At 73.4% G+C, this 57,671-nt stretch carries 42 protein-coding genes, 3 pseudogenes and 1 riboswitch (2 of these 46 running past the window's edge); of the genes and pseudogenes, 32 read left to right on the forward strand and 13 right to left on the reverse strand.

Annotated elements, in window-relative coordinates:
- Together VSR01_RS30365 and VSR01_RS30370 are read right to left on the reverse strand one after the other, a co-directional pair.
- Window positions 1-942, reverse strand: partial view of a serine/threonine-protein kinase gene (locus VSR01_RS30365; RefSeq protein WP_326452222.1) — the 5' portion only. It extends 255 nt beyond the left edge of the window; only the first 942 of its 1,197 coding nucleotides appear in the window; the start codon lies at window positions 940-942; its stop codon lies off the left edge, out of view.
- 66 nt (window positions 943-1,008) lie between these two features.
- Entirely contained in the window at window positions 1,009-2,169 is a 1,161-nt protein-coding gene (locus VSR01_RS30370; RefSeq protein WP_326452223.1) for an FHA domain-containing protein, read from the reverse strand.
- A gap of 102 nt (window positions 2,170-2,271) precedes the next feature.
- Between VSR01_RS30370 and VSR01_RS30375 the strand changes: the two are divergent.
- Window positions 2,272-4,312 (forward strand): annotated as a pseudogene (locus VSR01_RS30375) (ATP-dependent DNA helicase).
- Window positions 4,313-4,398: 86 nt separating this feature from the next.
- On the opposite strand, the gene lexA reads toward VSR01_RS30375, so the two are convergent.
- On the reverse strand, window positions 4,399-5,178 hold the full coding sequence (lexA, locus tag VSR01_RS30380) for a transcriptional repressor LexA (protein ID WP_326452224.1): 780 nt from the start codon (window positions 5,176-5,178) through the stop codon (window positions 4,399-4,401).
- Window positions 5,179-5,689: 511 nt separating this feature from the next.
- On the opposite strand from lexA, the gene nrdR reads away from it, so the two are divergent.
- From nrdR to VSR01_RS30420, 8 genes are all read left to right on the forward strand, one after another.
- The gene (gene nrdR, locus VSR01_RS30385; RefSeq protein ID WP_326452225.1) at window positions 5,690-6,208 is read left to right on the forward strand and encodes a transcriptional regulator NrdR; all 519 of its coding nucleotides are present in this window, start codon (window positions 5,690-5,692) and stop codon (window positions 6,206-6,208) included.
- A gap of 154 nt (window positions 6,209-6,362) precedes the next feature.
- On the forward strand, window positions 6,363-9,296 hold the full coding sequence (locus VSR01_RS30390) for a vitamin B12-dependent ribonucleotide reductase (protein ID WP_326452226.1): 2,934 nt from the start codon (window positions 6,363-6,365) through the stop codon (window positions 9,294-9,296).
- A gap of 99 nt (window positions 9,297-9,395) precedes the next feature.
- On the forward strand, window positions 9,396-10,148 hold the full coding sequence (locus VSR01_RS30395; RefSeq protein WP_326452227.1) for an MBL fold metallo-hydrolase: 753 nt from the start codon (window positions 9,396-9,398) through the stop codon (window positions 10,146-10,148).
- A gap of 92 nt (window positions 10,149-10,240) precedes the next feature.
- Window positions 10,241-10,846, forward strand: a complete 606-nt coding sequence (locus VSR01_RS30400; RefSeq protein ID WP_326452228.1) for a YdbC family protein — start codon at window positions 10,241-10,243, stop codon at window positions 10,844-10,846.
- A gap of 133 nt (window positions 10,847-10,979) precedes the next feature.
- A complete protein-coding gene (locus VSR01_RS30405; RefSeq protein ID WP_326452229.1) occupies window positions 10,980-11,642 on the forward strand; it encodes a phosphoglycerate mutase family protein in 663 nt (220 codons plus the stop codon).
- A gap of 75 nt (window positions 11,643-11,717) precedes the next feature.
- A complete protein-coding gene (locus VSR01_RS30410) occupies window positions 11,718-12,749 on the forward strand; it encodes an ADP-ribosylglycohydrolase family protein (RefSeq protein WP_326452230.1) in 1,032 nt (343 codons plus the stop codon).
- Window positions 12,750-12,821: 72 nt separating this feature from the next.
- Window positions 12,822-13,508 (forward strand): ribonuclease HII, encoded by a 687-nt coding sequence (locus VSR01_RS30415; protein WP_326452231.1) that lies wholly within the window; start codon window positions 12,822-12,824, stop codon window positions 13,506-13,508.
- 54 nt (window positions 13,509-13,562) lie between these two features.
- Window positions 13,563-14,141, forward strand: coding sequence for a hypothetical protein (locus tag VSR01_RS30420; RefSeq protein ID WP_326452232.1), 579 nt, complete (start codon window positions 13,563-13,565; stop codon window positions 14,139-14,141).
- Between the two features lie 3 nt (window positions 14,142-14,144).
- Here the strand turns inward: VSR01_RS30420 and VSR01_RS30425 are convergent, their stop codons facing one another.
- Both VSR01_RS30425 and VSR01_RS30430 read right to left on the reverse strand, forming a co-directional pair.
- Complete coding sequence (locus VSR01_RS30425) at window positions 14,145-14,735, reverse strand: hypothetical protein (RefSeq protein WP_326452233.1); 591 nt, start codon at window positions 14,733-14,735, stop codon at window positions 14,145-14,147.
- Window positions 14,736-14,935: 200 nt separating this feature from the next.
- A complete protein-coding gene (locus VSR01_RS30430; protein WP_326452234.1) occupies window positions 14,936-17,125 on the reverse strand; it encodes a RecQ family ATP-dependent DNA helicase in 2,190 nt (729 codons plus the stop codon).
- Window positions 17,126-17,259: 134 nt separating this feature from the next.
- Here VSR01_RS30430 and VSR01_RS30435 point away from each other — a divergent pair, with 134 nt between their 5' ends.
- Window positions 17,260-18,501: a DUF4192 domain-containing protein gene (locus VSR01_RS30435; RefSeq protein ID WP_326452235.1), complete on the forward strand. Its 1,242-nt coding sequence runs from the start codon at window positions 17,260-17,262 to the stop codon at window positions 18,499-18,501.
- Here VSR01_RS30435 and VSR01_RS30440 read toward each other — a convergent pair.
- Window positions 18,413-19,722, reverse strand: a pseudogene (locus VSR01_RS30440) (alpha/beta fold hydrolase). The gene VSR01_RS30435 and the pseudogene VSR01_RS30440 overlap by 89 nt on opposite strands.
- 205 nt (window positions 19,723-19,927) lie before the next feature.
- Between VSR01_RS30440 and VSR01_RS30445 the strand changes: the two are divergent.
- The 6 genes from VSR01_RS30445 (at window position 19,928) to VSR01_RS30470 (ending at window position 28,790) form a co-directional block, all read left to right on the forward strand.
- Window positions 19,928-21,940 carry a glycogen debranching N-terminal domain-containing protein gene (locus tag VSR01_RS30445; protein ID WP_326452236.1) on the forward strand — a complete coding sequence of 671 codons (2,013 nt, stop codon included), beginning with the start codon at window positions 19,928-19,930 and terminating at the stop codon, window positions 21,938-21,940.
- 93 nt (window positions 21,941-22,033) lie between these two features.
- Entirely contained in the window at window positions 22,034-22,771 is a 738-nt protein-coding gene (locus VSR01_RS30450) for an NUDIX hydrolase (RefSeq protein WP_326452237.1), read from the forward strand.
- A 51-nt stretch (window positions 22,772-22,822) separates the two neighbouring features.
- Window positions 22,823-24,829: an ATP-binding cassette domain-containing protein gene (locus tag VSR01_RS30455; RefSeq protein ID WP_326452238.1), complete on the forward strand. Its 2,007-nt coding sequence runs from the start codon at window positions 22,823-22,825 to the stop codon at window positions 24,827-24,829.
- A 50-nt stretch (window positions 24,830-24,879) separates the two neighbouring features.
- Window positions 24,880-25,902, forward strand: coding sequence for a FadR/GntR family transcriptional regulator (locus VSR01_RS30460; RefSeq protein ID WP_326452239.1), 1,023 nt, complete (start codon window positions 24,880-24,882; stop codon window positions 25,900-25,902).
- A gap of 252 nt (window positions 25,903-26,154) precedes the next feature.
- Window positions 26,155-27,732: an RNA polymerase sigma factor gene (locus tag VSR01_RS30465; protein WP_326452240.1), complete on the forward strand. Its 1,578-nt coding sequence runs from the start codon at window positions 26,155-26,157 to the stop codon at window positions 27,730-27,732.
- A gap of 203 nt (window positions 27,733-27,935) precedes the next feature.
- Entirely contained in the window at window positions 27,936-28,790 is an 855-nt protein-coding gene (locus tag VSR01_RS30470) for a S1 family peptidase (protein WP_326452241.1), read from the forward strand.
- 94 nt (window positions 28,791-28,884) lie between these two features.
- Here VSR01_RS30470 and VSR01_RS30475 read toward each other — a convergent pair whose 3' ends face one another.
- Window positions 28,885-29,115 carry a DUF7455 domain-containing protein gene (locus VSR01_RS30475; protein ID WP_326452242.1) on the reverse strand — a complete coding sequence of 77 codons (231 nt, stop codon included), beginning with the start codon at window positions 29,113-29,115 and terminating at the stop codon, window positions 28,885-28,887.
- 460 nt (window positions 29,116-29,575) lie between these two features.
- On the opposite strand from VSR01_RS30475, the gene VSR01_RS30480 reads away from it, so the two are divergent.
- Window positions 29,576-31,705 (forward strand): DNA gyrase/topoisomerase IV subunit B, encoded by a 2,130-nt coding sequence (locus tag VSR01_RS30480; protein ID WP_326452243.1) that lies wholly within the window; start codon window positions 29,576-29,578, stop codon window positions 31,703-31,705.
- Between the two features lie 29 nt (window positions 31,706-31,734).
- On the opposite strand, the gene VSR01_RS30485 is transcribed toward VSR01_RS30480, so the two are convergent.
- Complete coding sequence (locus VSR01_RS30485) at window positions 31,735-32,349, reverse strand: dihydrofolate reductase family protein (RefSeq protein ID WP_326452244.1); 615 nt, start codon at window positions 32,347-32,349, stop codon at window positions 31,735-31,737.
- Window positions 32,350-32,606: 257 nt separating this feature from the next.
- Here VSR01_RS30485 and VSR01_RS30490 point away from each other — a divergent pair, with 257 nt between their 5' ends.
- The 3 genes from VSR01_RS30490 to VSR01_RS30500 all read left to right on the forward strand — a co-directional run bounded on the left by VSR01_RS30490 (window position 32,607) and on the right by VSR01_RS30500 (window position 35,489).
- Entirely contained in the window at window positions 32,607-33,086 is a 480-nt protein-coding gene (locus tag VSR01_RS30490; protein ID WP_326452245.1) for a DUF1453 domain-containing protein, read from the forward strand.
- A 112-nt stretch (window positions 33,087-33,198) separates the two neighbouring features.
- Window positions 33,199-33,843 carry a DUF485 domain-containing protein gene (locus VSR01_RS30495; protein ID WP_326452246.1) on the forward strand — a complete coding sequence of 215 codons (645 nt, stop codon included), beginning with the start codon at window positions 33,199-33,201 and terminating at the stop codon, window positions 33,841-33,843.
- Window positions 33,840-35,489 (forward strand): solute symporter family protein, encoded by a 1,650-nt coding sequence (locus tag VSR01_RS30500; protein ID WP_326452247.1) that lies wholly within the window; start codon window positions 33,840-33,842, stop codon window positions 35,487-35,489. Before VSR01_RS30495 ends, VSR01_RS30500 begins: the two co-directional genes overlap by 4 nt.
- Before the next feature lie 96 nt (window positions 35,490-35,585).
- Here VSR01_RS30500 and VSR01_RS30505 read toward each other — a convergent pair whose 3' ends face one another.
- Window positions 35,586-36,287, reverse strand: coding sequence for a response regulator (locus VSR01_RS30505; protein WP_326452248.1), 702 nt, complete (start codon window positions 36,285-36,287; stop codon window positions 35,586-35,588).
- On the reverse strand, window positions 36,284-37,951 hold the full coding sequence (locus VSR01_RS30510) for a sensor histidine kinase (RefSeq protein ID WP_326453903.1): 1,668 nt from the start codon (window positions 37,949-37,951) through the stop codon (window positions 36,284-36,286). The genes VSR01_RS30505 and VSR01_RS30510 overlap by 4 nt, the downstream gene beginning before the upstream one ends.
- Before the next feature lie 370 nt (window positions 37,952-38,321).
- On the opposite strand from VSR01_RS30510, the gene VSR01_RS30515 reads away from it, so the two are divergent.
- The 3 genes from VSR01_RS30515 to VSR01_RS30525 all read left to right on the forward strand — a co-directional run bounded on the left by VSR01_RS30515 (window position 38,322) and on the right by VSR01_RS30525 (window position 41,357).
- Window positions 38,322-39,137: an ABC transporter ATP-binding protein gene (locus VSR01_RS30515; protein WP_326452249.1), complete on the forward strand. Its 816-nt coding sequence runs from the start codon at window positions 38,322-38,324 to the stop codon at window positions 39,135-39,137.
- A 207-nt stretch (window positions 39,138-39,344) separates the two neighbouring features.
- Window positions 39,345-40,121 (forward strand): ABC transporter permease, encoded by a 777-nt coding sequence (locus VSR01_RS30520; RefSeq protein WP_442785724.1) that lies wholly within the window; start codon window positions 39,345-39,347, stop codon window positions 40,119-40,121.
- A gap of 135 nt (window positions 40,122-40,256) precedes the next feature.
- Window positions 40,257-41,357 (forward strand): ABC transporter substrate-binding protein, encoded by a 1,101-nt coding sequence (locus VSR01_RS30525; protein ID WP_326453904.1) that lies wholly within the window; start codon window positions 40,257-40,259, stop codon window positions 41,355-41,357.
- Window positions 41,358-41,369: 12 nt separating this feature from the next.
- Here VSR01_RS30525 and VSR01_RS30530 read toward each other — a convergent pair whose 3' ends face one another.
- Both VSR01_RS30530 and VSR01_RS30535 read right to left on the reverse strand, forming a co-directional pair.
- Entirely contained in the window at window positions 41,370-42,365 is a 996-nt protein-coding gene (locus VSR01_RS30530; RefSeq protein WP_326452251.1) for a sucrase ferredoxin, read from the reverse strand.
- A 220-nt stretch (window positions 42,366-42,585) separates the two neighbouring features.
- Window positions 42,586-45,030 carry a DNA gyrase/topoisomerase IV subunit A gene (locus VSR01_RS30535; protein ID WP_326452252.1) on the reverse strand — a complete coding sequence of 815 codons (2,445 nt, stop codon included), beginning with the start codon at window positions 45,028-45,030 and terminating at the stop codon, window positions 42,586-42,588.
- 202 nt (window positions 45,031-45,232) lie between these two features.
- On the opposite strand from VSR01_RS30535, the gene VSR01_RS30540 reads away from it, so the two are divergent.
- The 4 genes from VSR01_RS30540 to VSR01_RS30555 all read left to right on the forward strand — a co-directional run bounded on the left by VSR01_RS30540 (window position 45,233) and on the right by VSR01_RS30555 (window position 50,440).
- Entirely contained in the window at window positions 45,233-46,678 is a 1,446-nt protein-coding gene (locus VSR01_RS30540; RefSeq protein ID WP_326452253.1) for a M16 family metallopeptidase, read from the forward strand.
- The gene (locus VSR01_RS30545) at window positions 46,675-48,060 is read left to right on the forward strand and encodes a M16 family metallopeptidase (RefSeq protein WP_326452254.1); all 1,386 of its coding nucleotides are present in this window, start codon (window positions 46,675-46,677) and stop codon (window positions 48,058-48,060) included. Before VSR01_RS30540 ends, VSR01_RS30545 begins: the two co-directional genes overlap by 4 nt.
- Window positions 48,061-48,411: 351 nt before the next feature.
- A riboswitch (cyclic di-AMP (ydaO/yuaA leader) is annotated at window positions 48,412-48,566 on the forward strand.
- A gap of 15 nt (window positions 48,567-48,581) precedes the next feature.
- Entirely contained in the window at window positions 48,582-49,469 is an 888-nt protein-coding gene (locus VSR01_RS30550) for a M23 family metallopeptidase (protein ID WP_326452255.1), read from the forward strand.
- Between the two features lie 296 nt (window positions 49,470-49,765).
- Window positions 49,766-50,440: a GntR family transcriptional regulator gene (locus tag VSR01_RS30555; protein WP_326452256.1), complete on the forward strand. Its 675-nt coding sequence runs from the start codon at window positions 49,766-49,768 to the stop codon at window positions 50,438-50,440.
- A gap of 311 nt (window positions 50,441-50,751) precedes the next feature.
- Here VSR01_RS30555 and VSR01_RS30560 read toward each other — a convergent pair whose 3' ends face one another.
- Window positions 50,752-51,033, reverse strand: a complete 282-nt coding sequence (locus VSR01_RS30560; RefSeq protein WP_326452257.1) for an HPr family phosphocarrier protein — start codon at window positions 51,031-51,033, stop codon at window positions 50,752-50,754.
- A 103-nt stretch (window positions 51,034-51,136) separates the two neighbouring features.
- On the opposite strand from VSR01_RS30560, the pseudogene VSR01_RS30565 reads away from it, so the two are divergent.
- From VSR01_RS30565 to VSR01_RS30585, 5 genes and pseudogenes are all read left to right on the forward strand, one after another.
- Window positions 51,137-53,865: pseudogene (locus tag VSR01_RS30565) on the forward strand (bifunctional acetate--CoA ligase family protein/GNAT family N-acetyltransferase).
- A gap of 228 nt (window positions 53,866-54,093) precedes the next feature.
- Entirely contained in the window at window positions 54,094-54,678 is a 585-nt protein-coding gene (locus VSR01_RS30570) for a DUF5998 family protein (protein ID WP_326452258.1), read from the forward strand.
- Window positions 54,679-54,696: 18 nt separating this feature from the next.
- Entirely contained in the window at window positions 54,697-55,902 is a 1,206-nt protein-coding gene (locus VSR01_RS30575) for an alkaline phosphatase family protein (RefSeq protein ID WP_326452259.1), read from the forward strand.
- A 52-nt stretch (window positions 55,903-55,954) separates the two neighbouring features.
- Window positions 55,955-56,602 carry a thymidine kinase gene (locus VSR01_RS30580; RefSeq protein WP_326452260.1) on the forward strand — a complete coding sequence of 216 codons (648 nt, stop codon included), beginning with the start codon at window positions 55,955-55,957 and terminating at the stop codon, window positions 56,600-56,602.
- Window positions 56,603-56,703: 101 nt separating this feature from the next.
- Window positions 56,704-57,671, forward strand: partial view of an ROK family transcriptional regulator gene (locus VSR01_RS30585; RefSeq protein ID WP_326452261.1) — the 5' portion only. 220 nt of this gene lie beyond the right edge of the window; 968 of the gene's 1,188 nt are visible here — the first part of the coding sequence; its start codon is at window positions 56,704-56,706; its stop codon lies beyond the right edge, outside the window.

Genomic DNA, 57,671 nt, shown 5'->3' on the forward strand with positions numbered 1-57,671 from the left:
CGTCAGCAGGCCCTCGCCCTCCTCAAGGAGCGACCACACCAGGTGCCGCGCGCCCTGGTCGAGCGCGGTGGGCGTGCGCGGCACGGGAGCGGCGCCCCGCGCCAGGGCGCGCAGCCGGGACGCGGCCTCGCCCGCGCCCGAGGGCCGGTCCCGCGGGTCCTTGGCGAGCATCTGGTGGATCAGCCCGGCGAGTTCCGGCGGCACGTCGGGGCGGCGCCGCTCGATCCGCTCCGGCGCCTCGTGCACATGGAGGTAGGCCAGCCCCAGGGAGGTGCCGGAGGAGAAGGGCGGTCCCTCCGCGAGCAGCGCGTACAGCACGCAGCCGACCGCGTAGAGGTCCGAGCGCGCGGTGACGGTCCTGCCCTGCGCCTGCTCGGGGGAGAAGTAGGCGGGGGAGCCCATCACCGCCCTGGGGTCGGTGTAGCGGGTCAGCCCTGAGTCGCGCTGCGAGACCAGGCCGAAGTCGAGGATCTTCACCGTGCCGTCCGGCAGCACCATGAGATTCTCCGGCTTGACGTCCCGGTGCACCAGGCCGTGCTCGTGGGCGTGCTCCAGCCCGGCGCATATCTGCGCGCCGTAGGCGACCACCTCGGAGACCGGCAGCCCGCCGCGGTCCAGCAGCACCCTGCCCAGGTCGGTGCCGCGCAGCAGCTCCATCACCATGAACGGCCGGCCGTCGTGCTCGCCGGTGTCGTGCACCACCGCCACGTTCGGATGACTCAGCGCCGCCGCCGCGAGGGCCTCCCGGCGGAACCGCCCCTGCCGCTCGATCCGCTCCCCGTCCGCCCACTCCGCGCGCAGCGTGAGCACCTTGACCGCCACCCGGCGGCCCAACTGCTCGTCCAGCGCGGCGTACACCCGGCCGAACCCACCGCCCCCGAGATGCTCCTCCAGCCGGTAGCGGCCGCTCAGAAGCGTGCCCACACCGATCTCGTCCGCCACCGCGTCACCCCCCCATGCCGCACGCGCGACCGCCGTCCCGCGCGTCCCCGGCCCTCGAACCGAGCGTCAGTCGTCGAACCCGTCGAACCGTACGTCCACCATCGTCGGCCCGGCCGCCGCGGGCGCCGGCGGCGCGGACGCGGCCTCGGCACCGTCCTCCTCGAACACGAAACGACGCCCGCTCGGCAGGAGTTCCAGCCGGTCGTGCAGGACCACCGCGTCGCCGGTCCGCAGGTGCCAGACGACGCCGTGGTGCAGCGGGACCAGCTCGTCGCCGGCGGGGCGGACCCGGCGCACGCGGGTGCCGTTGGCGCTGCGCTCGTCCAGGACCCAGAGCACCGAGCCGTCGTAGGAGAGCACCACGTGGGTGCGGCTGACCGACTCCACCGCCCGGTCCTCCACCCACGCGCCGAGCGCCACGCCGCCCTCTCCGGGCGCGCGGCCCACCGCCAGGGGGACGTCCGCCGTCACCATGAAGCGGCCCCTGACCGTGCCGTCCATCACCACCTTCACCTGGGCGCGGCGGGGCCTGGGACCCGCGTCCACGAGGTCCAGGCCGTGCGTCGGGCACAGCACCCGGTCCTTGCGCCGTCGCGGCAGGGCCGTGCCGGGCCGGTCGCCCGCGCCGAACAGCGGGCAGCCCGGCTCCGGGCAGCGCCACTCGCGGCTGAGCACCGCGCGGTGCGCGGTCGGCGCCCAGCGCCGCAGCACCCCCGCCTCCAGCAGCAGCCCTTCCTCCTCCTTGCGCGAGACCTGCCACTCCGGCGGCACCGGCATGATCCTCGGGCGCACCCCGATGACGCCGTCCTCCCCGAGGAACGGGCGCAGGAAGCGGTCCCGGCTGCCGGGGATCCACGGATAGGCGCGGTGGAAGTCCAGGAAGTTGTCCGCGCTGACCACCCGCACCGCGAGGGCGTCCGCCAGCTCCAGGATGCGGTCGTCGGCCCGCGGCAGCACCTCCAGCAGACCGGCGGCGTACCACTCCCGCAGCCGCTCCCGCTCCTGCGGCGTCAGCCGGCCGTCGGTGAGCAGCGAGCGGTCGGTGATCGCGTACACCTGCACCGACGGGTCCCGGGTGAAGGCGGCGAGCGCGTCGAGCAGGCCCTCGAACCGGGCCAGGTCCGCGGCGCGTTCACCGCCCAGCGCGGGTTCGCGGACGACGTTCGCCACGTCGATCACGTACTCGGCGGCGGAGGTGTCCAGCGTCAGGCGGCTTTCGCACTGCATGCGACCAGAAGCTAGCACCGGCGGCCCCGACCGGCCGCCGGATCGGTTCTCCGGCCGGATCGGGACGGCACTGTCGGTGGTCCGCCGTAGGCTGGCCTCCCTATGGACGCCACCACCAGCCCCCTGCCGCCGGCCGCCGAGGCGCAGGGCAAACCACAGCTCACCGACCTGCTCCACGCCGCCGTCACCGCCGTCGGCGGTGTGGAGCGGGACGGGCAGGTCACCATGGCCAAAGCCGTCGAGGCCGCCGTGGCCGACCAGTCCCACCTGCTGGTGCAGGCGGGCACCGGCACCGGCAAGTCGCTGGGCTATCTGGTGCCCGCGCTCGCCCACGGCGAGCGGGTCGTGGTGGCGACCGCGACCCTCGCCCTGCAGCGGCAGCTGGTCGAGCGCGACCTGCCGCGCACCGTGCAGGCGCTGAAGCCGCTGCTGCGCCGCGAACCGCAGTACGCGATGCTCAAGGGCCGGTCCAACTACCTCTGCCTGCACCGGCTGCACGAGGGCGTGCCGCAGGACGAGGAGGACGGCCTCTTCGACCCCTTCGAAGCCGCCGCGCCGACCAGCAAGCTCGGCCAGGACCTGCTGCGGATGCGCGACTGGGCCGACGAGACCGAGACGGGCGACCGGGACGGCCTCACCCCCGGCGTCTCGGACCGCGCCTGGAGCCAGGTCTCGGTCAGCTCCCGCGAGTGCCTGGGCGCCACCAAGTGCGCCTACGGCGCCGAGTGCTTCGCCGAGGCGGCCCGCGAGCGCGCCAAGCTCGCCGACGTGGTGGTCACCAACCACGCGCTGCTGGCCATCGACGCCATCGAGGGCGCGCCGGTGCTGCCGAGCCACGAGGTCCTGATCATCGACGAGGCCCACGAACTCGTCTCCCGCGTCACCGGCGTCGCCACCGGCGAGCTGACCCCGATCGGCGTCAACCGCGCGGTCAAGCGCGCCTCCAAACTGGTGAACGAGAAGGCGGCCGACGCGCTGCTGAGCGCCGCCGAGGGCTTCGAGCGGCTCATGGAACTCGCCCTGCCCGGCCGTCTGGAGGAGATCCCCGAGGACCTCGGGTACACCCTCGCCGCGCTGCGGGACGCCTGCCGCCTGGTGATCACCTCGCTCGGCGAGACCCGGGACCGCTCGGTCCAGGACGAGGACGCGGTGCGCAAGCAGGCGCTGGCGTCCGTCGAGCATGTCCACGAGGTGGCCGAACGCCTGGTCCAGGGCTCGGAGTACGACGTGGTGTGGTGCGAGCGGCACGACCGGTTCGGGGCGTCGCTGCGGGTGGCGCCGCTGACCGTGTCCGGGCTGCTGCGCGAGAAGCTTTTCACCGAGCGCTCGGTGGTGCTCACCTCGGCCACGCTCAAGCTGGGCGGGGACTTCAACGGGGTGGCGGCGTCGCTGGGCCTGGCGCCCGAGGGCACGCAGCCGGCCGACGGCGAGGAGATGCCGCAGTGGAAGGGCGTCGACGTCGGCTCGCCCTTCGACTACCGCAAGCAGGGCATCCTCTACGTCGCCCAGCACCTGGCCCAGCCGGGGCGCGAGGGCAGCCGCGGCGACATGCTGGACGAACTGGCCGAGCTGATCCAGGCGGCGGGCGGCCGCACCCTCGGGCTCTTCTCGTCCATGCGCGGCGCCCAGGCGGCCGCGGAGGCGCTGCGCGAGCGACTGGACCATCCCATCCTGCTCCAGGGCGAGGAGACCCTCGGCGAGCTGATCAAGACCTTCTCCCAGGACGCCGAGACGTGCTTGTTCGGCACCCTGTCGCTGTGGCAGGGCGTGGACGTGCCGGGGCCGAACTGCCAGTTGGTGGTGATGGACCGGATTCCGTTCCCGCGCCCCGACGACCCGCTGATGAGCGCCCGGCAGAAGTCGGTCGAGGAGCACGGCGGCAACGGCTTCATGGCCGTGGCCGCGACGCACGCCGCGCTGCTGATGGCCCAGGGCGCCTGGCCTGGTCCGCGCCGCCTCGGACCGGGGCGTGGTGGCCGTACTGGACCCGCGGCTGGCCAAGGCCCGCTACGGCGGCTTCCTGCGCGCCTCGATGCCCCAGTTCTGGTACACCACCGACCGCAACCAGGTGCGGAAGTCGCTCGCGGCGATCGACGCGAAGGCGAAGGCGGAGGCGGAGGCGGCCGGGGCGTCCGGCGCGTAGCGGCCGCAGCCGGAACGCGCAGGTCCCGGCCGGGGCGCCCACCCCGGCCGGGCCCGTGCGACGCCGGAGAGGCGTCCCGCTCCGGCTCAGACGCGGCGCAGGACCGCCACCACCTTGCCGAGGATGGTCGCCTCGTCACCCGCGATGGGCTGGTACGCCGCGTTGTGCGGGAGCAGCCACACATGACCGTTGTCCCGCTTGAAGCGCTTCACCGTGGCCTCGCCGTCGAGCATCGCCGCGACGATGTCGCCGTTCTCCGCGACCGGCTGGCGGCGTACCGTCACCCAGTCCCCGTCGCAGATGGCGGCCTCGATCATCGAGTCGCCGACCACCTTGAGCACGAACAGCTCGCCGTCGCCGACCAGCTGCCGGGGCAGCGGGAAGACGTCCTCGACCGACTCCTCGGCGAGGATCGGGCCGCCTGCCGCGATCCGGCCGACCAGGGGGACGTACGAGGCCGACGGCTTGCCCGTGGTGTCGGTCGGCTGCGGGTGGCCCGCGTCCGAGGCGCGCACCTCGTACGCGCGCGGCCGGTGCGGGTCCCGCCGCAGGAAACCCTTGCGCTCCAGCGCCATCAGCTGGTGGGCCACCGAGGAGGTGCTGGACAGGCCGACGGCCTGGCCGATCTCCCGCATGGACGGCGGGTACCCGCGGCGCTGCACCGAGTCCCTGATGACCTCGATGACGCGCCGCTGGCGCTCGGTGAGGCCGGAGCTGTCCGCGCGAATACCCGGGGGCCGTCCGGGAAGCGCGCGGGCCGCCTTGGGGGCGTTGTCGTCGTTCATCACGTCCAAGCTGCCGATTCGGTCCGGGGAGCGGTCATGGGCGTTGAGTGTGGCTGTGGCGCTCTCAGCGGCGGTGGTCACGGCGGCCCCTTTTCACGATGTTCTCCACGTTCTCCCACCGCATGGACTGCGGTCGGCCCGCTGGCGGCACGGGCAGTTAGTACAACGGTAGTGGGTTTCGAAAGGTTGCGCCAAACACACGTTCGAGTGAATTTGCATAAATCCGCTGACGTGATCAAGGTACCGGGTGTATTGATCGAATGGAAGTTCGATTCCCGAATTTCCCCCGGAAGCCCGAGCGGACCCCTGCGGCGACTCCGCCTCCCCGCGGGTGTCCCGCTCCCGAAGTGTGTCACCGCGCGCCCGGCGTGTTCACGGAAGCGCTTCTTCCGGTGGCCGCACACGCTCCGCGGCGTCTCGGGTCCGGTGCGTGTCCGCCGCGCCGCGATCGGCCGGGCATCGTGGCGACACGCCGCGAACGTTGGGGGGTGGTTGCGCGCCGATCCCACATCTAGTGGTTAGATGGGACCCGGCCACCACAAGTTGTGGTCGCGGACAAGGCTTTGGGAAGCTTGGAAGGAAGTGGAGAACCGTGCACTGCCCCTTCTGCCGGCACCCTGACAGCCGTGTCGTGGACAGCCGGACCACCGACGACGGCGCGTCCATCCGCCGTCGCCGCCAGTGTCCGGACTGCAACCGGCGCTTCACGACGGTCGAGACCGCGACCCTCATGGTGATCAAGCGCAGCGGCGTCACCGAGCCCTTCAGTCGTAACAAGGTGATCGCCGGCGTGCGCAAGGCGTGCCAGGGGCGTCCCGTCACCGAGGACGCGCTCGCCCTGCTCGGGCAGCGCGTCGAGGAGGCGGTCAGGGCCACCGGCAGTGCCGAGCTGTCCACCCATGACGTGGGACTGGCCATACTCGGCCCGCTCCAGGACCTCGACCTGGTCGCGTACCTGCGCTTCGCGTCCGTCTACCGCGCCTTCGACTCGCTCGAGGACTTCGAGACGGCCATCACGGAACTGCGCGAGCAGTTGCCACCCCAAACCCCCGGCGGACTCGACGAGGATCTCGGGATCCCCGCGCCCGCCCCCGCGGCCGCGGCGGACTGAGCCCGGCGGCACACCGGGCGGCGAAACGAGGCGAGCGCCGCCCGACGACTTGAACTTGCCGGAGCGCCATACGGGTGCGACGGCGGCAGACGACACACCGTGCCATGGGGAACAACCGGGCACATCGGGGCGTTTACGCCCATAGGGAGGCGGCATGACAGAGACGACGAGCGGTCCGGCACGCGGTTCACGGACCAAGGGCTCGAAGGCGGCCAAGGGCGTGCGGATCGAGCGCATCCACACCACCCCGGGTGTGCACCCGTACGACGAGGTGACGTGGGAGCACCGTGACGTCGTCATGACGAACTGGCGCGACGGCTCGATCAACTTCGAGCAGCGCGGCGTGGAGTTCCCCGACTTCTGGTCGGTGAACGCGGTCAACATCGTCACCAGCAAGTACTTCCGCGGCGCGGTCGGCACCCCGCAGCGCGAGAAGAGCCTGAAGCAGCTCATCGACCGCGTCGTGCTCACCTACCGCGCGGCCGGCGAGAAGCACGGCTACTTCGCCGGCCCCGCCGACGCCGAGATCTTCGAGCACGAGCTGACGTACGCCCTGCTCCACCAGGTCTTCAGCTTCAACTCGCCGGTGTGGTTCAACGTGGGCACCGCCCAGCCGCAGCAGGTCTCCGCCTGCTTCATCCTGTCCGTCGACGACTCCATGGAGTCGATCCTCGACTGGTACAAGGAAGAGGGCATGATCTTCAAGGGCGGCTCCGGCGCCGGCCTGAACCTCTCCCGCCTCCGCTCCTCCAAGGAGCTGCTCTCCTCCGGCGGCAACGCCTCCGGCCCGGTCTCCTTCATGCGCGGCGCCGACGCGTCGGCCGGCACCATCAAGTCGGGCGGCGCCACCCGCCGCGCCGCCAAGATGGTCGTCCTGGACGTCGACCACCCGGACGTCGAGGCGTTCATCGAGACCAAGGTCAAGGAGGAGGAGAAGATCCGCGCCCTGCGCGACGCGGGCTTCGACATGGACCTCGGCGGTGACGACATCACCTCCGTGCAGTACCAGAACGCCAACAACTCCGTCCGGGTCAACGACGAGTTCATGAAGGCGTACGAGTCCGGCTCCTCCTTCGGGCTGCGCGCCCGCAAGAACCACGAGGTCATCGAAGAGGTCGACGCCAGGGCGCTGTTCCGCAAGCTGGCCGAGGCGGCGTGGGCCTGCGCCGACCCGGGCATCCAGTACGACGACACGATCAACCGCTGGCACACCTCGCCCGAGTCGGGCCGGATCACCGCCTCCAACCCGTGCAGCGAGTACATGCACCTGGACAACTCCAGCTGCAACCTCGCCTCCCTGAACCTGCTGAAGTTCCTGCGCGACGACGGCAAGGGCAACCAGACCTTCGAGGCCGAGCGGTTCGCCAAGGTCGTCGAGCTGGTCATCACCGCGATGGACATCTCGATCTGCTTCGCCGACTTCCCGACCGAGAAGATCGGCGAGACCACCCGCGCCTTCCGCCAGCTCGGCATCGGCTACGCCAACCTGGGCGCGCTGCTCATGGCCACCGGCCACGCCTACGACTCCGACGGCGGCCGCGCCCTGGCGGGCGCCATCACCTCGCTGATGACCGGCACGTCGTACAAGCGCTCTGCCGAACTGGCCGCCGTCGTCGGCCCGTACGACGGCTACGCCCGTAACGCCGACGCCCACAAGCGCGTCATGAAGCAGCACTCGGACGCCAACAAGGCGGCCCGGCGGATGGACGACCTGGACACCCCGGTCTGGGCGGCGGCCACCGAGGCCTGGCAGGACGTGCTCCGGCTCGGCGAGAAGAACGGTTTCCGCAACGCCCAGGCGTCCGTGCTCGCGCCCACCGGCACCATCGGCCTGATGATGGACTGCGACACCACCGGCGTCGAACCCGACCTGGCCCTGGTCAAGTTCAAGAAGCTGGTCGGCGGCGGCTCGATGCAGATCGTCAACAACACGGTGCCCACGGCGCTGCGCCGGCTCGGCTACCAGGAGGAGCAGATCGAGGCGATCGTCGCCCACATCGCCGAGCACGGCAATGTGATCGACGCGCCCGGCCTGAAGCCCGAGCACTACGAGGTGTTCGACTGCGCCATGGGCGAGCGGGCGATCTCCGCGATGGGCCACGTCCGGATGATGGCGGCGGCCCAGCCGTTCCTGTCCGGCGCCATCTCCAAGACGGTCAACCTGCCCGAGACCGCGACCGTCGAGGAGGTGGAGGAGGTCTACTACGAGGGCTGGAAGCTCGGCCTGAAGGCCCTCGCCATCTACCGCGACAACTGCAAGGTCGGGCAGCCGCTGTCGGCCAAGAAGAAGGACGGCGACAAGGCCGGCGCCGAGGGGAGCGAGGAGTCCCGCGCCGCCGCCGAGGCGCCCGCGCAGGTCGAGAAGGTCGTCGAGTACCGCCCGGTCCGCAAGCGCCTGCCCAAGGGCCGCCCCGGCATCACCACGTCCTTCACCGTCGGCGGCGCCGAGGGCTACATGACGGCCAACTCCTACCCGGACGACGGCCTGGGCGAGGTCTTCCTGAAGATGTCCAAGCAGGGCTCGACCCTGGCCGGCATGATGGACGCCTTCTCCATCGCCGTCTCGGTCGGCATGCAGTACGGCGTCCCGCTGGAGACGTACGTCTCGAAGTTCACCAACATGCGCTTCGAGCCGGCCGGCCTCACCGACGACCCGGACGTGCGGATGGCGCAGTCGATCGTCGACTACATCTTCCGCCGTCTGGCGCTGGACTTCCTGCCCTTCGAGACCCGCTCGGCCCTCGGCATCCACTCCGCCGAGGAGCGCCAGCGGCACCTGGACACCGGCTCCTACGAGGCCGCCGAGGACGAGGTGGACGTCGAGGGCCTGGCCCAGTCGGCGCCGCGCGAGGTCGAGTCCCGCAAGCCGCTGTCGGTGGCCAAGCCCGCCGCCGAGTCGGAGGCCGACGCCGATGTCGCGACGGCCGCGCCCGCGCCCAAGGAGGCCCACAACTCCACGGAGCTGCTGGAGATCCAGCTCGGGCTGAACGCCGACGCCCCGCTCTGCTTCTCCTGCGGCACCAAGATGCGCCGCGCCGGAAGCTGCTACCTGTGCGAGGGCTGCGGCTCCACCAGCGGCTGCAGCTGATCGCGCCGGGACCGCGCCGGGCGCCCTGCCCGGCGCGGTCCCGCGTACGGCCGACCGACGTCGTGGAGCGAGGACGAGAGCGAGGACGAGGGGGCTCGGATGGACATCCGGTACGTGGGCGGTCCGACCGCCGTCATCGGCATCGGCGGGCTGCGGCTGCTCACCGACCCGACGTTCGACGAGCCGGGGGAGTATCCCATCGGCTCGCGGGCCCTCACCAAGACCGCGGGCCCGGCCGTGCCCGCGGACGGGATCGGCCCGGTCGACGCGGTGCTGCTCTCCCACGACCAGCACCCGGACAACCTCGACCGCTCCGGGCGCGCCCTGCTGTCGGACGTGCCGCTGGTGCTGTCCACCGCCGCGGCCCGCGACCGGCTGCACGGCGCGGTGCGGGCGCTGCCGACCTGGCAGCACGTCGACCTGCCCCGACCGGGCGGCGGAACGCTGCGGGTGACCGGCGTGCCCGCGCTGCACGGCCCGCCCGGCAGCGAGCGCATCGTCGGCGAGGTCACCGGATTCGTCCTCGCCGGGCAGGACCTGCCGACCGTCTACGTCAGCGGGGACAACGCCTCGCTCGACCATGTGCGGGCCGTCGCCGAGCGGCTCGGACCCGTCGACGTCGCGCTGCTCTTCGCGGGCGCGGCCAGGACGGCGCTGGTGCCGGACGCCCCGCTCACCCTGACCAGCGAGCAGGCCGCCGCGGTGCTCGGCGCGCCGCAGGTCGTGCCGCTGCACTTCGAGCACTGGGCGCACTTCACCCAGGACGGTGACAGCCTGGAGGCGGCCTTCGCCGCGGCGGGCCTGGCCGACCGGCTGCACCGCCTGCGGCCGGGAGACGCCGTCACGCTCTGACCGCCGCCTGGGCGGCCCGGACCACGCCGTCGCGTGCCGGCGGCCCGCCGAAGTCGGTCGGTCGGCGTCTCCGGCACCACTACGATGGCGCGGTGTTGGTGAAGTGGATACGCTGCGGCGTCGTCGACCGGCCGGGTTTCGACCGTGCGCAGCGCCGGTGGGCCGCCCTGCGGGAGCAGCCAGGGTTCTGCGGTCAGGGCGGCGGCTGGAGCAGGTCGCAGCCGGGGGTGGCGCACCTCTTCGGGTTCTGGGACGGGCGGCGCTCGTACGACGCGTTCATGGCCGGACCGCACGACGGCATCGCGGCCGGCCAGGAGGGCACCTTCGAGATGCTCGGCGCCCGGCTCTTCGAACACCGTCTGGACGTGAAGGTCGGCTTCCAGCCGCTCTTCGCCGACGCCGATCTGCTGCGGGTCGCGCTGTGCAAGGTGCGGCCGGGACACGCCGACCACTTCACCCTGATGCAGCAGCGGGTGTGGAACCCCGCGATGGCGGGCTCCCCGGGGATGCTGCGCGGCTTCTTCGGGCAGGACAGCGGCGACGACTTCCTGGTGCTGTCCCTGTGGGACACGGCCACCGAGCACGGCAAGTACCGCGAGACGGCGGTCTCCCGGCTGTCCGAGCGCGCCGAACTGGACGCGGACGTGCTCTCGGTCGCCGGCGACGTCGTCGACGTGGTCGGGGCCTGGACGGTCTGAGCCCCGACCGGGGCTTGGACGGTCTGGGCCGACGGGGCTTGGACGGCTGGGCCCCGGCCGTGGCTTGGACGGTCTGGGCCCCGACCGGGGCTGCCGCGTGGAGATCGGCGCGGCAGGCCCTAGGCTGGCACTTATGGGACGACCCCGCCGTATCGTGCTCATCCGCCACGGCGAGTCCCAGGGCAACGAGGACGACACCATCTACCAGCGGGTGCCGGACCACGCACTGGAACTCACCGCCAACGGACTCTCCCAGGCCAAGCACGCCGGGGCGGTGCTGCGCGAGGTCTTCGGCGAGGAGCGGGTGCAGGCGTTCGTCTCCCCCTACCGGCGCACCTGGCGGACCTACCGGGCGCTCGGCCTCGACCCGCGGCTGGTCCAGGCCCGCGAGGAGCCGCGGCTGCGCGAGCAGGACTGGGGCAACTGGCAGGACGTGGACGACATCCACCGCCAGCGCAAGGCCCGCGACGCCTACGGGCATTTCTTCTACCGCTTCGCGATGGGGGAGAGCGGTGCCGACGTCTACGACCGCGTCGGGTCCTTCCTGGAGACGCTTTACCGGGCCTTCGACAAGCCGGACTTCCCGCCGAACGTGCTGCTGGTGACGCACGGCCTGACCATGCGGCTGTTCTGCATGCGCTGGTTCCACTGGACGGTCGAGGAGTTCGAGACGCTGTCGAACCCGGCCAACGCGGAGACGCGGATGCTGCTGCTCACCGACTCCGGGCGGTACGTCCTGGACCGCCCCTTCGAACGCTGGGGCACCCCCGGCCCGCCCGGCGGCGGCCTCGGCTGAGCACGCCGCGCCGAGGTGACGTCCGGCACTTGTGGATTGACCGGGAACGGACTGAATGCCAGAGTTCTCCGCGCCATGACCGCTGACACCCCGACCTCCGGACGTTCCGGAGCCGCCGATACCTCCGGAGTCACCGACACCTCCGGAGTCACCGAAACCTCCGGAATCTCCGAGAAATCCAGCTCTTCCGGAACCTCCGCGGCTCCCGAAGCATCGGAGGCCGCCGAGCGTCTCGGCCGCGCCCTGTCCAGCCTGTGCGGGCTGGCCGTCGGCGACGCCCTGGGATCGCAGTTCTTCGTCCCCGCCAACCACGCCGCGCTGCTCGACGGCGACCTGCCGCCCGGGCCGTGGCAGTGGACCGACGACACGGAGATGGCCTGCTCGGTCGTCGCCGTCCTCGCCCGGTACGGCCGCGTCGACCAGGACGCCCTGGCCCGGTCGTTCGCCGAGCACCACGACTTCGACCGCGGCTACGGCCCGGCCGTCAACCGGATGCTCCGGCAGATCCGGCAGGAGGGCGCCGACTGGCGGGAACTGGCCGCCGCGCTCTTCGACGGCCAGGGCTCCTGGGGGAACGGCGCCGCGATGCGGGTCGCCCCGCTCGGTGCGTGGTACGCGGACGATCCGGCCCAGGCCACCCACCAGGCGGAGATCTCGGCCTACACCACGCACCAGCACCGCGAGGCGGTGGCCGGCGCGATGGCCGTCGCCGCAGCGGCGGCGCTCGTCGCCGATCCGCACGGCCCGCACGCCCCGGACGCACTGCTGGCGGCCGTGCTGGACCTGGTGCCGCGCAGTGCCGTGCACGCCGGGGTGCGCCGGGCCGCGGACATGCTCGACTACGACGACGTCGCGACGGTGGCCGCGGTGCTCGGATGCGGCCGCCGCACCAGCGCCCACGACACCGTCCCGTTCGCGCTGTGGTCCGCGGCCTGTCATCTCGACGACTACGAGCGGGCGTTCTGGACCACCGCGCGCGCCGGCGGCGACGTCGACACCACGTGCGCCATCGTCGGCGGGATCGTCGCGGCGCGGCCGGGCGGCAGCCCGCCGGCGACCTGGACGGATCGGACCGAAAGCCTCCCCGGATGGGCCCTGCCGTCCTGAACCCGAGGGCACGCGGCCTTTTCCACGACCCCTTGTGGACGGCCGAATCGCCCGGGGTAGGCTGAGGCTGTCATGCCGTACGAACCACCCACCCACAGCGTCGAGCGCTCGATGCGCGCCACCTTGGGCGTCCGCACCGTCGCCGGCGTGGACGAGGTGGGCCGGGGAGCCTGGGCCGGGCCGGTCACCGTGTGCGCCGCGATCACCGGTCTGCGCCGTCCGCCGGAGGGCCTGACCGACTCCAAGCTCATCACGCCCAAGCGCCGCACCCGGCTGGCCGCCGTCCTCACCGACTGGGTCACCTCGTACGCGCTCGGGCACGCCTCCAACGAGGAGATCGACGAACTGGGCATGACGGCCGCGCTCCGGCTGGCCGCGGTACGCGCCCTGGACGGCCTTCCCGAACGCCCCGACGCGGTGATCCTCGACGGCAAGCACAACTACCTCGGCGGCTCCTGGACCGTCCGCACGGTCATCAAGGGCGACCAGTCCTGCGTGGCGGTCGCCGCCGCGTCGGTCATCGCCAAGGTGCACCGGGACGGCGCGATGGCCGAACTCGGGCGGGAACACGCGCCGTTCGCCTTCGCGGAGAACGCCGGCTACCCCTCGCCCGTGCACCGGGCCGCGCTGGAGGAGTTCGGCCCCACCGGCCACCACCGCCTGTCGTGGTCGTACCTGGACGCCCTTCCGCGCTGGCAGCACCTGAAGAAGGTGCGCGAGGGCGTGGACACCGGGGAACAACTCGGTTTCGATTTCTGATGCACGACCCACCCCCCGCTGCGTTTTCCCTGCGCGTTTGATAGACATCAACTCATGCCTCTCATCCCCGAGGAGCCTCAGATTCACGAGAGCGTCCCGGGTCCCCGCACTGCTCCGGCCGCCGGCCGGAGTGCGTCGACCCCCCGTCCTGTTCCCGGTCCGCCGCGACCCGCGGCGTCCCGACCCACCGCACCCCGCCAGGCAGCGCCACGACCGCTGCCCAAGCAGCGTGCCCAGGAGCGCGCGGGTGCCCAGCTCCAGCTGATCCCCGCTCCCGTCGACGGCGCGGTGGACGCCGCCGACGAGACCGTCGACCTGCTGCTGGACACCGGTCGCGCCCCCGGCGAGATCCTGGTGCTGACCACCGGCGACCCGCACCCCTGGGCCGCCCACGAGCTCAGCTTCGGCGAGGCGTCCTACTGGGCGCAGCACGACGCCGCGGACGACGTCTTCTACGCCGACATCGACGCCACCCGCGCCACCGGACGCCCGGTGGTGGTCGTGGCGGTCAACGGCGGGACCGACGAGACACTGGCCGCCTCGCTGGCCGGCGCCCTCGCCCGTGCCGGGGTGCTGCTCATCGTGTGCGGCGACCCGGCGCGCATCAACGCGATGCTGGGCGCCAGCGCCTGACGGTCAGTTCGCGACAACCCGGCGCACAGGCTCCGGGGCACCGCCCGGAGCCTGCCGCGCCGCGCCCGCGTCCGGCGTGGAGGCCGAACGGGCGTTGGGCGTGCGCCCGCTGCGGTTCTCGCCCAGGACGTTCCACCCCTCGTCGGTCAGCGCCACGTAGGAGCCGCAGCGCAGGCCGTGCAGCACGCAGGCGTCCCGCAGGCCCCACATCCACGCGCCGTCCTCCGCGGTCCAGGCGGACGAGCCGTCCCGGCAGACCATGAGCACCGCGGTCCTGACCGGATGGCGCAGCCGCAGGTCGTGCGGGATGACCCGGCGCAGGTGGGACAGCACCGCGTTGCGGCGCTCCCACCCGTCGAACACGCCCACCCGGCCGGCGAAGGACGCGCTGGCCCTGATGCGTCCGTCCGGGTCGTACACGGCGACCACCGCGACCGACGGCGACGGAAGGTGCCGTGCGACCAGGTCCTTGATCACGTCACGGGGGTTGGCCAGCAACGGGACCACGGAGTCCGCCCATTCGGCGGGTTCGAGACTGCGTGTCACGAGAGAGGAAGTGGAGGCGGACGTCCCCGTCACGAAGCCGGTGGTCACGGTCCTCCCTTCGCGGATGCACCCGCGGACCGGGCGCGCGGGCGCACGCCGGTCGCAAAGGGCTCGGAGAGCCGGTCGGGGAATCCGCTGCCAATTCTTCCTCCCGCACTGCCCTGCGGCAACGGGCAATTCGCTGCGGTCGACCCGCTATGGCGCCGTTCGCCCGTTAGATCCCTCCTTTCCGCGCCGCGGACCCGGCGCTATCCCTGAACTGCCAGGACCAGCGGGAACACCGCGGGAACCCCGGCCCGCCGCAGCATCCGGGCCACCACCGCGAGCGTCCAGCCGGTGTCCGCCAGATCGTCCACGAGCAGCACGGGACCGGGCGTCTCCCGCAGAGCCGTGACCAGGTCCGGCGGCAGCGTGAACGCGCTGTGCAGGGCGCGCACCCGCTGTGCGCTGTTGCTGCGGGGCACGCCGCCGGGGTCGCCGTCGGGCGCGTACCCGACCCGGCCGAGCAGCGGTATCCGGCCGATCTCGGCGATACGGGCGCCGAGCGACTCGATCAGCCGACCGTGGCGGTGCGAATCGATGGTGACCACGCCGACCGGGCGCCCCGGCGCGTCGGACCCGCCGCTGGCCCAACCGCCGTCGCTCCTGGCCCAGTCGGCGAGCACCTTGACCACCGCGTCGGCGGCGTCGGCCGGCACCGGTTCGTCGGCCGCGCCCTGGGCGAACAGTGGACGCAGCCTGTTCCCCCACCCGATGTCCGACAGCCGTCCCAGCGCGCGCCCGGCCTCCGCCTGCTCGGCCGCGGGGATGCGGCCCTTGAGCGCCACGCCGGCCGCCTCCAGGCCGGTCGGCCACATCTTCCGCGGCTCGACCTCGACCCCCGGCCTGCCCAGCGCCGCGCGGGCGGCGTCGAGCGTCGCGGCCGAGACCTCCACCGGGTGGCGTGCGCCGGCGCAGTTGTCGCACCGGCCGCACGGCGCTGCCTGCTCGTCGTCCAACTGCCGCCGCAAAAACTCCATCCGGCAGGCCGTGGTCCGCGCGTACTCCCTCATCGCCTCCTGCTCGGCCTCCCGCTGCCGGGCCACCCACGCGTACCGCTCGGCGTCGTAGACCCACGGCTGCCCGGTGGCCGTCCAGCCGCCGCGCACCCTGCGCACCGCGCCGTCGACGTCCAGCACCTTCAGCATGATCTCCAGCCGGGACCTGCGCAGGTCCACCCGCGCTTCCAGGGCCGGGACCGACAGCGGCCGGTCGGCTGCGGCCAGGACGTCCAGGGTGCGCACGACCTGCTCCTCTGGCGGGAAGGCGAGGGAGGCGAAATATCGCCAGATCGCGGCGTCCTCGCGCCCCGGCAGCAGCAGCACCTCGGCGTGGTCGACGCCGCGGCCGGCCCGGCCCACCTGCTGGTAGTAGGCGATGGGGGAGGACGGGGAGCCGACGTGCACCACGAACCCGAGGTCCGGCTTGTCGAAGCCCATACCGAGCGCGGAGGTGGCCACGAGGGCCTTGACCCGGTTGGCGAGGAGGTCGGCCTCCGCCGCCTCCCGGTCCGCGTTCTCGGTGCGGCCCGAGTAGGACGCCACGGTGTGCCCGCGCTGGCGCAGGAACGCGGTGATCTCATCGGCGGCGGCCACGGTCAGCGTGTAGATGATGCCCGACCCCGGGAGGTCGTCCAGATGGTCGGCCAGCCATGCCAGCCGGTGTGCGGCGTCCGGCAGGTGCAGCACCCCGAGCGAGAGGGACTCTCGCTCCAGCGGGCCGCGCAGCACGAGCGCTCCGCCGCCCTCCGACTCCTCGGCTTTCCGGCCGCCGGTGCCCAACTGCTCGGCCACGTCCGCCGTCACGCGGGCGTTGGCGGTCGCGGTGGTGGCCAGGACGGGCACTCCCGGCGGCAGGTCGGCGAGCATCGTGCGCAACCTGCGGTAGTCGGGCCGGAAGTCGTGGCCCCAGTCGGAGATGCAGTGCGCCTCGTCGACGACGAGCAGTCCGGTGCTGGCGGCCAGCTTGGGAAGGACCTGGTCGCGGAAGTCCGGGTTGTTCAGCCGTTCGGGACTGACTAGCAGCACGTCGACCTCGCCGGCCGCGACCTCGGCCTGGACGCCGTCCCATTCCTCGGTGTTGGACGAATTGATCGTGCGCGCGCGGATGCCCGCGCGTGCGGCGGCCTCGACCTGATTGCGCATCAGGGCCAGCAGCGGGGAGACGATCACCGTGGGTCCCGAACCCCGCTCGCGCAGCAGCGCCGTCGCGACGAAGTACACGGCCGACTTCCCCCACCCGGTCCGCTGCACCACCAGCGTTCTGCGGCCGTGCGCGACCAGCGCCTCGACGGCGCGCCACTGGTCCTCGCGCAGCCGCGCGGTTCCGGGCTCGGCGCCGACCAGTCGGGCCAGTACGGTGTCGGCTGCGTCACGCAGCGCGGTGGTCGATTCGGTCATGACCCCATGCAACCCCATCGCACCGACACTTCGCCAACGGCGACCGCGAACCTGTGGATAACTACGGAGCGAAGTTATCCACAGGCTTTCGGGGGGTCTGGCGCACGGTCGGTGGCATGCGTCATCGTCGAGTCATGACACAGAGCAACGAGAATCAGCACGGACAGTCACCGAATCCCGACGAGATCAAAGTCACCCTGCGTAGTACGGAGGAGCTGGCGGACGCGTTGCCGTTCCTGCTCGGCTTCCACCCGACCGACAGCGTGGTGGTCGCCGGCCTGCACGGCGAACGCGGCCGTTTCGGCGGCCGGGTGCGCCTCGCCCTGCCCGACGACCCGGCGCAGTGGGCCGACACGGCCGCTCAGCTCGCCGACTGCCTGATCGAGAACAGCACGCGGCGCGGACAACGGCCGGACGCCGTGGTCGCGTTCCTCTGCCAGGACCCGCGCGAGGGCGAGCGGCCCGGCGACGTGCGGCACCGGCTCGAACCGCTCGCACAGAGTCTGCGGCTGGCCTTCGGACGGCTGGAGGTCCCGGTCGTGGAGGCGCTGTGCATCGCCGCCGGCCGATGGTGGTCCTACTGCGCGCCGCACCCGGACGGCGGACCTCCCGAGGGCAGCGTGCTGCCACCACCCGGCAGCACCGCCATGGCCGCCACCGCCGCCTACGCCGGGCTGCCCGCGCCCGTCTCCCTGCGGGATCTGGAGAGCAGGCTCAGGCCCGCCGCCGAACGGCACCGCGGCCACGAGATCGCGCTGGACATGGCCTCGGCCGAACTCGTGCCGCGCATGCTCGCGGACGCCTCCGCGGGTGAGGCGGTCAAGGAACGGACGCTCGTGCTGGCGCGCACGGCGCTCGAACGGTTCCGCGCGTCACCCGCGATCAGCGACCCGGCGCGCTGCGACCGGCGCGACGACCGGCTGCTCACCGACGACGAAGCGGCCTCGCTCATCCTCGGCCTGCAGGACAAGGAGGCCCGCGACCGTGCCGCCGAGTGGATGGAACCCGAACAGGCCGACGCCGCGCTGCGGTTGTGGCGGGCCCTGGCCCGGCGCTGCGCCGGTCCGTATCAGGAGCACGCCGCCGCGCCGCTCGCGCTGGTCGGCTGGGTGGCGTGGGCGTCCGGCGACGAGGCCGAGGCGCGTGCGGCACTGGGCCTCGCGCTCGACCTCGACGGCCAGTACACCTTCGCCAGGCTGCTCCACCAGGCGGTCAACGCGGGTCTCGACCCGGAACTGCTCCGCCGCTCGCTGCGCCGGGACCGCCGCAGGCGGGTGATCGCCGCGACTACGACTCGCCGCGGGCCAGCCGGAGCAGCCGGTCGAGGACCCGGCCGTCACTCACTCGGAGGCCGTCGTGCTCGTACTCGTCGGTGACCCAGGTCCTCAGCCCGCGGATCGCGGCAGCCGTGGCGAGCGAGTCGGCGGTGTCGACATACATGTCGTCGTGGTAGACCGCAGCCGCGACCGGCACCTCGTTCCGGGCGAGGCGGTCCGCGTCGTAGAGATCCGGCCAATCGGTCATCTGCGCCAGCAGCTCCGCCGTCTCGCGCAGTGGTGCGAGCGCCGGGTCTGTGGCGAACATCCACGGATGGATGGTCTCGCCGGTGAAGAGCACAGGAGCGTCGCCGGCGAGCGCCGCCGCCGCGTCGAACTGAGGGAACTCGGCGCGGATGCGCTCGGCCGCCCAACCGGTGCCGGCCGCGGACACCGACCGCTGGCCGTAGGTCGGCTCGTGCAGCAGGGCGTAGAGAGGGTTGTCGGCACGGGACAGGTGGCTTCGCACCTGTTCCAGGAAGGAGTCGGAGAGGACCGGACCGGCAGACGTCCGGACGAAGGCGTCCTCGATCAGGTAGTGCAGGACATGGGACCCGTTCCCGGACCCGAGCATGAGGCCGAGCGACTGGAAGGCCTCCGCAGTGAGCGTGCCTCCGCCCGGCAGCGCCACCCGGTGCTCGCCGAGGTGCCGCACGATCGTGCGCACCGCCGCGACGTCCTGCGGGTAACGCGCGTAGTGGGCCCGGTTCTTGCGCTCAATCCGCGGATAGGCGGCGCGGTAGACGTCCTCCGCGGTGGAGCGCAGCCCCGGCAGCCCGCCGGTGATCAGCACTTCGCGCAGGCTCTGCGGGGCGAGCGACAGGTAGGTGACCGCGCAGAAACCGCCGAAGCTCTGGCCGAGCACGCTCCAGCGCCCGTGCCGGCCGAGCAACTCCTGCCGGATGCTCTCGCAGTCCCGGACGATCGAGTCGGCGCGGAAGTGCGACAGATAACGGGCCTGGGCGTCGGCGCCACCGCGCGCGGGCAGCGTCTGGCGGGTGGCGGGGGTGGACCGACCGGTGCCGCGCTGGTCGAGCAGCAGCACCCGGTAGTCGTCCAGCGCCCGCTTCAGCCACGAGTCCCGGCCCAGCGGACGGGGGAGCGGCTGCCCGGTCCACCCTGCAGGTAGACCAACCAGGGCAGGTCGTCCCGCTCCCGGCCCGCCGCCACGACCTCTCGGGCATACACCTCGATCTGCTCGCCCTCGGGCGCGCCGTGGTCGAGGGGAACGGTGAAGAGGTGGTCGGTGAGCACGGTGCCGGGCTGGCGGTGTACGGCCATGGGACGGATCTCCGAGAGGTGCGTGACGGCAGTTCGGGAACGAGGTGCGCGAACTCGGTGCGGGAAGGAGGTGCGAACGGACGGTACGGAAGGTGACTCCCGTCCAGGAACGGTAGACCGGCCGTGACCAGGGCGCTCGACCGGGCGTTCATCCTGTGTGCAGCAGTCAGCGAGGGAGCGCTCCCGTCCGCCCGGAGCGATCCCGGTGCAGCGGGCCGGGTCGGCGCCGGAGCCGCTCCACGAGGCGTTCGTCTGCGTCGCGGCCCCCGCGTTCGTGATCTCGCCCCGGCACGGCCGACTGGAGGGGGTGTCGGCGGCGGGCTTCTACCGCGACGGGCGCCGGCTGCTCGCCCGGTGTGAGCTGACCGTGGCCGGGACGGAGCCGGTGGCGGTCCAGGCACGGATGCAGGGCGCGGACCGCGTCCGGTTCCTGGCCACCCTGCGCACCGGCGTGGACCGGGGGCCCGACCCGTCCGTGACGGTGGAGCGGATCAGGACGGCCGCGGGCACCGAGCGGATCACCCTCACCAACTCCGGGCGCGCGGCGGTGAGGCTGCCCGTCGAGCTGGTCCTGGCGACCGACCTGGCGCCGTTCGCGGCCGTGGTCGCGGGGCGAGCGGGTCCGGAGGCGCCCGCCGCGGTCAGCGGGCCGGGACTGCGCTGGTCCAGGGGAGCGCTGGCCGTCAAAGCCGCGGCGCGCCCCGCCCCGGACGCGATCGTCGCGCCTCGCGGGCTGCTGCGATGGGAGGTCGTGCTGCCGGCGGGCGGCAGCTGGACGGTCGAGCTGGCGGTGGAGGCCGCGGTCCCGACCGGGACGGACCGTGTGTCGAGCCGTGTGTCGAGCCGTGTGTCGAGCCTGGGCGCTCGGCGGCGCCCCGAGCTGTGGCAGGACGCGGTCGCGGAGGCGGACGACCGGCGGGTCGGCGCACTGTTCGGCGCGTGCCTGGACGACCTGCGGGCGCTGACGGCGCGCGATCCGGAGCACCCGGCGGACCTGCGGGTCGTCTCCGGGGCGCCCTGGCGGCTGGGGCTGGTTCCCGCGGACGCTTTGTGGGCGGCGCGGATGCTGCTTCCGCTGGGTACGCGTCTGGCGACCGGCACGCTGCGCGCCCTGGCGCGCCTGCAGGACCCGGCGACCGGCAGGATCCCCGGCGTGGTGCGGGACTGCGGCCCGCACCTGCCGCCGCTGGACTCCGGCGCGGAGGCGACGCTGCTGTTCGTCACCGTCCTGGCCGAGGCCCGGCTGTGGGGTCTGCCGGAGCGGGAGACGCGGTCGCTGCTGCCCGCGGCGGAGCGGTGCCTGGGCTGGCTGCGCTCGGCCGCGTCGGCCGGACGCGGCGGGAAGGAGCCTGAATCCGGGTTCGTACCGGAAGGCAGCGGTGCCGCGCGGGTCGTCAGAGCCGAGACGCAGGCGCACGCCCACCGGGCGGCGCTCCAGGGCGCAGAACTGCTCGACGCGTACGGGCGGCCCGGCGCGCGGGAGTGGCGCGCGTACGCGGGGCGGTTGCGCGACCGGTTCGCCGCGGCGTTCTGGACCGACGGTCCGGGCGGCGGTCGTCCGGCCCTGGCGCTGACGGGCTCCGGTGAGGCACGGCACGTCCTGTCGTCCTCGCTCGCCCACCTGCTGGACACGGGCTCCGCCGCGGCGGGCGGGCGTGCGGCCGGCCTGCTGGACGCGGCGCGGACCGGGAGGCTGGCCCGTTTGCTGACCATGCCGGTGCTGGACAGCGGCTGGGGTCTGCGGACGGTGGCGGCGCGGACGCCGGGGTTCAACCCGTTCGGGCACCGCGGCGGCGCGGTGCGGGTGCACGAGACGGCGATGGCGGTCGCGGGGCTGGCCGACGCGGGGTTCGGGGAGCAGGCTTCGGCACTGGTGAAGGGGGTGGTGGACGCGGCGGAGGAGTTCGGATTCCGGCTGCCGGAGATATACGCGGGGGAGCAGCGCACGCCCGGGGCCGCGCCGTGCCCGCACCCGATGGCCTGTCGTCCCTCGGCGGTCGCGGCCGCCGCGGGGGTGCACCTGCTCGCCACGCTGGCCGGGGTGCGTCCCGACGCGCCCGGCGGCACGGTCGCGCTCCGGCCGCTGGGCGGAGCGCCGCTGGGTGCGCTGCGGCTGTCGGGGCTGCGGGTGGCGGGGCGGCCGTTCTCGGTGCGCGTGAACCGGCTGGGGATGGCCATGGTGGAGGAGGCCGCGCCGGAGCTGCAGCTCGGCGGCTGAGCCCGGCGGCTGAGCCCGGCGGCATCCGCGACCTGATCGCGAAGAGACCGGTTCCTGCTGTTTATCGTCAGGCAGACGCCTAAGATCGTCGGCATGTCGCCCTACGACCCGTCGGCCTACCCGCCCTTCGCCGTCACCGTGGACCTGGTCGTGCTCACGGTGCGGCAGCACTCGCTGTGCGCGCTGTCGGTGCGGCGCGGAGAGCCGCCCTTCCAGGGGCGGTGGGCGCTGCCCGGAGGCTTCGTGCGCGCGGACGAGGACCTGTCGCAGGCCGCGGCGCGCGAGCTGGCCGAGGAGACCGGGCTGCACGCGCAGAACGGCGCCCATCTGGAGCAGCTCGCGACCTACGGCGATCCGCAGCGCGACCCGCGGATGCGGGTGGTCAGCGTCGCGCACCTGGTGCTCGCGCCGGACCTGCCGGCGCCGCGGGCCGGGGGCGACGCGCACAGCGCCCGGTGGGCGCCGGTCGAGACGGTGCTCGGCGAGGGGATGTCCCCGGAGGGATCGGACGAGACGCCGCCGCTGGCCTTCGACCACAGCAAGATCCTCGCGGACGGCGTCGAGCGCGCCCGCTCCAAGATCGAGTACTCCTCGCTCGCGACCGCCTTCTGCCCGGCCGAGTTCACCGTGGGCGAGTTGCGCCGGGTCTACGAGGCGGTCTGGGGCGTCGCGCTCGATCCGCGCAACTTCCACCGCAAGGTGACCGGCACGGTCGGCTTCCTGGTGCCCACCGGCGGCACGACGACGCGTCAGGGAGGCCGCCCGGCACAGCTGTTCCGGGCCGGCGGCGCCACCCTGCTGAACCCGCCGATGCTGCGACCGGAGATCTGACCACGGGCAAATCTGTCCGTTTTACGGTAAATCGGGCGTTATGGTGCTGGGGTGATCCAGGCCATCGGTTTGACCAGCACGCCACGCCGCGACGCCGGGCCCGCCGTCGCCGACCTCACCTTCGACATCCGCGCGGGCGAGGTGACCGGCCTGCTCGGTCCCGCCGGAGCGGGCAAGACCGCGGCCGTGCGCCTGCTGCTCGGCGTCGACGACGGCCGCGGCGCCACCCTCGTGCACGGCCGCCCGCTGAGCGAACTGCCGCACCCCGAACGCGAGATCGGCGCACTGATCGGCGACGTCCCCGCGCACCCCCGCCGCTCCGCCCGCGGCCACCTGCGGATGCTCTGCGCCGCGTTCGGCCTCCCCGCGTCCCGCGCCGACGACCTGCTCGACCTCGTCGGACTCGACGCCGTCGCCGACGAGCCGATCGGCTCGTACTCGCTCGGCATGGACCGCAGACTCGGGTTCGCCGTGGCGCTGCTGGCCAGGCCCCGCGTCCTCGTCCTCGACGATCCCGTCCGCGGACTGCCGCCGCCCGAGGCCGCGTGGGTGCACGAACTGGCCCGCAGACATGCCGCGGCCGGCGGCGCCGTCCTGCTGACCGGCAGGGACCCCCGCGCCCTGGCCCGTACCGCGGACCGGATGCTCGTACTCGCCGACGGCCGGCTGGTCGCCGATGTGTCCGCCGCGCATTTCGCGAGGACCAGGCTGCGGCCGTACGTGGCCGTCCGCTCCCCGTACGCCTCACGGCTCGGGGACGTGCTGGCGGAAGGCGGCGCCGAGGTGGTTCCCGCCGGCGGCGGCCGTATCGCCGTCTACGGCGCCAGTTCGGCGGTGGTCGGGGAGGCCGCGTACCGGCACGGCATCCTGCTGCACCAGCTCGCCGACCGCGTCCCGGGCGACGAATCCACGGCCGCCCCTGCCGCCCCTGCCGCGCCGACCGCCCCGCCCGCCCGCGCCGCTCACCCCACTGCCCCGACTCACCCGACTGCCCCGGCTCACCCGGCCGCCACGACTCCCGCCGGACCGCACCCCCCGACCGCCGCGGGTCCGGGAACTGCCGTCGCCCCAAATTCCTCGACGCCGCCAGGCCGCGCGGGCCTCCCGGACGGGCTCACCCGGGCCACGGAGACGACCGACGCCGCCGCCCCCGGGGCCGACGCGCGGCCCCCCGCCTCCCGTACGTCGGTCACGCGCCTGCCGGAGAGCGGACGGCTGCGCACCGGTCCCGCCCGCCCTCTCCGCTACGAGCTGCGGCGCGCCCTCGGCATCCGCACCCCCTGGCTGACCGCGGCCGCCGCGCTGCTCGGATCGGCCGCCGGAACCGTCCTGATGGCCAGGTACGGGGCCCTCCCCGCGGGCCGCCTCGCCCTGCTGTCCGGCTGGTCGCCCGAACTGCCGCTGCCCGCCGCCGCGATCGGCGCCGGCGGACTCGGCGCGCTCAGCTACGGCCAGGAGTACCTGCACCCCGCCCTCACGCCCGGGTACGGGCCCGAGCCGCGCCACCCGGGACTGCTCGCGGCCAAACTCGCCGTCAGCGCCGCCCTCGCCCTCGTCCTGGCGGCCCTCGCCGTCGTCGTGGACGTCGCGCTCATGCGCACCTCGCTCGCCGCCGTCCCCACAGGCGCGCCCGACCCGTTCGCCGACCCCGGCACGCTCGCGGCCTGGGGCGGCCTCGCGGTCGGCTGCGCATGGGCCGGGGTGCTCGCTGCGGCGGCCTTCCGCACCACCGGCCTCGGCCTCGCGGCGGTCCTCGCCGTACCGCTGCTCGCGGTCCCCGCGGTCCGCGCCCTTCTGCACGCGCACGTCGGCCGGGAACTCCTGGACGCGGCCGGAGCGTTGTGGTCATTGGCGAGCGGGGTTCCGCAGGGCGGCGACGCCGAGCTGCCCGCGGCACTGCGCTTCGCCGCCCAACCGCTCGTCCTGGCACTGGCGCTGTGCCTGGCCGTCCTGATGGGCGCCTACACCGCGAGCACATTGCGCGGCAGGAGGCGCGGCCGCCGCCCAACTCCCGCTCCCGGCACCGCTGCTGCCCCGCTCACCAGCAAGAAAGGATGATTCATCCGCATAAACGTCAATTATCAGGTGATGAGTGCTCACCCTTTCGTGTGCTTTTCAGCAAAGCCCTCAAGGCGCGCATCGGCATCGCCGACAAAGGATGCGTGAGTACCCTTGCGCATTCCATGATGACCGCGGCTCGTTCCGCCGACTCCGGCATCGCCGGTCCGGGCGAGCTGGACCGCTATCCGTACGCCGAAGCCCACGGCTCCGACCGCTCCGGGCTGACGCCCTGGGAAGGCGTCGAGCCGGACATGAGCCGGGTCGGCCGCCGCGCCGGCGGCAACCGCGGCCGGGGACTGCACGGCCAACTCGTCCAGCAGCTCGGTCAGATGATCGTCTCGGGCGATCTCGGCGCCGACCGCCCCCTGGTGCCCGAGGAGATCGGCCAGCGCTTCGAGGTCTCCCGCACCGTGGTGCGCGAGTCCCTGCGGGTGCTGGAGGCCAAGGGCCTGGTCAGCGCCCGGCCCAACGTCGGGACCCGGGTCCGCCCGGTGAGCGACTGGAACCTGCTCGACCCCGACATCATCGAGTGGCGCGCCTTCGGTCCGCAGCGCGACGACCAGCGCCGCGAGCTGTTGGAACTGCGGTGGACCATCGAACCGCTCGCCGCCAGGCTGGCCGCCGGCCACGGACGCGAGGACGTCCAGCAGCGGCTCACCGACATGGCGGAGATCATGGCCCACGCCGCCGCCCAGGGAGACGCCCTCACCTTCACCCGTGCCGACGCCGAGTTCCACACCCTGCTGCTCCAAGTCGCCGAGAACCGGATGCTGGAGCACCTGTCCGGCATCGTGTCCGCGGCCCTGCACGTCTCCGGCGGCTCCGCCACCGGCTGCGAGCGCCCCGGCGACGCCGCGGTGGGCCTGCACCACCGCATCGTCGACGCCCTCGCCGCGGGCGACGGCGGCACGGCGGAGGCCGCGATGCGCGAGCTGCTCGCCGTCCCCTCCGCCCGGCCCGCCCTGGCGCAGCCCGTCCCCGGCCAGGCGGCCCCGGCTCCGGCGGCCGTCCCCGCCGCGGGCCAGAGCGCCGCGGGGGACCGCGTCGTCCCCCCACCGCGCGAGCACTGAGCGTGCCCGGACCGCCGCGGGCCCCGGACGCCGGGGCCGGCGGCGGACCCGTGCGTGGCAGATGCCCGCTTCTGTGATGTTCCGGAACGATTCGGGGTGTGACTCGGGCCACGTAAGCTGGGCGTAACGCTTGGCGAGGCAGCGCGATGACTTAAGAGGTGGCGGCCGCGGGAGGCGTACCCGGCGTCCCGTCCGGCGCCGAGCCGCTCGGCGGTCCCACCGAGTCGTTCCCATCGTTCCGAGAGGTTGTTCGTGTCGGCCAGCACATCCCGTACGCTCCCGTCCGAGATCGCCGAATCCGAGTCTCTGATGGCGCTCATCGAGCAGGGTAAGGCCCAGGGCCAGATCGCCGGCGACGACGTGCGTCGGGCGTTCGAAGCGGACCAGATTCCGGCAACCCAGTGGAAGAACGTTCTGCGCAGCCTCAACCAGGTCCTCGACGAGGAGGGTGTGACGCTGATGGTGACAGCCGCTGAGGCGCCCAAGCGCACCCGAAAGAGCGTCGCAGCCAAGAGCCCGGCGAAGCGTACTGCCACCAAGACGGTCGCCACGAAGACGGCGGCCCCAGCCAAGAAGACCGTAGCGCCCAAGGCCCCCGCTCCCGAGGCGGTGGTCGAGGCCGAGACCACGGTGGAGCCATCGGTGGAGGCGGAAACCCCAGCCAAGAAGGCGCCCGCGAAGAAGGCCGCCGCCAAGAAGACGGCCGCCAAGAAGGCCGCCCCGGCCAAGAAGGCGGCGGCGACCAAGAAGACCGCGGCCGCGCCGAGCGAGGACGAGGCGGTCGAGGCGGAGGACGTCCTGGAGGACGTGGCCCCCGACAAGGCCGGCGAGGAAGAGGCGGAGAAGACGGAGTCGGAGAGCTTCGTCCTCTCCGACGACGACGAGGACGACGCGCCCGCCCAGCAGGTCGCCGTCGCCGGCGCCACCGCCGACCCGGTCAAGGACTACCTCAAGCAGATCGGCAAGGTCCCGCTGCTCAACGCCGAGCAGGAGGTCGAGCTCGCCAAGCGGATCGAGGCCGGCCTGTTCGCCGAGGACAAGCTCGCCGCCGCCGACAAGCTCGCCCCCAAGCTCAAGCGCGAGCTGGAGATCATCGCCGAGGACGGCCGCTGGGCCAAGAACCACCTGCTGGAGGCCAACCTCCGGCTCGTGGTCTCGCTGGCCAAGCGCTACACCGGCCGCGGCATGCTCTTCCTGGACCTGATCCAGGAGGGCAACCTGGGCCTCATCCGCGCGGTGGAGAAGTTCGACTACACCAAGGGCTTCAAGTTCTCCACGTACGCCACCTGGTGGATCCGGCAGGCGATCACCCGCGCCATGGCCGACCAGGCCCGCACCATCCGCATCCCGGTGCACATGGTCGAGGTCATCAACAAGCTGGCCCGCGTGCAGCGCCAGATGCTCCAGGACCTGGGCCGCGAGCCCACCCCGGAGGAGCTGGCCAAGGAACTCGACATGACCCCCGAGAAGGTCATCGAGGTCCAGAAGTACGGCCGCGAGCCCATCTCGCTGCACACCCCGCTCGGCGAGGACGGCGACAGCGAGTTCGGTGACCTGATCGAGGACTCCGAGGCGGTCGTGCCGGCCGACGCGGTCAGCTTCACGCTTCTGCAGGAGCAGCTCCACTCGGTCCTGGACACCCTGTCCGAGCGGGAGGCGGGCGTGGTCTCCATGCGCTTCGGCCTCACCGACGGCCAGCCCAAGACACTGGACGAGATCGGCAAGGTCTACGGGGTCACGCGCGAGCGGATCCGCCAGATCGAGTCCAAGACGATGTCGAAGCTGCGCCACCCCTCGCGTTCGCAGGTCCTGCGCGACTACCTCGACTGATCGGACCAACGGATCGTCCGACCGTGAACGGGCACGCCTGACGACGGGCGTGCCCGTTCACGCGTACGGGTCCCGCTCGGCTGGACGCCCCGGGACGTATGCGCGCCCGGCGCCGGACACGCCCGGCGGCTTTTGGGGATGCGACCTCCGCCGCGATCGATCACTGTGGGTACCCAGAGTGCTCCACAGGGTCAGGAGGCCGTATGCGTTTCCCCTTCCGCGCCGCACTGCGTGGCCGAACCGTCCTCGCGGGTGTGGCCGCGGTGCTGCCCGCGCTCGCCCTGCCGCTGGCCGCGCCCGCGGCACCCGCCGCCGCCAACAGCGTCGTGGTGGGTGGCGATCCCACTACGACGCAGGCGCAGCCCTGGGTGGTCGCGCTGTCCAGCCGGTCGCGCTTCGGGGCGTCCCGTTCGGGGCAGTTCTGCGGCGGTGTCGCGGTCGGTCCGCGCACGGTGGTCACCGCGGCGCACTGCATGGGCAAGGAGGCGCTGGGGGTGAGCGACTGGCACCAGCTCACCGATCTGCGGGTCATCGAGGGCCGGACCGACCTCAGCACGAGCGGCGGACAGGAGCTGTCGCTGTCCGACGTATGGGTGAATCCGACGTTCGATCCGTCGACGAACGCCGGGGACGTCGCGGTCCTCACGCTGGCCCAGCCGATGCCGGCCGGCGCGACGATCGCCATGGCCCAGCCCGGCGACACGGCCGACTACGCGGCCGGCACCGCGGCTCAGGTCTACGGCTGGGGTGACACGACGGGTCGCGGCGACTACTCGAACACGCTGCGCACCGCCTCGGTCACGGTCTTCGCCGATTCCGTGTGCCAGAAGGCGTACCCGGGCGGCACCGACGGGACCTATGTCGCCTCGTCGATGACGTGCGCGGGTGCGAAGGGCGGCGGCCGCGACGCCTGCCAGGGCGACAGCGGCGGGCCGCTGGTGGTCTCGGGCCGACTGATCGGCCTGGTGTCATGGGGGAACGGCTGTGCGCTGGCCGCCTACCCCGGGGTCTACACGCGGGTTTCAGCGGTCGAGTCGCTGATCGCCCAGCACATGTGACGGCTGCGGGTCCTCGGTCAAAGCCGGGCGGGCGGACACCCCCTGCAGGGGTCTGTCCGCCCGCCCACCGAGAACTCGTCGCTGGTGCGATGTGTCAGCGCTCGTCGTCTCCCGCCGACGCAGGGGTGTCGGTGAGCCTGTCGGTCTCATCCTGTATTTCCGCTGCGATCTTCTTGAGCTCCGGCTGGAACTTACGTCCGTGGTGAGCGCAGAAGAGCAGCTCTCCGCCGCTGATCAGCACGACGCGCAGATAGGCCTGGGCGCCGCAACGGTCGCAGCGGTCAGCCGCAGTCAGCGGACTCGCGGGGGTCAGAACAGTAGTCACGTCGCCTCTTCTCTAGCTCGACGAGCTGTCGTACCAGGGTCAACATCCAACCAGGCCGAAAACGTTCCCGCTGACGGCATTTCCTTGGAGACCGGCTTCGGAGTGACTGGGTGTTACCGATTGGCGGCGAATAGGAGTCAGTTGCGTCAGATGTCGCGTGTGGATCTGTTGTCCAGTTCTGTCCCCGGCTGGCTGTCGGGTTGTTGATGAGGACGTGCCCGGAGCCTAAATGGTTCATGCCTCCTTGGGAACGTGACATGTGTATCACTCGCGCGGGTGATCGAACGCTTGCTCGATAACGACTAGTATGGGCACCTGGACAACGGGCGACGGCGGGTGGTGGCGCGGTCCGGGGGCGCGGTCTCGGTACCCTCTCCCTCGACGCGTTCACCCGCGCGTCGGCCGAGACGACCCTCCGGGTTGACGAACAACACCACATCTGGACCGAGGAGCTGCCCGCGTGACCGCCGAAACATCCGTGCCGTCCTCCGCGCTGCTGGCGGGCGCAGAGCGCGACGGCTCCAACTACACCGCGCGGCACCTGCTGGTACTCGAGGGCCTGGACGCGGTGCGCAAGCGTCCCGGTATGTACATCGGCTCGACCGACAGCCGCGGTCTGATGCACTGCATCTGGGAGATCATCGACAACGCCGTCGACGAGGCGCTCGCCGGCCACGGCGACAGGATCGAGGTGATCCTGCACGAGGACGGCTCGGTCGAGGTGCGGGACAACGGCCGCGGCATCCCCGTGGACGTCGAGCCCAAGACCGGCCTGTCCGGCGTCGAGGTCGTCATGACCAAGCTGCACGCCGGCGGCAAGTTCGGCGGCGGCTCGTACGCGGCTTCGGGCGGCCTGCACGGCGTCGGCGCGTCGGTCGTCAACGCGCTGTCCGCCCGCATGGACGTCGAGGTGGACCGCGGCGGCCACACCCACGCCATCAGCTTCCGGCGCGGCGTCCCCGGCGTCTTCGCCAAGAACGGCCCGGAGGGGCCCTTCGAGCCGACCGGCGGCATGCGCAAGACCAAGAAGGTCCCCCGCACCCGCACCGGCACCCGGGTGCGCTACTGGTCGGACCGGCAGATCTTCCTCAAGGACGCCAAGCTCTCGCTGGAGACTCTGCACCAGCGCGCCCGGCAGACCGCGTTCCTCGTGCCGGGCCTGACCATCGTGGTGCGCGACGAGCGCGGTGCGCAGACCACGGGTTCGGACGAGCCCGTCGAGGAGGTCTTCCACTTCGACGGCGGCATCAGCGAGTTCTGCGAGTTCCTGGCCGCGGACAAGCCGATCTGCGACGTGCTGCGGCTGACCGGCTCCGGCACCTTCAAGGAGACCGTGCCCGTCCTGGACGACCAGGGCCACATGACGCCCACCGAGGTCACCCGGGAACTGGGCGTCGACATCGCGCTGCGCTGGGGCACCGGCTACGACACCGCCGTGCGGTCCTTCGTCAACATCATCGCCACGCCCAAGGGCGGCACCCACGTGACCGGCTTCGAACGCTCGGTGACCCGTACGGTCAACGAGGTGCTGCGGGCCACCAAGCTGCTGCGCGTCGCCGAGGACGACATCGTCAAGGACGACGCGATGGAGGGCCTCACCGCGGTGGTCACCGTGCGGCTCGCCGAGCCGCAGTTCGAGGGGCAGACCAAGGAGGTCCTGGGCACCTCCGCGGCCAACCGCATCGTCGCCGCGGTCGTGGCCCGGGAGCTGAAGGAGTTCCTCACCTCCACCAAGCGGGACACCAAGGCGCAGGCGCGCGCGGTGCTGGAGAAGACCGTCGCGGCGGCCCGTACCCGCATCGCGGCCCGCCAGCACAAGGAGGCGCAGCGCCGTAAGACCGCCCTGGAGACCTCCTCGCTCCCGGCGAAGCTCGCCGACTGCCGCAGCGACGACGTCGACCGCAGCGAACTGTTCATCGTCGAGGGCGACTCGGCGCTCGGCACCGCCAAGCTGGCCCGCAACTCCGAGTTCCAGGCGCTGCTGCCGATCCGCGGCAAGATCCTCAACGTCCAGAAGTCGTCCGTCTCGGACATGCTGAAGAACGCCGAGTGCGGCGCGATCATCCAGGTCATAGGAGCCGGGTCCGGCCGGACCTTCGACATCGACCAGGCCCGGTACGGCAAGGTGATCTTCCTCGCCGACGCCGATGTCGACGGCGCGCACATCCGCACCCTGCTGCTGACCCTCTTCCAGCGCTACATGCGCCCCATGGTCGAGGAGGGCCGCGTCTTCTCCGCCGTCCCGCCGCTGCACCGCATCGAACTCGTCCAGCCCAAGAAGGGCCAGGACAAGTACCTCTACACCTACTCCGACAACGAACTGCGCCAGACCCTGCTCGACCTCCAGCGCCGCAACGTCCGCTACAAGGACAGCATCCAGCGCTACAAGGGCCTCGGCGAAATGGACGCCAACCAGCTCGCCGAAACCACGATGGACCCCCGCCACCGCACCTTGCGCCGCATCAACATCAGCGACATCGAGGCCGCGGAACGCGTCTTCGACCTCCTGATGGGCAACGAGGTGGCCCCCCGCAAGGAGTTCATCACCAACTCCGCCGGCACCCTCGATCGGTCGAAGATCGACGTCTGACGGGGTGCGGGGGCCGGGGTGGGTGGGGGTCAGGGGGTGGTGAGGTCGCCGGTTGTGGGGGTGCCGGTGGGGGTGTAGGTGAGGTGGAGGGCGCCGTTGGGGAAGGTGCGGGAGCTGGTGAGGCGGAGGGCCGAGGGGGCCGCGCCGCCCTCGAAGACGCGTTTGCCGGTGCCGAGGACGAGGGGGTAGACCCAGAGGCTCAGGCGGTCGACCAGGCTCTGGGCGAGCAGGGACTGGAGGAGGTCGAGGCTGCCGATCACATGGATGCGCTCGTGGCGCTCCTTCAGGGCCGCGACGCTCTCCGCGAGGTCGCCTTCGAGGGTGCTCGAACCGGCCCACGCCAGGGGCTCCGCGAGGGTGCGGGTGGCCACGTACTTGGGGACGCGGTTGAGCAGGCGCGTGAAGTCCCAGTCCGCCGGGGCCGTGGGCCAGTAGTTCGCGAAGATGTCGTAGGTGCGCCGCCCGAGCAGCAGCGCGTCCATGTCCTTGGCCTGGTCGAAGACCACCGCGCCGGCCTCGTCGTCGATCAGCGGCGCCTGCCAGCCGCCGTACGCGAAGCCGTTCTCGGGGTCCTCCTCGGGGCCGCCGGGCGCCTGCGCGACGCCGTCCAGGGTCATGAACTCGGTGACCACGAGCTCGCTCACGGCGGGCTCCTCTCTGCGGGGATCGGGTGGGAACGCTCTGTCCCTGCATACGACGGACCGAGCCCTATCCGTCGGCGCCACACCGGCCCGGAGCGGGCGCCGGCGAACGGAAGCCGGCGTCTCCACCCTGGGGTGGAACGGGACAGGGCACCTTCTCCACCTGGGTTCCACCCGAGGCTTGATCCGCTGACCTGTGCCTTCTCCGTAGATTCGGCGCCGTAGGGAAGGGTCGGACCAACGTTCGGAGGGCGGCTGTCATGTCCGGTCTTGGCAATGCCGTGGTGATCGTCGCGGTCATCGGGCTGGTGATCGCGCGTCAGATGCGGCCGCGGCGGATCCGGGCGGGCGGACGCTGGTGGCTGCTGCCCGCGGTCCTGGTGGTCCTGGCAGTGCGGGACGGCGGGGTCGTGGACTCCGCGCACCGGAGTACCTCGATCGGGATGCTGGCCGCCGAACTGGCCGTGGCCGTCGTGATGGGGTTCGGCTGGGCCTTCACCACGCGGATGTGGACCGAGGGCGACGGCTCCGTGTGGACGCAGGGCACGAAGGCCGCCCTCGGCGTCTGGGTCGTGGGCATCGCCGTGCGCGTCGCGCTGTACGGCATCGCCGCCGCGATGGGCGTGCACCAGCACTCCGGTTCCGTGCTGCTCGCGGTGGCGGCCACCCTGCTGATCCGCAGCGGCGTCCTGATGGCGCGCGCCCAGCACGCCGGGGGCGTCAAGCGCGCGATCACCTGAGATCGGGGCCGATCACCTGATGGGGTGAAGGTATCGGCATATTGAGCATGGATCTTCCCGCTCTGTCCATGATTGGGCGCATCGGCCTGGCCGGTGGAGCGAGGAGAGCACGGTGAACGAGCACGGCGGGGGAGACCCGGCGGCGTTGCGGACGGACGACCCCTGGCAGGAGTCGGCGGTGGCGGGATGGTTCGCGGATCAGCAGACCGAGAGAACCCAGCCGGAACACCTCCCCGCCGCCCCGCGTTCGGCTCCGGAGGGCTACCCCGAGGTGCCGAGAGCGCGTGACGGATCGGCGGACGCCTCGGCCGCGGTCGGTCCGACCGCGAAGGCCCCGATCACGAGGGCCACGGACGCCCCGATCACGCAGACCCCGGCCGCGGGCACACCGGACACGGACACGACGTCCGCCGCGACCGCGGTGGTGGACCGGGCCGCCCTGTACGTGGAGGTCCAGGCGAGCCCGGAGTTCGGGGAGGTGCGGGACCGCTACCGGCGGTTCGTCTTCCCCGCCACCGCGGCGTTCATCGTCTGGTACCTGCTGTACGTGGTGGCGGCGACGACCGCGCCCGGGCTGATGGCCCGGCAGCTGAGCGGCCCGCTGAACGTGGCGTTGGCCGCCGGGCTGGCGCAGTTCGCGACCACCTTCCTGCTGACGTGGGCCTACGCGCGGCACGCCAGGCTGCGCAGGGACCGCGCGGCGCTGGACCTGCGGTGGACGCTGGCCACCCGGAGCGGACAGGAGCGGCTGCGATGAGGGCCGCGGACACGGCCGTGCTCGCGGAGAAGGCGGGCGACCACCAGGGCCTGGCGATCGTGCTGTTCACGATCATCGTGTCGGTCACCCTGGGGATCACCGCGTGGGCGGGGCGGCAGCGCAGTTCCACGGTGGAGTTCTTCGCCGGCGGGCGGTTGTTCTCGCCGCTGGAGAACGGCCTGGCGATCGCCGGGGACTACATGTCCGCGGCGTCGTTCCTCGGCATCTCGGGGCTGATCGCGCTGTTCGGCTACGACGGGCTGCTCTACTCGGTGGGCTTCTTCGTCGCCTGGCTGGTGGTGCTGATGCTGGTCGCTGAACTGGTGCGGAACGTCGGCACGTACACGCTCGCGGACGTGCTGTCGGCGCGGATGCGCCAGCGGCCGGTGCGGATCGCCGCGGGCACGGCGTCGATCACGGTGTCCATCCTCTATTTGGTGGCCCAGATGGTCGGCGCCGGCAGCCTGGTCGGACTGCTGCTCGGCGCGGACGACTCGGGGGCGGCGCGCGGCTGGACGGTGGTGGGCGTCGGGGCCCTGATGGTGTTCTACGTGTCCTTCGGCGGGATGCGGGCCACCACGTGGATCCAGATCGTCAAGACCGTGCTGCTGATGGGCGGGACGGTGACGCTCACGGTGCTCGTCGCGGTCAGGTTCCACGGCGACATGGGACACCTGCTGGACTCGGCCGCTGCCGGCAGCGGGCACGGACAGGCGTTCCTGGCACCGGGGTTGAAGTACGGCGGCGGATGGACGCAGCGCCTCGACTTCATCAGCCTCGGCCTCGCCCTGGTGCTGGGCACCGCCGGGCTGCCGCACATCCTGTCGCGGTTCTACACCGTGCCGACCGCGCGTTCGGCGCGGCGCTCGGTGGTGTGGGCGATCGGGCTGATCGGGACGTTCTACCTGATGACGATCGTGCTCGGCTTCGGCGCCGCGGCGGTCGTCGGCTCGGACCGGGTGCGGGCGTCCAACGAGGCAGGGAACACCGCCGTGCCGCTGCTGGCCGAGGCCCTCGGCGGCGGGTCCGGGACCGCGGGGGGCACGGTGCTCTTCGCGGTGGTGGGGGCGGTGGCCTTCGCCACGATCCTGGCCGTGGTCGCGGGCATCACCCTCGCCTCGTCGGCCTCGGTGGCCCACGACCTCTACGCGACCTGGCGCCGGCGCCGGCAGGACCAGCGGGCCGCGGAGAACGAGTTGGAGGGCGGCGAGGTGACGGTCGCGCGGTGGGCGGCGGTCGGCATCGGCGCCACCGCGATCGCGCTCAGCCTGCTCGCACAGGACCAGAACGTGGCGTTCCTGGTCGGCCTGGCCTTCGCGGTCGCCGCCTCGGCGAACCTGCCGGCGCTGCTCTACTCGCTGTTCTGGCGCAGGTTCACCACCCGCGGCGCGGTGTGGTCGGTGTACGGCGGCCTGGTGCCGGCACTGGTGCTGGTCGCGCTGTCGCCGGTGGTGTCCGGGCGGCCCGACGCGCTGCTGCCCGGGGTGGACTTCCACCTGTTCCCGCTGGAGAACCCCGGACTGGTCTCGATCCCGCTGGGGTTCCTGGCCGGCTGGCTCGGCACGGTGCTGTCGCCCGAGCCCGCGGACCAGGCGCGATACGCGGAGACGGAGGTGCGTTCCCTCACCGGGGCGGGCGCCGCGTGAGACGGCCGGCCCGGGCCGCGTGAACCGTCGGACCGGCCCGGGTCGGTGGGCCGGGGCGGGTCGGCGGGCCTGCCCCTGCCAGCAGGCCGGCCCGGGTCAGTGGGCCGGCGCCCACGCGTAGAGGTGCTCGGGCCGGCCGGTGTCGCCGTACTTCAGGGTGAGGCGGAGCCGGCCGGACTGCTCCAGCGCCTTGAGGTAGCGCTGTGCGGTGGAGCGGCTCAGCCCGGCCCGCTCGGCGACCTCGTGCGCGGACAGCGGGCCGCCGGCCTCCCTCAGCACCTGCCGGATGAGGTCGGCGGTGGGCGCGGAGTGGCCCTTGGGCAGGGTGGCCGGAGAGGCGGAGGCGGTACGCAGCGCCCCGAAGATCCGGTCCACCTGCTCCTGCCCGGCCTCACCGCCGCCGCCCGAGCCGCGCACGCCGTCCAGGGTGCGGCGCAGTGCCGCGTAACCCTCCAGCTTGGCCCTCAGCCCGGTGAAGCCGAACGGCTTGACCAGGTACTGCAGCGCGCCGAGCCGCAGCGCCGCCTGCACGGTCGCCACGTCGCGGGCCGCGGTCACCATGATCACGTCCGCGTGGTGGCCGAGCTGGCGCATGCGGCGCACCAGCGTCAGGCCGGACTCGTCCGGCAGGTAGTGGTCGAGCAGCACCAGGTCCACCCGGTGCCGCTCCAGCGTGGCCAGCGCCTGCGCCGCGGTGTGCGCCCGCGCCGAGACCCGGAAGCCCGGCACCTTGGCCACGTAGGCCGAGTTGATCTCGGCGACGCGGAAGTCGTCGTCCACGACCAGTACGTCGATCATCGCGCACCTCCCGCTGTGCTGACCGTCCCTGCCGTGCTGACCGTGCCCGCCGCGCCCGCGCCTCCGCCCGCCGCGCCCGCGCCTCCGCCCGCCGCGCCCGCGCCTACACCCGCGCCCGCGCCCGCACCCGCGCCCACCGTCGCCGACAGCGCCTCCGGCAGCACCACCGTGAACACCGCGCCGCCGCCCGTCCGCGCGGCGACCCGCGCCATGCCCCCGTACCGCTCGGCCAGTCGCCGCACCAGCGCGAGGCCGAGGCCGCGGCCTCGGTGGGCCGGCGGCTGCTTGGTGCTCCAGCCCTCGGTGAAGATCAGCTCGCGCAGCTCCGGCGGCACACCGGGACCATCGTCGCCGACCCGCAGCACCGCCGTGCCGCCCTCGGCGCGCAGCTCCACCTCGACCTCGGCGGCGGCGGCGTCCAGCGCGTTGTCGATCAGGTTGCCCAGCACCGTGACCAGGTCCCGCGGGTCCACCACCTGGTCCGGCAGCCATGTCGCGGCGGTGAGCCGCAGCGTCACGCCGCGCTCCTTCGCGATCGCCGACTTGCCCACCAGCAGCGCCGACACCAGCGGGTCGCGGACCCGGTCGGCCACCTCCTCCGCGGACGCCCGGTGGGTGTCCGCGACCTGCGCCAGATAGTCCACCGCCTCCTCGTGCAGGCCGAGTTCGAGCAGCCCCAGCAGGGTGTGCAGGCGGTTGGCGTGCTCGTGGTCCTGCGCGCGCAGCGCGTCCAGCAGGCCGTGCGTGGAGTCCAGCTCGCGGCCCAGCAGCTCCAGTTCGGTACGGTCCCGCAGCGTCACCACCGCGCCGCCGTCCCCGGTCGGCATCCGATTGGCGACCAGCACCCGCCCGCCGCTGACCGTCAGCAGGTCCGCGCCCTCCGCGCGCCCAGCCAGCACATCGGTGGTGCGGCCCGCGGGCAGCAGCTCGTCCAGCGCCCGGCCCGCCGCGTCCGGGCCGAGGCCCAGCAGCCGCTGCGCCTCGTCGTTCACCAGCCGCACCCTGACCTGCGGGTCGAGAGCGAGCACGCCCTCGCGGATGCCGTGCAGCATGGCCTCGCGCTCGTCGAGCAGCGCCGCGATGTCCGCCGACGCCAGCCCGCGCGTCGCCCGCTGCAGCCGGCGCGAGCCCCACACCGCGGCCAGCGCGCCCACCGCGAGCGCCGCGCCCGCGTAGAGCAGCAGCCCCGGCACCGCCGCGAGCAGCCGGCTCTTCACCGTCCCGTACGCGATGCCGACCGACACCGCGCCCACGATCCGCCCGGAGGCGTCCCGCAGCGGCACCTTGCCGCGGGCGCTGCGGCCCAGCGTGCCGCTGTCGATCTGCATGATCTCCCGGCCGCCCAGCGCCACGCTGGGGTCGGTCGACACGTGCTGCCCGATCCGCGCGGGCTCGGTGTGCGACCAGCGGGTGCCGTGCAGGTCCATCACCACGATGTAGCTGGCGTGGGTGGCCTTGCGGACGCGTTCCGCCTCGCGCTGCACCGGCCCGTCGGGGGTCGGCCGCGAGGAGGTCAGCTCGGCGGCGGTCTGCGGCTCGGCCGCCACGGTCTGCGCGATGGCCAGCGCCCGGTGCTCCGCCTGGTCGTCGAGTTGGTGACTGAGCGGAGCCAGGAAGAGGCCGGTGGCCAGCGCGGTGACGCCGGTGGTCAGCGCCAGCTGCATCAGCAGCACCTGCCCCGAGACCCGCCGGGGCCACCCGAAGCGCCGCGCGCCGGCCACCGGCCGGGCCTGCGCGCCGGCCGCCCGCCGCGTCCGCCCGCCGGCCGCCCGCCCGGCCGGGACGCCCGCCGCCCGCCGGTCCCGCACGATCCGCGCCGACCGTCCGTTCCGCTCCATGGGTCCCTCCGGGTCCCGTTCCGCCGACTCCTGCCCGCAACGCAACGTAAGCGCTGGCCGTCCGGATGGGCAGGGGCCGTTTCGCTTTCGCTGCCCCGGGGCGAGCAAAACGAGCAGAAGCCCGGCTTGTGCGCACAAGGGGCCGAGCGCACACAAGGCTCCCGGCGATCCGCCGCCGCTCGTAGCGTCCCCGGCCATGACCGGCAACACGAGCCCCGCCATCGAGCTGCGGGGGGCGGGCAAGGCGTTCAGGACACCGTCCGGCGCCCTGCACACCGCCGTACGAGATCTGGACCTGACCATCGACCGCGGCGAGTTCGTCGCCGTCGTCGGTCCCACCGGCTGCGGCAAGTCGACCACGCTGACGCTGGTCAGCGGGCTGCAGGAGCCGACCGCAGGGGACGTGCTGGTGGGCGGCGAGCCGGTGCGCGGCATCGGCGCCGACGTCGGCTTCGTCTTCCAGCAGGACGCCGTCTTCCCCTGGCGGACCGTGCTCTCCAACGTCATGGCCGGGCCGCGCTTTCGCGGCGTGCCCCGCGCCGAGGCCAAGGAGCGGGCCCGCGACTGGCTCGCCCGGGTGGGCCTGTCCGCCTTCGAGGACCGCTATCCGCACCAGCTGTCCGGCGGTCAGCGCAAGCGCGTCGCGCTCGCCGCGACCTTCGTCAACGACCCGGCGATCCTGCTCATGGACGAGCCGTTCTCCGCGCTCGACGTGCAGACCAGGGCGCTGATGTCGGACCAGCTGCTGGACCTGTGGGCGGGCACCGGCTCGTCCGTCGTCTTCGTCACGCACGACCTGGAGGAGTCCATCGCGCTCGCCGACAAGGTCGTGGTGATGACCGCGGGCCCGGCGACCGTCAAGGAGGTCTTCACGATCGACCTGCCCCGGCCGCGCAAGGTCGAGGAGGTCCGGCTCGCACCGCGCTTCGTGGAGATCTACCGCGAGATCTGGTCCTCGCTCGGCGAAGAGGTCCGCATCACCCGGGAGAGGAGCAGCGGACATGCCGCCTGAGACGAGGCCCGCCGGACCCGCCGGACCCGCCAAACCCGCCAAACCCGCCGGACCCGCCCGGCCAGCCGCCACGGACGCCGCCACCGACGCCCCCATGGACGCCCCCGTGGACGCTCCGGCCGGCACCCCGCCGGCACCCCCGCCGACACCGCCCTCGGCACGGGCGACCGTACGAAAGCCCGCGCCCGCGCCGCCCGCAACCGCACCCTGCTGGTGTACGCCGCCCGTCTCGCCGTGCTCGTCGCGGTCCTCGGGGTGTGGGAGTGGTTCGCCCGCACCGGCGTCATCGACCCGTTCAACTTCTCCATGCCCAGCAAGATCTGGGACCAGATCCGGCAGTGGACGCTGCACGGCACCCCGCAGGGATCGCTGGGCGAGCAGATCTGGTACACGCTCTACGAGGCGGTGTACGGCTGGCTGATCGGCGTCGCGGCCGGGGTGCTGCTGGGCATCGCGCTGGGCCGGGTGCGGTTCCTGGCCGACGTGTTCGGCCCGTACGTGAAGATCCTCAACGCGATGCCGCGGATCGTGCTGGCCCCGATCTTCCTGATCTGGTTCGGGCTCGGCCCGGCCTCGAAGGTCGCCTCCGCGGTGGTCCTGGTCTTCTTCCCGGTCTTCTTCAACGCCTTCCAGGGCGCGCGCGAGGTGGACCGCAACCTCGTGGACAACGCCCGCATCCTGGGCGCGAGCAACCGGCGGGTCACCCTCCAGGTGGTCGTGCCGTCCGCGACCTCGTGGATCTTCACCAGCCTGCACGTCAGCTTCGGCTTCGCGCTGATCGGCGCGATCGTCGGCGAGTACATCGGCGCCAACAAGGGTCTCGGCCTGCTCGTCTCGGCCTCCCAGGGCACCTTCAACGCGGCCGGCGTCTACGCGGCCATGGTGATCCTCGCGGTCGTCGCGCTCGTCGCCGAGGGGCTGCTGACCTTCCTGGAGAAGCGCCTCTTCCGCTGGAAGCCCGCGCAGACCGGCGCGGACCGTTGACGCCCGCCGGCCCCGTACCGCCCCCGGCCCCCGTACCGCCCCGGCCCTCGTGCCGGCCTCCCTACCCGTGCCGGTCACCGCACCCGTGCCGGCCTCCCCTTCCGTACCGCCTCCGCTCACAAGGACGTGACCGCCATGCCCGTCAAGCGCACCCACCTCCGCGTCGCGGCGTTCGCCGCCGCCGGCGTGCTCGCCGCCACCGCCCTCACCGCGTGCGCCGACGACGCGTCGTCCGGCTCGGGCTCCGGGGCCGACGCGGGCGCCGGCTCGACCGGCGGCACGGCCGCGGGCGCGGCCAAGGACGCCACCAAGGTCAAAATCATGGTCGGCGGCCTGGACAAGGTCATCTACCTGCCGGCGGTGCTCACCCAGCGGCTCGGCTTCTTCCAGGCCGAGGGCCTGGACGTCACGCTGATGACCGAGCCGGCCGGCGTGCAGGCCACCACCGCCCTGGTCTCCGGCGACGTCCAGGGCGCGGTCGGGTTCTACGACCACACGCTGGACCTGCAGACCAAGGGCAAGCACGTCGAGTCGGTGGTGCAGTTCTCGCAGGCGCCCGGCGAGGTCGAGGTGGTCTCCAGCAAGGCGGCCGGTGACATCACGGCCGCCAAGGACTTCAAGGGCAAGAAGCTCGGCGTCACCGGGCTCGGCTCGTCCACCGACTTCCTCACCAAGTACCTGGCGGTGCACAACGGGTTGAAGGTCAGCGACTTCACGCCGGTCGCCGTCGGCGCGGGCCAGACCTTCATCGCCGCGCTCCAGCAGGGCTCCATCCAGGCCGGCATGACCACCGACCCGACCGTCGCGCAGATCCTGGACAAGGGCGCGGGCAAGGTGCTGTACGACATGCGGACGCCCGAGGGGTCGCGGCAGGCGCTCGGCGGCCTCTACCCGTCCTCCAGCCTCTACATGAACACCGACTGGGTGGACTCCCACCAGGAGACCGTGCAGAAGCTGGCGAACGCCTTCGTCAAGACGCTGCGGTGGATGTCGACGCACACGCCCGAGGAGATCGCCGCGAAGATGCCGGCCGACTACGCGCAGGGCGGTGCGCGGCTCTACGCGCAGTCGATCAAGGCGACGCTGCCGATGTTCACCACGGACGGGGTGATGCCGCAGGGCGGGCCGGAGACGGTGGAGAGCGTGCTGAAGGCGTTCAACCCCAACCTGCGGCACGCCACGGTCGACCTGTCGCAGACGTACACCACCCGGTTCGTCGAGAACGTCGCCCCGTGAGCCGGCGGACCGTCAGACCGTGACCTCGTGGACGTCCTCGACGTCCATCCGGGCCGGCGTGCCCAGGGCCGCCCCGCAGCTCTCGGGGCGGGGCGGCCCGCTCGCGCGCCGCACCACCGCGACCCGCCAGGCGCGGCCGTCACGGTGGGCGACGGCGACGGTCCAGGTTGCGCCGTCGCCGTCGCCGTCGTCGCGTCCGGCCGGGGCTTCCTCGGTCGAGGTCACGGTCAGGGCGTCCGCCCGGTCCTCACCCGTCAGCGCGCGCACCGCGAGCTCGGCGGCCTGGCCGGGGCGGTCCCAGGCGGAGCGCCCCCGGCAGGGCGGGAACGGGACCCGGCCGTCCCGCGCGGCCTCCAGGACGCCCTTGGCCTGCCCGCCGTCCAGCCGCCCGTAGGTGTAGCCGTGTGGCAGCACGAGCATGGTGGGCGCGAAACGATGGCCGCCGAGGTGGGTGACCTCCCATACGTGCTCGGTGCCGTACGAGGCCGCCAGCTCGGAGGCGAGCGGGCGGCCGAGGAGCGCGCAGCAGCGGTCGCGGCGGGCGTTGGTGCAGACGAAGGCGAGCGGCGGGCCGTCGTACGGCACGCCGAAGCCGCGGGGGTCGCCGGCGCCGAGGGCGGTGAAGTCCAGGTCGGCCAGCGCGGCCACGGCGGCGGGGTCCGCGAGGTCCGCGGTGCGGATCCAGGGGTCGTCCGGGGCGGTGTGCGCGAGGATCACGCGGCGGCGCGGCTCCGCGGGGCGGATCGCCGCCGCGGGGTGGCGTGGGCCCGCCTGGCCGCGGGGGTCCGCGTGGCGGCCGGGGCGGCGGATCAGCGCGACGCGCACGCCGGTGCGGGCGGTGCGGTCCTCCAGGGCGCGGCCCACCGCGGGGTCCAGGTGGCTGGAGGTCAGGGCCTTCGCGCCCCACGGACCGGGCTGCTCCAGCAGCAGCCAGGTGCGGGCTGTCGCCGCGGTCGCGGTGAGGGGTTCGCCGTGGGCGGCGGAGGCTTGCGTGCAGGTTGCGCTCACGCGGTGGAAGCGTAGTGCGTCGCGCCGTGGGGCTTCGCGCCTGGATGGTCGCGCTGTGGGTGGTCGCGCCGTGCCGGGCTGCGGGTCGCCTGCGGCGTCGCGCCGTCGGGGTTCCCTTGTCCCCGGCTCTCCCGCCGTCGTGGCTGCTCGCGCGCACGCGGCGCCAGCCGCATATCGGACGCAGCCCCGCGCCCCTTGCGGGGCGCGGGGTTCACGGGCCCTACGCGGGGGCGGCCACCGCGGCGATGGGCTTGGCGAGGGGGACTCCGGAGCCGTCGCGGCGGGGGTCCTTGGGGGGGAGGTCCGCGGGGGAGCCGCTGGCGGTCGCCGCGCGGGCGGGGGCCGCGCCGGCCCAGGCGAAGAGCAGCCCGGTCTCGCCGCGCAGGAAGCGCTGGCAGCGGACGCCGCCGGTGGCCCGCCCCTTGCGCGGGTACTGCTCGAAGGGCGTGAGCTTGGCCGTGCCCTCGGCGGAGCCGTCGAGCGTGCCGTCGGCGCGGGCGACGGTGAAGACCACCGCGTCGCCCGCCGGGTCCACCGCGGTGAAGGAGATCACCCGCGCCCCGTCGGCCAGCTTGATGCCGGCCATGCCGCCCGCCGGGCGGCCCTGCGGCCGCACCTGCGAGGCGGGGTAGCGCAGCAGTTGCGCGTCGTCGGTGATGAAGACCAGGTCCTCCTCGCCGGTTCGCAGCTCCACCGCGCCGACCACCTCGTCGCCCTCCTTGAGGGTGATGACCTCCAGGTCGTCCTTGTTCGCCGGGTAGTCGGGCACCACCCGCTTGACCACGCCCTGCCGGGTGCCGAGCGCGAGGCCCGGCGAGGACTCGTCCAGCGTGGTCAGGCACAGCACCCGCTCGCCGTCCTCCAGCGACAGGAACTCCGTCAGCGGCGCGCCGCCCGCGAGCGTGGTCGCGCCGCCGCTCTCCGGCAGGATCGGCAGGTCGATCACGGTGAGCCGCAGCAGCCGGCCGGTGGAAGTCACCACGCCGATGTCGGCGCGCGCGGTGGTCGGCACCGCGGAGACGATCACGTCGTGCTTGGCGCGCTTGCCGCCCTCGCCGACCGCGTCTCCGGTGGCGGTGCGGGCCAGCAGGCCGGTGGAGGACAGCAGCACCCGGCACGGGTCGTCGGCGACCTCCAGCGGCACCGCCGCGACCGGCGTCGCCCCCGCCTCCAGCAGCAGGGTGCGGCGCTCGGTGCCGTACTGCTTGGCCACCGCGGCCAGCTCCGCCGAGACCAGCTTGCGCAGCTCCGCGTCCGACTCCAGGATGCGGGTCAGCTCGACGATCTCCGCGTTGAGCCGGTCGCGCTCGGACTCCAGCTCGATCCGGTCGAAGCGGGTCAGCCGGCGCAGCGGCGTGTCCAGGATGTACTGCGTCTGCACCTCGGACAGGCCGAAGCGCTCCATCAGGCGCTCCTTGGCCTGCGCGGCGTTCTCGCTGGCCCGGATGATGGCGATGACCTCGTCGATGTCGACGAGCGCGATCAGCAGGCCGTCGACCAGGTGCAGCCGGTCCCGGCGCTTGGTGCGGCGGAACTCGCTGCGCCGGCGCACCACGTCGAAGCGGTGGTCGACGTAGACCTCCAGCAGCTCCTTCAGGCCCAGGGTGAGCGGCTGGCCGTCCACCAGCGCCACGTTGTTGATGCCGAAGGACTCCTCCATCGGCGTCAGCTTGTAGAGCTGCTCCAGCACGGCCTCGGGGTTGAAGCCGTTCTTGATCTCGATGACCAGCCGCAGACCGTGCTCGCGGTCGGTGAGGTCCTTGACGTCGGCGATGCCCTGGAGCTTCTTCGCCCCGACCATGTCCTTGATCTTGGCGATGACCTTCTCGGGCCCGACGTTGAACGGCAGTTCGGTGACCACCAGGCCCTTGCGGCGGGGGGTGACGTCCTCGATCCGCGCGGTGGCGCGGATGCGGAAGGTGCCACGGCCGGTCTCGTACGCGTCGCGGATGCCGGACAGTCCGATGATCCGGCCGCCGGTGGGCAGGTCGGGGCCCGGGACGTAGCGCATCAGCGTGTCCAGGTCGGCGCCCGGGTGCTTGATCAGGTGGCGCGCGGCGGCGATGACCTCGCCCAGGTTGTGCGGCGGCATGTTGGTCGCCATGCCGACGGCGATGCCCGACGCGCCGTTCACCAGCAGGTTGGGGTAGGCGGCCGGGAGCACGCCCGGCTCCTGCTCCTGGCCGTCGTAGTTGGGCGTGAAGTCGACGGTGTCCTCGTCGATCGACTCCACCATCAGCTGCGCGGGCCCCGACATCCGGGCCTCGGTGTAGCGCATGGCGGCCGGCATGTCGTCCAGCGAGCCGAAGTTGCCGTGCCCGTCCACCAGCGGCAGCCGCATTGAGAACGGCTGCGCCATGCGGACCATCGCGTCGTAGATGGACGCGTCGCCGTGCGGGTGCAGCTTGCCCATCACCTCGCCGACCACGCGGGCGCACTTGACGAAGCCGCGCTCGGGGCGCAGGCCCATCTCGTTCATCTGATAGACGATGCGGCGGTGCACCGGCTTCATGCCGTCCCGGGCGTCGGGCAGCGCGCGGGAGTAGATCACCGAGTACGCGTACTCAAGGTAGGAGCCCTGCATCTCGTCCACGACGTCGATGTCGAGGATGCGCTCCTCGAAATCGTCGTCGGGCGGCGGGGTCTTCGTGGTACGGCGGGCCATCTCGGCGTCGCTCCTTCGTCTGGACCTGGGCACACGTGTCGACCATTGTGGACCGCGGCACCGACACAGCGGACCGCGACCCGTCGGGAAGGCGCGGCGCCCGCGAGCCTCGCGCGGGAACTTCGCGCGGCGCGGGCACGCTTCCCTAGAGTGGCAGCACTCTACGCAGTCACGCAGCAGCGACCGGAAGGACAGCTTGCCCATGGGTCACACGGCCACGCCGGAGGCACACTCCAGCGGCCTGACAGCCACCGAGCACCGCTTGGCGAACGGCCTGCGGGTGGTGCTCTCCGAGGACCACCTCACCCCGGTCGCGGCCGTCTGCCTCTGGTACGACGTCGGTTCACGCCACGAGATCGAGGGGCGGACGGGCCTGGCCCACCTCTTCGAGCACCTGATGTTCCAGGGCTCGGCCAACGTCCACGGCAACGGGCACTTCGAGCTCGTCCAGGGCGCGGGCGGCTCGCTCAACGGCACCACCAGCTTCGAGCGCACCAACTACTTCGAGACCATGCCCGCCCACCAGGTCGAGCTGGCACTGTGGCTGGAGGCCGACCGGATGGGCAGCCTGCTCACCGCGCTGGACCTGGAGAGCCTGGACAACCAGCGGGACGTGGTGAAGAACGAGCGCCGCCAGCGGTACGACAACGTGCCCTACGGCACCGCCTTCGAGCGGCTGACGGCGCTGGCCTACCCCGCGCCGCACCCCTACCACCACACGCCCATCGGCTCGATGGCGGACCTGGACGCGGCGTCGCTTGAGGACGCCCAGGCGTTCTTCCGCACCTATTACGCGCCGAACAACGCGGTGCTCGCGGTGGTCGGCGACATCGACCCGCGGCAGACGCTCGCCTGGGTCGAGAAGTACTTCGGCACCATTCCCGCGCACGACGGCAAGCCCGCGCCGCGCGACGGCTCGCTGCCGCCGGTGATGGGCGCCCAACTGCGCGAGGTGGTCGAGGAGGACGTGCCCTCGCGCGCCCTGATGGCCGCCTACCGGCTGCCGGAGGACGGCACCCGGGAGAGCGACGCGGCCGACCTGGCGCTGACGGTGCTCGGCGGCGGCGAGTCCTCCCGGCTGCACAACCGCCTGGTGCGCCGCGACCGCACCGCGGTGACGGCCGGCTTCGGCCTGCTGCGGCTGGCCGGCGCGCCCTCGCTGGGCTGGCTGGACGTCAAGGCGTCCAGCGGCGTCGAACTGCCGGTCATCGAGGCCGCGGTGGACGAGGAGCTGGCCCGGTTCGCGCAGGAAGGGCCGACGGACGAGGAGATGGAGCGGGCCCAGGCGCAGTTGGAGCGCGAGTGGCTGGACCGGCTGGGCACCGTCGGTGGGCGCGCCGACGAACTGTGCCGGTACGCCGTGCTGTTCGGCGACCCGCAGCTCGCGCTGACCGCGGTGGACCGGGTGCTGTCGGTCACCGCGGCCGAGGTCAAGGCCGTCGCCGCGCAGCGGCTGCGCCCGGACAACCGGGCGGTGCTGGTCTACGAGCCGACCGGCGGCGCGGACAGCGCCGACGCGCAGGACGCGCAGGACGCGCAGGCCGAGCAGGGCGCGGACGAGGACAACGAGGCCGCCGCCGCGGCCCCCGCCGCCACCGAGCGGGCCGCCACCGTCGAGGACACCGTCGAGGAAGAGGGCCGGGCGTGAGCGAGACCGCCGCCGTCATGACGTTCCATCCGCAGCCGCAGGCCGGCGAGCCCAAGCCGTGGGCGTTCCCGGCCCCCGAGCGCAGCACCCTCGGCAACGGCCTGGCGCTGCTCACCTGCCACCGCCCCGGCCAGCAGGTGATCGCCGTCGAGGTGCTGCTGGACGCACCGCTGGACGCCGAGCCCGAGGGGCTGGACGGCGTCGGCACCATCATGGCCAGGGCGCTGTCGGAGGGCACCGACGAGCACACCGCCGAGGAGTTCGCGGCCGAGCTGGAGCGCTGCGGCGCGACGCTGGACGCGCACGCCGACCACCCCGGGGTCCGGGTCAGCCTCGAAGTGCCGGTCCGCCGGTTGGACAAGGCGCTCGGCCTGCTCGCCGAGGCGCTGCGGGCGCCCGCCTTCCCCGAGGACGAGGTCAAGCGGCTGGTCGCCAACCGGCTCGACGAGATCCCGCACGAGCTGGCCAACCCGTCGCGGCGCGCCGCGATGGCGCTGTCCAAGGAGCTGTTCCCGGCCGAGCTGCGCTGCTCCCGCCCCCGCCAGGGCACCGAGCAGACCGTGCGCAATATCGACGCGGCCGCGGTGCGCGCCTTCTACGCCGCGCACGTCCGGCCGGCCACCGCCACCGCGGTGGTCGTGGGCGACCTGGCCGGGATCGACCTGCCCGCGCTGCTCGACGGCACGCTGGGCCGCTGGACCGGCACGCCCGGCACGCCGCGGCCGCGGCCGGCGATCACCGCGGACGACACCTCCCGCGTGGTGATCGTGGACCGCCCGGGCTCGGTCCAGACCCAGGTGCTCGTCGGCCGCACCGGCGGCGACAAGCACGACCCGGTGTGGGCGGCGCAGGTCCTCGGCACCTACTGCCTGGGCGGCACCCTCACCTCCCGGCTCGACCGGGTGCTGCGCGAGGAGAAGGGCTACACCTACGGCGTGCGGGCCTTCGCCCAGGTGCTGCTGTCCAACGCGGACGGCACCGGCGCCGCGCTGCTCGGCATCAGCGGCTCGGTGGCCACCGAGGTCACCGGCCCGGCGCTGGCGGACGCCTGGCAGGTGATCCGCACGCTCGCCGCCGAAGGACTGACCGACGACGAGCGGGACGTCGCGGTGCAGAATCTGGTGGGCGTCGCGCCGCTGCGCTACGAGACGGCGGCAGCGGTCGCCGGCACCCTGCTGGACCAGGTCGAGCAGCAACTGCCCGACGACTTCCAGGCCGGGATGTACGCGCGGCTGGCCGCCACCGGAACCGTCGAGGCGACCGCGGCGGTGGTCAACGCCTTCCCGCTGGACCGTCTCGTGGTGGTGCTGGTCGGCGACGCGTCGAAGATCGCCGATCCGGTGCGGGAGCTGGGCATCGGCCCGGTCGCCGTCATCAGCTGACCGGCGCGCGCCGCGCCGCTCGGACCGCTCGGACCGCTCGCACCGCGGCGCTTGCACCGCCCTCGCGGTGACGCGTCCCCCGGACCCCGGTCGCCCGCACGGCGGCCGGGGTTCGGCGCGTCCACGGGCGCCCGGGGGCGTCCGAGAGTGTCCGAGGGGCGTCCGAGCGCCGGTTCCCCGCAGGCGTCGACTTGATGCCCAATATGCCGTTTTGGCCAGTTGTATGAGCCTGCGGAGGCGTGTGTGGCGTGCGCTACATATCGGCCGATCTGTTTGGTGCGGGGCCGAACGCCCGGTTAGCGTCAACGCTCGTTGTCCTCGGGACAGCGGCGTCCGGTCCTCCGGGCGCACACCCGTACATCGCCGAGTCCCCGTCCAGGGGAGCCGGGGACCCACTTTCCCCGGGGTGAATCGGGAGGAGGTCCGCCACCGCGGCGGCCGCCCCCGTAGGAGACCTTCCTGCTCCGAACCCGTCAGCTAACCCGGTAGGCGAGAAGGAAGGAAAGGAGTGACGCCTCCTCATGGCGTTCCCCGTTCGTCCCGCCCTGCGCGGGAAGCACCGCAGGCCGCGCCGTGGCCGCACCACCGCCACCCTGGCCGGCGTCGCCGTCCTGACCGCCGCGGGCGCGTTCGGCGCCACCGCGATGGCCTCGCCGGGCGAGGCCGAGCCGGCCACCGCCCAGAGCACCGTCTTCACCCAGGCCGCCGACGTCCCCGGCTCGCTCGCCCAGACGCTGGCCGCGCAGGCCGACGCCCAGCACAAGGCCGCCGCCGAGAAGGCCGCGGCGAAGGCCAAGGCGGAGAAGGCCCGCAAGGCCGCCGCGGCGCGCAAGGCCGCGGCCGAGCGCAAGGCCGCCGCAGCGGCGAGGGCCAAGGCCGCCGCCGCGGCGAAGGCGCAGGCCGCCGCCCGGGCCAAGGCCGCCGCGGCGAAGGCCGCGGCCGCCCGCAGCACGCAGGCCACCGCCAGCCGTTCCACCGCCCGCACCTCGCTGAGCGCAAGCTCCGGCTACATGAAGCCGGTCGGCGACGCGCCCATCGGCACCGGCTACAAGGCGTCGGGCTCGATGTGGTCCAGCGGCTCGCACACCGGCGTCGACTTCCTGGTCGGCTCCGGCACGCCGGTGCACGCCGTCGCCGCGGGCACCGTGGTCTCGGCCGGCGCCGACGGCGCGTACGGCAACGACGTGATCATCCGGCACGCCGACGGCAAGTACACGCTCTACGGCCACCTCACCGAGCCGCTGGTCTCGGCCGGGCAGACGGTCACCGAGGGCCAGGAGATCGGCATCTCCGGCGCCACCGGCAACGTCACGGGACCGCACCTGCACTTCGAGGTGCGCACCACCCCCGACTACGGCTCGGACATCGACCCGGTCGCCTACATGGCGTCCAAGGGCGTCACCATCTGACCCCGTCCGTCGCGTCCCACCCCGTTCCCCGAGAGCGGCCCGTCCCCCGAGAAGGCCCCGGCACCCCGCCGGGGCCTTCTCGCAATGCGGGGATACTTTTCTTTTCCCCGACGTGCTGGAATGGAGTCCGGCACAATGCCGGAAGGAAAACCGGGCGGATAAGGGGAGCAAGGGGTCTCGGTGATGGGCGATCGGCGGAATCGGGTGGGACGGATCGACCGGGTCGACCGGATCGTTCGGATCGACCGCGTCGGCCGGAATGACCGGCCGGATCTGCGGAACCGGTGGATTCACCGGTGAACGGGACGGACGGCGCGGGACGCCGCATCTCCGCCCAGGTGGTGTGCACCGCGATCCGCGACGACATCGTGGCGGGGTTCTTCCCGCCGGGCGGCCGGCTGACCGAGGAGCAGCTGGCGCAGCGCTACGGCGTCTCGCGGGTGCCGGTGCGCGAGGCGCTGCGCACCCTGGAGTCCGAGGGGTTCGTCCGCACCCGCAGGCACGCCGGCGCCTCGGTCGCCGAGCCCAGCGAGCAGGAGGCGGACGACCTGCTGGAACTGCGCGCGCTGCTGGAGCCGCTGGGCGCCGCGCGGGCCGCGCAGCGGCGCACCGAGGCCCATCTGAAGGTGCTGCGCGGGCTGGTCAGGCTCGGCCAGGAGCGCGCGCCGCAGGGGGAGTCCGCCGACCTGGCCTCGCTGAGCGGCTGGTTCCACGAGACGCTCGCGCAGGCCAGCGGCAGTCCGACGCTCGCCGCGTCGCTGATCCAGCTGCGGCACAAGATCGCCTGGGTGTTCCAGGACGCGTCCCCGTCGCACCCCGCGCAGTCCTGGGAGGAGCACGCGGCGATCGTGGACGCGGTGGCGCGCGGCGACGCCGAGCGGGCCCGCCGGCTCGCGGCCGCCCATGCCGAACGCACCTCCGCGGTGAGCACCCCGAAACATCCCGTACACGCGGTGCGCCGCCGCGCTTAACAAACGCGCCGTATACAGGAGTACGGATATCGGGGCGCGCTATGCGGACTGATATCCGTGGCGCGGATTTCAGCGACGGCGCGGATAGCGCCGGAATTCCGTGTGCGGATATCCTCGCGGAGGAACGCCTCGCCGACGCGTACGCCTGCGCGCGAATACCCGTGCCCGAGAACAGGCGTGCGCGCATACCGGTGCTCGCGCATATCCGTGCGTGCGAGACACTTCGCCCGAACACTTCGCCCGAACACCTCGTGCGCATCCGCGTGCGCGCATACGCCCGCGTGCGGAGATCCGCGGCGGACGGACCGCGCTCACACGGTCTCGGGAAGCTCCTCCAGCCCCTCGGCGACCAGCTTCGCCAGGCGGTCCAGCGCGGCGTCCGCGCCCTCGGCGTCCGAGGCGAGCACGACCTCCTCGCCGCCCCTGGCGCCCAGGCTCAGCACGGCCAGCATCGAGGCGGCGTTGACCGGGCCGCCGTCGGCCTTGGCGATCGTGACGGGCACCCCGGCGGCGGTCGCCGCCCGGACGAAGATGGAGGCGGGGCGGGCGTGCAGGCCCTCCGCCCAGCCGACGGTGACGCGGCGCTCAGCCATGGTGTTGCCCTTCGGGTCGGTGACGACGTGCTTCAGAGTGCCTCTCCGCGGGCCTCCCGCGCGAGTACGCCGCGCGAGCCCCGCCCCTGACTACGCTGGGGCCATGGACGACCAGGCCCAGCACCCGTACCCCGTGCACTGGGAGGCGGACGTCGTGCTGCGCGACGGCGGGACCGCCCACATCCGGCCGATCGGCCCGGACGACGCGACGCGGCTGGTCGACTTCTACGAGAAGGTCTCCGACGAGTCCAAGTACTACCGCTTCTTCGCCCCCTACCCCCGGCTGTCCGACCGCGACGTGCGGCGCTTCACGCACCACGACTACGACGACCGGGTGGGCCTGGCCGCCACCGTGGGCGGCGAGTTCATCGCCACCGTGCGCTACGACAGGACCGACGAGCAGGGCCTGGCCACCGGGAGCGCCGGCACCCGCGCCGAGGTCGCCTTCCTGGTGCAGGACGCCCACCAGGGCCGCGGCGTGGCCTCCGCGCTGCTGGAGCACATCGCCGCCGCCGCCCGGGAGCGCGGCATCCTGCACTTCACCGCCGAGGTGCTGCCGGCCAACCGGAAGATGGTGAAGGTCTTCACCGACGCCGGCTTCACCCAGGAGCGCAGCTTCGCCGACGGCGTGGTCCACCTCGACCTCGACCTGGAGCCCACCGAGCACTCGGTGCAGGTGATGCGGGCCCGCGAGCACCGCGCCGAGGCCCGCTCGGTGCAGCGCCTGCTGCGCCCCGCGTCGGTCGCCGTGGTCGGCGCGGGTCGCCGCGCGGGCGGCGTCGGGCGCACCCTGCTGCGCAACATCGCGGCCGGCGGCTACACCGGCCGCCTGTACGCGGTCAGCCGCTCCTTCCCCGCCGAGGGCGCCGAGGTCGACGGCGTGCCCGGCCATCGCTCGGTCGCCGCGATCGGCGAGGACGTCGACCTCGCGGTGCTCGCGGTGCCGGCCGAGCGCGTCCCCGAGGCCGTCGACGACTGCGGCGAGGCGGGGGTGCGCGGCCTGCTGGTCGTCGCCGCCGGCTACTCCGAGTCCGGCCCCGAGGGCCGCGAGCGCCAGCGCGACCTGGTGCGCAGGGCCCGCAGCCACGGCATGCGCGTCATCGGTCCCAACGCCTTCGGCCTGGTCAACACCGCCGCCGACACCGCGCTCAACGCCTCGCTGTCGCCCGAGATGCCGCTGCGCGGACGGCTCGGGCTGTTCACCCAGTCCGGCTCCATCGGCATCGCCCTGCTGTCCGGTCTGCACCGGCGCGGCGCCGGCCCCTCCACCTTCGTCTCCGCCGGCAACCGCGCCGACGTCTCGGGCAACGACCTGCTGCAGTTCTGGCAGGACGACCCGGAGACCGACGCGGTGCTGATGTACCTGGAGTCTTTCGGCAACCCGCGCAAGTTCACCCGCCTCGCCCGCCGCACCGCCGCCGTCAAGCCGGTGGTCGTGGTCAAGGGCGCGCTGCACTCCGGAGCGGTCCCGGCCGGCCACGCCGCGCCCGCCACCCGCATCCCCGACGCCACCCTCTCCGCGCTGTTCCGCCAGGCCGGCGTGCTGCGCGTGGACACCGTCACCGAACTGCTGGACGCCGGGCTCTTCCTCGCGCTCCAGCCGCTGCCGCGCGGGAACCGCCTGACCGTCCTCGGCAACTCCGAGTCGCTCGGCCTGCTCACCTACGACGCCGCGCTCACCGCGGGACTGCGCCCGGCCGCGCCGCTCGACCTGACCACCGCGGCCGGCCCGAGGACTTCGCCGCCGCGCTGCGCCGGGCGCTGGCCGACCCGGCCGGCGACGCCGTCGTGGTCACCGCGATCCCCCGGGTCGGCGCGCAGGACGCGCCGGCCGGCGACGACCCCGCGCTCGCCGCCGCGCTGCGCCGCGCCGCGGCCGGCGCGGACAAGCCGGTGGTGGTCGTGCACTCGGCGCTGGACGCGATGGCCGACCGGCTGGTCGCCCGCGAGGGCGACGGCGCCCGCGTCCCCGCCTACCGGGCCGCCGACCGCGCGGTGCGCTCGCTGACCGAGGCAGCCGCGTACGCCGCCTGGCGCGCCGGGCAGGCCGAGCCCGGCCGCATCCCGCAGTACGACGACATCCAGGAGGCCGCGGCCGCCGACGACGTGCGGCGGCTGCTGCCGGCCGGCGCGCCGCCCGGCGCCGCGGTGACGCTCGCCGACGCCGACGCGGCCGGCCTGCTCGCCCGCTACGGCATCGCGGTGCGGCCCGCACTGCCCGCGCCCGACGCGCACGCCGCGGTCGAGGCGGCGGCCCGCCTCGGCTACCCCGTGGCGCTCAAGACCACCGCGCCGCACCTGCGCCACCGCGCCGACCTCGGCGGGGTGCGCCTGGACCTGGCCGACGAGGAGGACCTGCGCCGCGGCTACGCCGAGTTGACCGCACGGCTCGGCCGGCCCGCCGAACTCCTCCCGGTGGTCCAGTCGATGGCGCCGCGCGGCGTCGACACGGTGGTGCGGGCCGGGGTCGACCCCGCGGCCGGCGCGGTGCTGTCCTTCGGGCTGGCCGGCGCGCCCTCGGAACTGCTGGGCGACGTGGCGCACCGGCTGATCCCGGTCACCGACAAGGACGCCGCGGAGCTGGTCCGCTCGATCCGGGCCGCGCCGCTGCTGTTCGGCTGGCGCGGCGCCGAGCCGGTGGACACCGCCGCGCTCGAGGACCTGCTGCTGCGGGTCTCGCTGCTCGCCGACGACCTGCCGGAGGTGGTCGGCGTCGACCTGGAGCCGGTGGTGGTCGGGGCCCGCGGGGTCGCCGTGCTCGGCGCCGAGGTCCGGCTGGCCCGGCCGCCCGCCCGCACCGACCTGGGACCGCGCGCCCTCGCGTCGTACTGAACCGGCGTCGCACCAGGCGGCACACCGGGCGGGCGTCGCACGGGACCCCCGCCGCACGGGACCCGCGCCCCACGGAACCCGCGCCCCACGGGACCCCCGCCGCACGGGACCCGCGCCCTGGGAGGACCGCGTCGTGCGGAACCCGCGCCGCGGAGGACCGCGCGACCCGGGGCCGCACCGGCGTCCGGAGGTCCGCCATCGTCACAGCGCGGCTTTAGGATGGACGCCATGGCGAAGACCGGTACGACGACGCAGGGGCTGCGCACGGCCATCGAGCGCAGCGGCTACTACCCGGGCCTGGTGGCCGAGGCCGTCGAGGCCGCGGTCGGCCGCGAGCCCGTCTCGTCCTACCTGGTCCACCAGGAGACGACCTTCGACGCCAACGAGGTGCGCCGGCACGTGACCGTGCTGGTGCTCACCGACAGCCGGTTCATCGTCAGCCACACTGACGAGCAGGCCGCCGACGACACCTCGCCCAGCCCGTACGCCACCACCTCGACCGAGTCGGTGAAGATCGGCCGGATCTCCTCGGTGGTGGTCAGCCGGGTGGTCGCCAACCCCGAGTCCTACACGCCGGGCACGCCGCCGCGCGAGGTGGTGCTGACCATCGGCTGGGGCGCGGTCTCCCGGATCGATTTGGAGCCGGCCGCGTGCGGCGACCCCAACTGCGAGGCCGACCACGGCTACACCGGCTCCTCCACCGCCGACGACCTGTCGCTGCGGGTCAGCGAGGCGGGCGACGGCCCCGACGCGGTGCGCGACACGCTCGCCTTCGCCCAGGCGCTGTCCGAGGCCACCGCGGCCACCGCCTGACGGCCGCGCCGACTCCCGATGGCCCACCAGCCCCTCCACGACCGCGACCCCGGCCCCGACCCCGCACCGCTGGACCTGTCCGCCGCGCCCGCTCCCGCCTACGGCAGCGCGGCGCTGTGCGACGTGATCCCCGCCGCCGTCGCCGGGTTCGACATCCCCGGCATGCCCCGGACCGGCCTGCGGCTGCGGCCCGCCGACCGGGTGTGCGTCTTCCTCGTCGACGGCCTGGGCTGGGAGCTGATCCTGCGCCACCCCGACGAGGCGCCGTACCTCACCTCGCTGCTGGCGACCTCGCTCGGCGGCACCGGCCGGCCGCTCACCGCGGGCTTCCCCGCGACCACCGCGACCTCGCTCGCCTCCGTCGGCACCGGCCTGCCGCCGGGCGGCCACGGCCTGGCCGGGTACACCACGCTCAACCCGGAGACCGGCGAGCTGATGAACCAGCTGCGCTGGCAGCCCTGGACCGCGCCGGAGGTGTGGCAGCCGCACCCGACGGTGTTCCGGCTCGCCGACGCCGCCGGCATCGCCACCTGCCAGGTCTCCTCGCCCACCTTCGAGCGCACCCCGCTGACCCGCGTCGCGCTGTCCGGCGGCGCCTTCCACGGACGGCTCACCGGCGAGGAGCGCGTCGACCTGGCCGCCGACCGGCTCGCCGCGGCCGACCGCGCGCTGGTCTACACGTACTACAGCGAACTGGACGCGATGGGGCACCGGCACGGCGTCGACTCCGACGCCTGGCGCGGGCAGTTGACCGCGGTCGACCGGCTGGCCCAGCGGCTGGCCGAGCAACTGCCGCCGCGCAGCGCGCTGTACGTCACCGCCGACCACGGCATGATCGACGTGCCCTTCGACGAGGAGTCCAGGATCGACTTCGACGAGGACTGGGAGCTGCGGGCCGGCGTCGCGGTGCTGGGCGGCGAGGGCCGCGCGCGGCACGTCTACGCGGTGCCCGGCGCCGCCGCCGACGTGCTCGCGGTCTGGCGCGAGGTGCTGGGCGACCGGATGTGGGTGGCCGGCCGCGACGAGGCCGTCGCCGCCGGCTGGTTCGGCCCCGACCCGGAGCCGCGGATGCTCGGCCGGATCGGCGACGTGGTGGCCGCGGCGAGCGCCGACATCGCGATCGTGGCGAGCCGCAGCGAGCCCAACGAGACCAAGATGGTGGGCCTGCACGGCTCGCTGGCCGCCGTGGAACAACTGGTCCCGCTGCTCGAAGTACGCTCCTGACGTCCCGTCCCCACCCTCCCCTGTCCCCGCTGCGAAAGGCCGCCGTTCCACCATGCCCGAGCTGGTCTTCTTCTCCGGAACGATGGACTGCGGCAAGTCCACGCTCGCCCTGCAGATCGTGCACAACCGCGCCGCGCGCGGCCTGCAGTCGGTGATCTTCACCCGGAACGACCGGGCCGGACAGGGCAAGCTCTCCTCACGGCTCGGCCTGGTGACCGACGCCGTGGAGGTCACCGACGGAATGGACCTGTACGCGCACCTGGTGGACGCGATCAGCCGCGGCGGCCGGGTGGACTACGTGATCGTCGACGAGGCGCAGTTCCTGGCCCCCGCGCAGATAGACCAGTTGGCCCGGGTGGTGGACGAACTCGACCTGGACGTCCACGCCTTCGGCATCACCACCGACTTCCGCACCCGGCTCTTCCCCGGCTCGCAGCGGCTGATCGAGCTCGCCGACCGGGTCGAGGCGCTCCAGGTCGAGTCGCTGTGCTGGTGCGGCGCCCGTGCCACCCACAACGCCCGCACCGTGGGCGGCGTGATGGTCGTCGAGGGCGCGCAGGTCGTCATCGGCGACGTGGACGAGGCGGCCGGCGAGGTCGGCTACGAGGTGCTGTGCCGGCGCCACCACCGCCGCAGGGTCACCAGCGCGACCGCGGGCGCCGGCGCGCTGTCACCCGACGTGCTCCCGGTCCACCCGTAGGGCGGGCGCGGCGGACCGGCCTTGACGCCGCGTCGCCCGGGACGGCTACCGTGCGGGGGAAGCTCACCCACACACGTCCGGGGGTCACGATCGACACGCCAGTGAACCTGCGCGAGGTGGGACGGCTACGGGTCCTGGAGGCCCTGCACACCGCCCCGCGCAGCAGCCGGCCCGAACTCGTCCGGGTCACCGGGCTGTCCCGGGCCACCGTCTCCTCGCTCATCGCCGACCTGATCGCCGTCGGCCTGGTCACCGAGGACGAGACGGCCGACGACTCCGAGCCGCGCCGCACCGGCAGGCCCGCCCAGGCGCTGTCCCTCGTGCCCACCGCCGGCTACGCCATCGGCGCCGACATCGGCCACCAGCACGTGCGGGTGATCCTGTGCGACCTGTTCGGCACCGTGCTGTGGGAGCACTGGGTCGCCAAGGAGGTCGACCGCGCCCCCGAGGAGACCCTCGACCTGGTGGCGGTCCTGGTCGGCCGGGCGCTGCAGGAGACCGGCACCGACCGCGCCCTGGTGCTCGGCATCGGCGCCGGCATCGCCTCCCCGGTGGAGAAGTCCGGCGGCGCGCTCGGCGCCGAGGGCATCATGCCGGGCTGGGTCGGCATGCGGCTGTCCGACGAACTGCGCCGCCGCACCTCGCTGCCGGTGCGGGTCACCAACGACGCCAACGCCGGGGCCCTCGCCGAACGGATGTACGGCGCCGGGCGGCACGCCGAGGACATGGTCTACGTCCGGCTGTCCGCGGGGATCGGCGCGGGCATCGTCAGCTCCGGCCGGCTGCTGCTCGGCGCCCGCGGCCTCGCCGGCGAGATCGGTCACCTGCCGCTGGTCGCCGGGGGGCTGATCTGCCGCTGCGGCAACCGCGGCTGCCTTGAGACGGTGGCGAGCCCGGTGGCCATCGCCCGCCTGCTGTCGGACAGCTGGGGCCACCCGGTGGCGCCGCGCGAGCTGCCGGAACTGCTCCGGCAGCGCGACACCGGTGCGCTGCGAGCGGTCCGGGACGCCGGCGACGCGGTCGGCCGGGCGCTGTCCACCCTGGTCACGCTGCTCAACCCGCGGCTCAT

It is taken from the genome of Actinacidiphila sp. DG2A-62, assembly GCF_035825295.1.
GTDB lineage: Bacteria > Actinomycetota > Actinomycetes > Streptomycetales > Streptomycetaceae > Actinacidiphila.

Coding starts and splice junctions, on each gene's coding strand:
- VSR01_RS30370 (WP_326452223.1), bottom strand. CDS start 2,169: ATGCAGTGCGAAAGCCGCCTGACGCTGGACACCTCCGCCGCCGAGTAC.
- VSR01_RS30390 (WP_326452226.1), top strand. CDS start 6,363: ATGACAGAGACGACGAGCGGTCCGGCACGCGGTTCACGGACCAAGGGC.
- VSR01_RS30395 (WP_326452227.1), top strand. CDS start 9,396: ATGGACATCCGGTACGTGGGCGGTCCGACCGCCGTCATCGGCATCGGC.
- VSR01_RS30405 (WP_326452229.1), top strand. CDS start 10,980: ATGGGACGACCCCGCCGTATCGTGCTCATCCGCCACGGCGAGTCCCAG.
- VSR01_RS30410 (WP_326452230.1), top strand. CDS start 11,718: ATGACCGCTGACACCCCGACCTCCGGACGTTCCGGAGCCGCCGATACC.
- VSR01_RS30415 (WP_326452231.1), top strand. CDS start 12,822: ATGCCGTACGAACCACCCACCCACAGCGTCGAGCGCTCGATGCGCGCC.
- VSR01_RS30420 (WP_326452232.1), top strand. CDS start 13,563: ATGCCTCTCATCCCCGAGGAGCCTCAGATTCACGAGAGCGTCCCGGGT.
- VSR01_RS30430 (WP_326452234.1), bottom strand. CDS start 17,125: ATGACCGAATCGACCACCGCGCTGCGTGACGCAGCCGACACCGTACTG.
- VSR01_RS30435 (WP_326452235.1), top strand. CDS start 17,260: ATGACACAGAGCAACGAGAATCAGCACGGACAGTCACCGAATCCCGAC.
- VSR01_RS30450 (WP_326452237.1), top strand. CDS start 22,034: ATGTCGCCCTACGACCCGTCGGCCTACCCGCCCTTCGCCGTCACCGTG.
- VSR01_RS30470 (WP_326452241.1), top strand. CDS start 27,936: ATGCGTTTCCCCTTCCGCGCCGCACTGCGTGGCCGAACCGTCCTCGCG.
- VSR01_RS30490 (WP_326452245.1), top strand. CDS start 32,607: ATGTCCGGTCTTGGCAATGCCGTGGTGATCGTCGCGGTCATCGGGCTG.
- VSR01_RS30500 (WP_326452247.1), top strand. CDS start 33,840: ATGAGGGCCGCGGACACGGCCGTGCTCGCGGAGAAGGCGGGCGACCAC.
- VSR01_RS30505 (WP_326452248.1), bottom strand. CDS start 36,287: ATGATCGACGTACTGGTCGTGGACGACGACTTCCGCGTCGCCGAGATC.
- VSR01_RS30510 (WP_326453903.1), bottom strand. CDS start 37,951: ATGCAGCTGGCGCTGACCACCGGCGTCACCGCGCTGGCCACCGGCCTC.
- VSR01_RS30515 (WP_326452249.1), top strand. CDS start 38,322: ATGACCGGCAACACGAGCCCCGCCATCGAGCTGCGGGGGGCGGGCAAG.
- VSR01_RS30525 (WP_326453904.1), top strand. CDS start 40,257: ATGCCCGTCAAGCGCACCCACCTCCGCGTCGCGGCGTTCGCCGCCGCC.
- VSR01_RS30535 (WP_326452252.1), bottom strand. CDS start 45,030: ATGGCCCGCCGTACCACGAAGACCCCGCCGCCCGACGACGATTTCGAG.
- VSR01_RS30540 (WP_326452253.1), top strand. CDS start 45,233: ATGGGTCACACGGCCACGCCGGAGGCACACTCCAGCGGCCTGACAGCC.
- VSR01_RS30550 (WP_326452255.1), top strand. CDS start 48,582: ATGGCGTTCCCCGTTCGTCCCGCCCTGCGCGGGAAGCACCGCAGGCCG.
- VSR01_RS30560 (WP_326452257.1), bottom strand. CDS start 51,033: ATGGCTGAGCGCCGCGTCACCGTCGGCTGGGCGGAGGGCCTGCACGCC.
- VSR01_RS30570 (WP_326452258.1), top strand. CDS start 54,094: ATGGCGAAGACCGGTACGACGACGCAGGGGCTGCGCACGGCCATCGAG.
- VSR01_RS30575 (WP_326452259.1), top strand. CDS start 54,697: ATGGCCCACCAGCCCCTCCACGACCGCGACCCCGGCCCCGACCCCGCA.
- VSR01_RS30580 (WP_326452260.1), top strand. CDS start 55,955: ATGCCCGAGCTGGTCTTCTTCTCCGGAACGATGGACTGCGGCAAGTCC.